Annotated in this window: 59 protein-coding genes and 1 pseudogene (1 of these 60 running past the window's edge); 24 read left to right on the forward strand and 36 right to left on the reverse strand. The window is 66.5% G+C overall.

Going from position 1 to position 54,404, the window contains the following annotated elements; genetic code table 11:
• From GVL61_RS02420 to GVL61_RS02485, 14 genes and pseudogenes are all read right to left on the reverse strand, one after another.
• Positions 1–536: pseudogene (locus GVL61_RS02420) on the reverse strand (TIGR02217 family protein); the annotation flags it as partial.
• 14 nt (positions 537–550) lie between these two features.
• The gene (locus GVL61_RS02425; RefSeq protein ID WP_159976662.1) at positions 551–1,120 is read right to left on the reverse strand and encodes a tail tape measure protein; all 570 of its coding nucleotides are present in this window, start codon (positions 1,118–1,120) and stop codon (positions 551–553) included.
• Positions 1,110–1,310 carry a phage tail assembly chaperone gene (locus GVL61_RS02430; RefSeq protein ID WP_159976664.1) on the reverse strand — a complete coding sequence of 67 codons (201 nt, stop codon included), beginning with the start codon at positions 1,308–1,310 and terminating at the stop codon, positions 1,110–1,112. The genes GVL61_RS02425 and GVL61_RS02430 overlap by 11 nt, the downstream gene beginning before the upstream one ends.
• On the reverse strand, positions 1,307–1,618 hold the full coding sequence (locus GVL61_RS02435; protein ID WP_159976666.1) for a gene transfer agent family protein: 312 nt from the start codon (positions 1,616–1,618) through the stop codon (positions 1,307–1,309). The genes GVL61_RS02430 and GVL61_RS02435 overlap by 4 nt, the downstream gene beginning before the upstream one ends.
• Positions 1,615–2,022: a phage major tail protein, TP901-1 family gene (locus GVL61_RS02440; RefSeq protein ID WP_159976668.1), complete on the reverse strand. Its 408-nt coding sequence runs from the start codon at positions 2,020–2,022 to the stop codon at positions 1,615–1,617. Before GVL61_RS02440 ends, GVL61_RS02435 begins: the two co-directional genes overlap by 4 nt.
• Before the next feature lie 65 nt (positions 2,023–2,087).
• Complete coding sequence (locus GVL61_RS02445) at positions 2,088–2,477, reverse strand: DUF3168 domain-containing protein (protein ID WP_159976670.1); 390 nt, start codon at positions 2,475–2,477, stop codon at positions 2,088–2,090.
• Positions 2,478–2,480: 3 nt separating this feature from the next.
• On the reverse strand, positions 2,481–2,645 hold the full coding sequence (locus tag GVL61_RS02450) for a hypothetical protein (RefSeq protein WP_159976672.1): 165 nt from the start codon (positions 2,643–2,645) through the stop codon (positions 2,481–2,483).
• Positions 2,642–3,190 (reverse strand): head-tail connector protein, encoded by a 549-nt coding sequence (locus GVL61_RS02455; protein ID WP_159976674.1) that lies wholly within the window; start codon positions 3,188–3,190, stop codon positions 2,642–2,644. The genes GVL61_RS02450 and GVL61_RS02455 overlap by 4 nt, the downstream gene beginning before the upstream one ends.
• Positions 3,191–3,319: 129 nt before the next feature.
• Positions 3,320–4,471 (reverse strand): phage major capsid protein, encoded by a 1,152-nt coding sequence (locus tag GVL61_RS02460; RefSeq protein WP_159976676.1) that lies wholly within the window; start codon positions 4,469–4,471, stop codon positions 3,320–3,322.
• A gap of 48 nt (positions 4,472–4,519) precedes the next feature.
• On the reverse strand, positions 4,520–4,942 hold the full coding sequence (locus GVL61_RS02465) for an HK97 family phage prohead protease (RefSeq protein ID WP_159976678.1): 423 nt from the start codon (positions 4,940–4,942) through the stop codon (positions 4,520–4,522).
• Positions 4,939–5,247 carry a DUF6127 family protein gene (locus GVL61_RS02470; protein WP_159976680.1) on the reverse strand — a complete coding sequence of 103 codons (309 nt, stop codon included), beginning with the start codon at positions 5,245–5,247 and terminating at the stop codon, positions 4,939–4,941. The genes GVL61_RS02465 and GVL61_RS02470 overlap by 4 nt, the downstream gene beginning before the upstream one ends.
• A complete protein-coding gene (locus tag GVL61_RS02475; RefSeq protein ID WP_159976682.1) occupies positions 5,244–6,407 on the reverse strand; it encodes a phage portal protein in 1,164 nt (387 codons plus the stop codon). Before GVL61_RS02475 ends, GVL61_RS02470 begins: the two co-directional genes overlap by 4 nt.
• A gap of 352 nt (positions 6,408–6,759) precedes the next feature.
• Positions 6,760–8,082 carry a DNA-packaging protein gene (locus GVL61_RS02480; RefSeq protein WP_159976684.1) on the reverse strand — a complete coding sequence of 441 codons (1,323 nt, stop codon included), beginning with the start codon at positions 8,080–8,082 and terminating at the stop codon, positions 6,760–6,762.
• Positions 8,072–8,581 (reverse strand): hypothetical protein, encoded by a 510-nt coding sequence (locus GVL61_RS02485; RefSeq protein ID WP_159976686.1) that lies wholly within the window; start codon positions 8,579–8,581, stop codon positions 8,072–8,074. Before GVL61_RS02485 ends, GVL61_RS02480 begins: the two co-directional genes overlap by 11 nt.
• 216 nt (positions 8,582–8,797) lie before the next feature.
• Between GVL61_RS02485 and GVL61_RS02490 the strand changes: the two genes are divergently transcribed.
• The 6 genes from GVL61_RS02490 to GVL61_RS02515 all read left to right on the forward strand — a co-directional run bounded on the left by GVL61_RS02490 (position 8,798) and on the right by GVL61_RS02515 (position 13,003).
• The gene (locus GVL61_RS02490) at positions 8,798–9,436 is read left to right on the forward strand and encodes a YqaA family protein (protein WP_159976688.1); all 639 of its coding nucleotides are present in this window, start codon (positions 8,798–8,800) and stop codon (positions 9,434–9,436) included.
• A 72-nt stretch (positions 9,437–9,508) separates the two neighbouring features.
• The gene (locus GVL61_RS02495; protein WP_159976690.1) at positions 9,509–10,468 is read left to right on the forward strand and encodes a TauD/TfdA family dioxygenase; all 960 of its coding nucleotides are present in this window, start codon (positions 9,509–9,511) and stop codon (positions 10,466–10,468) included.
• A gap of 3 nt (positions 10,469–10,471) precedes the next feature.
• On the forward strand, positions 10,472–11,338 hold the full coding sequence (locus GVL61_RS02500; protein WP_159976692.1) for an alpha/beta fold hydrolase: 867 nt from the start codon (positions 10,472–10,474) through the stop codon (positions 11,336–11,338).
• Positions 11,339–11,340: 2 nt separating this feature from the next.
• The gene (locus GVL61_RS02505) at positions 11,341–11,877 is read left to right on the forward strand and encodes a nuclear transport factor 2 family protein (RefSeq protein WP_159976694.1); all 537 of its coding nucleotides are present in this window, start codon (positions 11,341–11,343) and stop codon (positions 11,875–11,877) included.
• Positions 11,878–11,999: 122 nt separating this feature from the next.
• Entirely contained in the window at positions 12,000–12,320 is a 321-nt protein-coding gene (locus tag GVL61_RS02510) for an usg protein (protein WP_159976696.1), read from the forward strand.
• A 134-nt stretch (positions 12,321–12,454) separates the two neighbouring features.
• Positions 12,455–13,003: an NADPH-dependent FMN reductase gene (locus tag GVL61_RS02515; RefSeq protein WP_159976698.1), complete on the forward strand. Its 549-nt coding sequence runs from the start codon at positions 12,455–12,457 to the stop codon at positions 13,001–13,003.
• Positions 13,004–13,072: 69 nt separating this feature from the next.
• On the opposite strand, the gene GVL61_RS02520 is transcribed toward GVL61_RS02515, so the two are convergent.
• The 4 genes from GVL61_RS02520 to GVL61_RS02535 all read right to left on the reverse strand — a co-directional run bounded on the left by GVL61_RS02520 (position 13,073) and on the right by GVL61_RS02535 (position 16,633).
• Positions 13,073–14,533, reverse strand: a complete 1,461-nt coding sequence (locus GVL61_RS02520; RefSeq protein WP_159976700.1) for a hypothetical protein — start codon at positions 14,531–14,533, stop codon at positions 13,073–13,075.
• Between the two features lie 147 nt (positions 14,534–14,680).
• Entirely contained in the window at positions 14,681–15,934 is a 1,254-nt protein-coding gene (locus tag GVL61_RS02525) for an aminotransferase class I/II-fold pyridoxal phosphate-dependent enzyme (protein WP_159976702.1), read from the reverse strand.
• A gap of 7 nt (positions 15,935–15,941) precedes the next feature.
• On the reverse strand, positions 15,942–16,181 hold the full coding sequence (locus GVL61_RS02530; protein ID WP_043977151.1) for an acyl carrier protein: 240 nt from the start codon (positions 16,179–16,181) through the stop codon (positions 15,942–15,944).
• An 89-nt stretch (positions 16,182–16,270) separates the two neighbouring features.
• Positions 16,271–16,633 carry a response regulator gene (locus tag GVL61_RS02535; RefSeq protein WP_159976704.1) on the reverse strand — a complete coding sequence of 121 codons (363 nt, stop codon included), beginning with the start codon at positions 16,631–16,633 and terminating at the stop codon, positions 16,271–16,273.
• A 48-nt stretch (positions 16,634–16,681) separates the two neighbouring features.
• On the opposite strand from GVL61_RS02535, the gene GVL61_RS02540 reads away from it, so the two are divergent.
• Genes GVL61_RS02540 through GVL61_RS02560 form a run of 5 tightly spaced genes read left to right on the forward strand, consistent with a single transcriptional unit; the run spans position 16,682 to position 20,029 of the window.
• Positions 16,682–17,002 (forward strand): DUF3572 domain-containing protein, encoded by a 321-nt coding sequence (locus GVL61_RS02540; RefSeq protein ID WP_159976706.1) that lies wholly within the window; start codon positions 16,682–16,684, stop codon positions 17,000–17,002.
• Positions 16,999–17,646, forward strand: coding sequence for an HAD family hydrolase (locus GVL61_RS02545; RefSeq protein ID WP_159976708.1), 648 nt, complete (start codon positions 16,999–17,001; stop codon positions 17,644–17,646). The genes GVL61_RS02540 and GVL61_RS02545 overlap by 4 nt, the downstream gene beginning before the upstream one ends.
• Entirely contained in the window at positions 17,639–18,103 is a 465-nt protein-coding gene (locus tag GVL61_RS02550; RefSeq protein WP_159976710.1) for a RidA family protein, read from the forward strand. Before GVL61_RS02545 ends, GVL61_RS02550 begins: the two co-directional genes overlap by 8 nt.
• On the forward strand, positions 18,084–18,890 hold the full coding sequence (locus GVL61_RS02555) for a glycerophosphodiester phosphodiesterase family protein (RefSeq protein WP_159976712.1): 807 nt from the start codon (positions 18,084–18,086) through the stop codon (positions 18,888–18,890). The genes GVL61_RS02550 and GVL61_RS02555 overlap by 20 nt, the downstream gene beginning before the upstream one ends.
• Complete coding sequence (locus tag GVL61_RS02560; protein ID WP_159976714.1) at positions 18,887–20,029, forward strand: GNAT family N-acetyltransferase; 1,143 nt, start codon at positions 18,887–18,889, stop codon at positions 20,027–20,029. The genes GVL61_RS02555 and GVL61_RS02560 overlap by 4 nt, the downstream gene beginning before the upstream one ends.
• A gap of 4 nt (positions 20,030–20,033) precedes the next feature.
• Here the strand turns inward: GVL61_RS02560 and GVL61_RS02565 are convergent, their stop codons facing one another.
• Positions 20,034–20,372 carry a hypothetical protein gene (locus GVL61_RS02565; protein ID WP_159976716.1) on the reverse strand — a complete coding sequence of 113 codons (339 nt, stop codon included), beginning with the start codon at positions 20,370–20,372 and terminating at the stop codon, positions 20,034–20,036.
• Between the two features lie 297 nt (positions 20,373–20,669).
• On the opposite strand from GVL61_RS02565, the gene dksA reads away from it, so the two are divergent.
• From dksA to GVL61_RS02590, 5 genes are all read left to right on the forward strand, one after another.
• On the forward strand, positions 20,670–21,128 hold the full coding sequence (dksA, locus tag GVL61_RS02570; RefSeq protein ID WP_159976718.1) for an RNA polymerase-binding protein DksA: 459 nt from the start codon (positions 20,670–20,672) through the stop codon (positions 21,126–21,128).
• A 164-nt stretch (positions 21,129–21,292) separates the two neighbouring features.
• The gene (locus tag GVL61_RS02575; RefSeq protein ID WP_159976720.1) at positions 21,293–21,658 is read left to right on the forward strand and encodes a PilZ domain-containing protein; all 366 of its coding nucleotides are present in this window, start codon (positions 21,293–21,295) and stop codon (positions 21,656–21,658) included.
• 66 nt (positions 21,659–21,724) lie between these two features.
• Positions 21,725–23,221, forward strand: a complete 1,497-nt coding sequence (locus tag GVL61_RS02580; protein ID WP_159976722.1) for an ABC transporter substrate-binding protein — start codon at positions 21,725–21,727, stop codon at positions 23,219–23,221.
• An 85-nt stretch (positions 23,222–23,306) separates the two neighbouring features.
• Positions 23,307–23,696 carry a DUF4112 domain-containing protein gene (locus GVL61_RS02585; protein ID WP_159976724.1) on the forward strand — a complete coding sequence of 130 codons (390 nt, stop codon included), beginning with the start codon at positions 23,307–23,309 and terminating at the stop codon, positions 23,694–23,696.
• Between the two features lie 38 nt (positions 23,697–23,734).
• Complete coding sequence (locus GVL61_RS02590) at positions 23,735–23,944, forward strand: hypothetical protein (RefSeq protein WP_159976726.1); 210 nt, start codon at positions 23,735–23,737, stop codon at positions 23,942–23,944.
• A 3-nt stretch (positions 23,945–23,947) separates the two neighbouring features.
• Here the strand turns inward: GVL61_RS02590 and arfB are convergent, their stop codons facing one another.
• The 4 genes from arfB to pabB form a co-directional block, all read right to left on the reverse strand.
• Complete coding sequence (gene arfB / locus GVL61_RS02595) at positions 23,948–24,355, reverse strand: alternative ribosome rescue aminoacyl-tRNA hydrolase ArfB (protein WP_159976728.1); 408 nt, start codon at positions 24,353–24,355, stop codon at positions 23,948–23,950.
• A complete protein-coding gene (locus tag GVL61_RS02600) occupies positions 24,348–25,055 on the reverse strand; it encodes an RluA family pseudouridine synthase (protein ID WP_159976730.1) in 708 nt (235 codons plus the stop codon). The genes arfB and GVL61_RS02600 overlap by 8 nt, the downstream gene beginning before the upstream one ends.
• A 109-nt stretch (positions 25,056–25,164) precedes the next feature.
• The gene (locus GVL61_RS02605) at positions 25,165–26,331 is read right to left on the reverse strand and encodes a pyridoxal phosphate-dependent aminotransferase (RefSeq protein WP_159976732.1); all 1,167 of its coding nucleotides are present in this window, start codon (positions 26,329–26,331) and stop codon (positions 25,165–25,167) included.
• Positions 26,331–28,160, reverse strand: a complete 1,830-nt coding sequence (pabB, locus tag GVL61_RS02610) for an aminodeoxychorismate synthase component I (RefSeq protein WP_159976734.1) — start codon at positions 28,158–28,160, stop codon at positions 26,331–26,333. Before pabB ends, GVL61_RS02605 begins: the two co-directional genes overlap by 1 nt.
• Positions 28,161–28,321: 161 nt before the next feature.
• Between pabB and GVL61_RS02615 the strand changes: the two genes are divergently transcribed.
• Both GVL61_RS02615 and GVL61_RS02620 read left to right on the forward strand, forming a co-directional pair.
• Positions 28,322–29,920 (forward strand): helicase HerA-like domain-containing protein, encoded by a 1,599-nt coding sequence (locus GVL61_RS02615; RefSeq protein ID WP_159976736.1) that lies wholly within the window; start codon positions 28,322–28,324, stop codon positions 29,918–29,920.
• A 185-nt stretch (positions 29,921–30,105) separates the two neighbouring features.
• Positions 30,106–32,733 carry a M1 family metallopeptidase gene (locus GVL61_RS02620; RefSeq protein ID WP_159976737.1) on the forward strand — a complete coding sequence of 876 codons (2,628 nt, stop codon included), beginning with the start codon at positions 30,106–30,108 and terminating at the stop codon, positions 32,731–32,733.
• Between the two features lie 22 nt (positions 32,734–32,755).
• Here the strand turns inward: GVL61_RS02620 and GVL61_RS02625 are convergent, their stop codons facing one another.
• The 5 genes from GVL61_RS02625 to GVL61_RS02645 all read right to left on the reverse strand — a co-directional run bounded on the left by GVL61_RS02625 (position 32,756) and on the right by GVL61_RS02645 (position 38,091).
• Entirely contained in the window at positions 32,756–34,192 is a 1,437-nt protein-coding gene (locus GVL61_RS02625) for an ATP-binding protein (RefSeq protein ID WP_235037505.1), read from the reverse strand.
• Positions 34,192–34,947 carry a response regulator gene (locus GVL61_RS02630; RefSeq protein WP_159976739.1) on the reverse strand — a complete coding sequence of 252 codons (756 nt, stop codon included), beginning with the start codon at positions 34,945–34,947 and terminating at the stop codon, positions 34,192–34,194. The genes GVL61_RS02625 and GVL61_RS02630 overlap by 1 nt, the downstream gene beginning before the upstream one ends.
• A gap of 29 nt (positions 34,948–34,976) precedes the next feature.
• Positions 34,977–35,675: an EF-hand domain-containing protein gene (locus GVL61_RS25235; RefSeq protein WP_200844705.1), complete on the reverse strand. Its 699-nt coding sequence runs from the start codon at positions 35,673–35,675 to the stop codon at positions 34,977–34,979.
• Between the two features lie 198 nt (positions 35,676–35,873).
• Positions 35,874–36,275 carry a cupin domain-containing protein gene (locus GVL61_RS02640; protein WP_159976741.1) on the reverse strand — a complete coding sequence of 134 codons (402 nt, stop codon included), beginning with the start codon at positions 36,273–36,275 and terminating at the stop codon, positions 35,874–35,876.
• A gap of 1 nt (position 36,276) precedes the next feature.
• The gene (locus GVL61_RS02645; RefSeq protein ID WP_159977291.1) at positions 36,277–38,091 is read right to left on the reverse strand and encodes an aminopeptidase P family protein; all 1,815 of its coding nucleotides are present in this window, start codon (positions 38,089–38,091) and stop codon (positions 36,277–36,279) included.
• 48 nt (positions 38,092–38,139) lie between these two features.
• On the opposite strand from GVL61_RS02645, the gene GVL61_RS02650 reads away from it, so the two are divergent.
• Both GVL61_RS02650 and GVL61_RS02655 read left to right on the forward strand, forming a co-directional pair.
• The gene (locus tag GVL61_RS02650) at positions 38,140–40,230 is read left to right on the forward strand and encodes a S9 family peptidase (RefSeq protein ID WP_159976743.1); all 2,091 of its coding nucleotides are present in this window, start codon (positions 38,140–38,142) and stop codon (positions 40,228–40,230) included.
• Positions 40,227–40,622, forward strand: coding sequence for a thioesterase family protein (locus GVL61_RS02655; protein WP_159976745.1), 396 nt, complete (start codon positions 40,227–40,229; stop codon positions 40,620–40,622). Before GVL61_RS02650 ends, GVL61_RS02655 begins: the two co-directional genes overlap by 4 nt.
• A gap of 21 nt (positions 40,623–40,643) precedes the next feature.
• Here the strand turns inward: GVL61_RS02655 and GVL61_RS02660 are convergent, their stop codons facing one another.
• Entirely contained in the window at positions 40,644–42,404 is a 1,761-nt protein-coding gene (locus GVL61_RS02660; protein WP_159976747.1) for a cation:proton antiporter, read from the reverse strand.
• Positions 42,405–42,634: 230 nt separating this feature from the next.
• Here GVL61_RS02660 and recQ point away from each other — a divergent pair, with 230 nt between their 5' ends.
• Positions 42,635–44,515: a DNA helicase RecQ gene (gene recQ / locus GVL61_RS02665; protein WP_200844707.1), complete on the forward strand. Its 1,881-nt coding sequence runs from the start codon at positions 42,635–42,637 to the stop codon at positions 44,513–44,515.
• Positions 44,516–44,634: 119 nt separating this feature from the next.
• Here recQ and GVL61_RS02670 read toward each other — a convergent pair whose 3' ends face one another.
• Entirely contained in the window at positions 44,635–44,922 is a 288-nt protein-coding gene (locus tag GVL61_RS02670; protein ID WP_159976749.1) for a hypothetical protein, read from the reverse strand.
• A gap of 217 nt (positions 44,923–45,139) precedes the next feature.
• Positions 45,140–46,576: a L,D-transpeptidase family protein gene (locus GVL61_RS02675; protein ID WP_159976751.1), complete on the reverse strand. Its 1,437-nt coding sequence runs from the start codon at positions 46,574–46,576 to the stop codon at positions 45,140–45,142.
• A 163-nt stretch (positions 46,577–46,739) separates the two neighbouring features.
• Between GVL61_RS02675 and GVL61_RS02680 the strand changes: the two genes are divergently transcribed.
• Together GVL61_RS02680 and acnA are read left to right on the forward strand one after the other, a co-directional pair.
• Positions 46,740–47,627 carry a DMT family transporter gene (locus tag GVL61_RS02680; protein ID WP_159976753.1) on the forward strand — a complete coding sequence of 296 codons (888 nt, stop codon included), beginning with the start codon at positions 46,740–46,742 and terminating at the stop codon, positions 47,625–47,627.
• A gap of 136 nt (positions 47,628–47,763) precedes the next feature.
• On the forward strand, positions 47,764–50,436 hold the full coding sequence (gene acnA, locus GVL61_RS02685; protein ID WP_159976755.1) for an aconitate hydratase AcnA: 2,673 nt from the start codon (positions 47,764–47,766) through the stop codon (positions 50,434–50,436).
• Between the two features lie 202 nt (positions 50,437–50,638).
• Here acnA and GVL61_RS24895 read toward each other — a convergent pair whose 3' ends face one another.
• A complete protein-coding gene (locus GVL61_RS24895; RefSeq protein WP_235037506.1) occupies positions 50,639–50,728 on the reverse strand; it encodes a PEP-CTERM sorting domain-containing protein in 90 nt (29 codons plus the stop codon).
• Between the two features lie 4 nt (positions 50,729–50,732).
• Here GVL61_RS24895 and GVL61_RS24900 point away from each other — a divergent pair, with 4 nt between their 5' ends.
• Complete coding sequence (locus GVL61_RS24900; protein ID WP_235037507.1) at positions 50,733–51,443, forward strand: hypothetical protein; 711 nt, start codon at positions 50,733–50,735, stop codon at positions 51,441–51,443.
• A gap of 542 nt (positions 51,444–51,985) precedes the next feature.
• Here the strand turns inward: GVL61_RS24900 and ruvB are convergent.
• The 4 genes from ruvB to GVL61_RS02710 all read right to left on the reverse strand — a co-directional run.
• Positions 51,986–53,014, reverse strand: coding sequence for a Holliday junction branch migration DNA helicase RuvB (gene ruvB, locus GVL61_RS02695; RefSeq protein ID WP_159976757.1), 1,029 nt, complete (start codon positions 53,012–53,014; stop codon positions 51,986–51,988).
• Positions 53,015–53,017: 3 nt separating this feature from the next.
• Entirely contained in the window at positions 53,018–53,623 is a 606-nt protein-coding gene (gene ruvA, locus GVL61_RS02700; protein ID WP_159976759.1) for a Holliday junction branch migration protein RuvA, read from the reverse strand.
• 261 nt (positions 53,624–53,884) lie between these two features.
• Entirely contained in the window at positions 53,885–54,322 is a 438-nt protein-coding gene (locus tag GVL61_RS02705; RefSeq protein ID WP_235037508.1) for a hypothetical protein, read from the reverse strand.
• On the reverse strand, positions 54,319–54,404 hold the final stretch of the coding sequence (locus GVL61_RS02710) for a DNA translocase FtsK (RefSeq protein WP_159976761.1). The gene runs 2,314 nt beyond the window's last position; 86 of the gene's 2,400 nt are visible here — the last part of the coding sequence; its start codon lies beyond the right edge, outside the window — the gene reads right to left on this strand; the stop codon is at positions 54,319–54,321. The genes GVL61_RS02705 and GVL61_RS02710 overlap by 4 nt, the downstream gene beginning before the upstream one ends.

The following is a 54,404-nucleotide window of genomic DNA, read 5'->3' on the forward strand; positions in this document are numbered from 1 at the left end:
GGGCTGGCGCCGTCGTAGCCGGGCGGGGCGAAGGAGATGAACATCCGCTCGATTGCGCCGGGCCATACGCGGTCGGCGTCGGCGGGCAGCGAGAAACCGCCGTCGAGCGCGGAGAAGTTCAGCGAGATCACCGCGTCCTCGCCGGTCCCTTGCGCATAGTTCCAGAGCCGCACGTACCAGGTGTGCGGGGCGCCGGAGGCGTCCTTGCCCTCGATCGTCAGCGTCGGGCCGTTGACGGCGTCCAGCGGCACGATCCCGGACGAGCGCCAGCGCAGCCGCAGTGATGTGTGGGCATAATCGCGGTCGGCGCGGTAGGCGAGCAGCGGGTGGTCCAGCGTGTCCGCGCTGTCCCAGATCAGGCCGCCGAGGTCGGCCCGGCGCAGGAACGCCGCGTCGACGCGCAGCGCATCGGGCGCGGTCGAAACCACGGTGGCCATCATCGGGCGCGGGAAGTTGACGGTCCAGAAGCGCGGATCGAAGCGCATGATCCAGTCACTGGCCTGCCCTTCGCGTGTTCCGGCGAGCCAGAATGCCATGGCGTTTCTCCTGATCAGTACGTGAGGGCGCGGCGTACGGCGCTGGCCACCTGCCGCGAGGAGCGCTGAAGCGACTGCGGCGTGCCGGCGCCGCGCGGGGCATTGAGGTTGATCGCCACGCGCACGTCGCGGCCTGCGCCGCCGCTGCCCGTCTCGATCCGCCCGGCAGAGGTGGGCACGAAGACTTCCGGCCCGCGCTCGCCCACCCTATAGCCGCGCCCCGGCGAGACGTTGCCGCCCGTCGCCCGGCCCGGCAGGCCCAGCGCGCCTGAGAGCAGGCCGGACAGGTCGAGCAGTCCGCCGCCTCCGCCGGAACCACCGCCGAGGACGGCCGAGGCGAGGGTCTGCGCGGCCTGTCCGGCAATGGCGTCCAGCGCGGAGGAGGCGGTGCGCTTGAGGTCGTCGAAGCCGAGGCTGCCCTTGCGGATCGCGCCGGAAAGCCCGCGTTCGAGCGCGTCTCCCGCCCGCGTGAAGCCCGACACAAGGTCCCCGTCGACGGCGCCGCGCATTTGCGCGATGTCGCGGGTGAAGCCGGCGGTACTGGCGCGCACTTCCACTAGCAGGCTGTCGATTTCATCGTCCATGATCGTGCTCCATCAGGCGTTGCAGGGTCTGCCGGTCGAACCCTGCGGCTGCCGCGTCAGGGCAAAGCAAGCCGAGCGCGGAGGCGAGTTCAGCAGGGGTCGCGGCCCAGAATTCGTGCGGCCGCCAGCCCAGCGTGCGGGCGGAAAGGCCGCACAGCGCCAGCGCGGCGGCGGCGAAGGTCTGGTTCACGGCGCGCCTTTCAGGATCTGGGCGAGCAGCGTGCGCAAGGGCGCGGCGCAGGCGGCAAGGCCCTGCGTCACCACCGCCTCGCCCACCGCCTCGCGGGTCAGCGCGTCGCGGTCGGCCAGGCAGTGCCAGAACAGCGCTGCCATTTCGGCGAGGCGCAGTTCACCCGCTCCCGCGCGTTCGACCAGCGCGAACAGGGGACCAAGTTCCTCCTCTGCGGCGACAAGCGCGGTGAAGGTGGGGCGCAGGCAGCGCGGCGTTCCGGCGATGGGCAGGCTGGCCTCGCCGCGCAGGGGGTTGGGCGCTGTCATGCCGGGGAGACCTGGCCCGAGCTTTCCAGCTGGAGCGTGTAGTTGCGCTCGCCGTTGAAATCGCCGGCATAGTCCAACCGCTGGACCAGGAACCTGCCGCGCAGGCGCTCGCCGTCCTCGAAGCTGAGTTCGTAGTCGTCCAGCGTGCCGGACATGGCGTTGGCGCGCACCTGCGCCTCGGCGGCGCTGCCCAGGAAGATGCCCGCCGCGCTGACCGATACCGAGCGGACGCCCGCGCCCGACAGCAGTTCACGCCATCCGCCGCTGTCCTTGGAGGTGACGACCACCGCATCGCCTGTCACCGACATCTGCGTGGTGCGCAGGCCGGCGACGGTCTGGTAACTGGCGGGCGCGCCGCCGTTGGAGATCTTGAGGAGGAAGGCGCTGCCTTTCTGGGCGGTCATGGCGTGGTTCCTTTGTGGGTGGGGCGAAGGGGCGTCGACGGGCTCATCCTGAGCTTGTCGAAGGATCAGGCCGCCAGCAGGCGGAAGCGGTATTCGAGCAGGATCGCGCGGCGGCTTTCGCCGCGCTGCTCGGCGCGGGCGCGCAGGAACTGGACCGTCGCGACGTGGAACGCCGGCTGCGTGCGGGGCAGGGTTTCGATACGCGCCTCGATCGCAGCGACGACATCGGCAGCGGCATCCGGCGCGTCGCCCCGGCAGTGCAGTTCCAGCGCTACACGCACCTCGCGGCCTGGCGCGGTCTTGCAGCTCCAGTCGGTGCTGGCGCTGGCGGCGATGGCCAGCCACGGCAGGCTGCTGCGCGAGGGGGCTTCCTCGGTCACCGCGTTCAGGCTGGAGACCAGCACCGGATCGGCACGGAGCCAGCCGATCAGGGCGGCGCGCAAGGGCATTTCCATCACTTATCCTTTCGCGAAAAGCGGCCAGACCAGCCCCGCGCGCCGCCAGCGGCGTTCGTCCCCGCGCGCGGCGAGAAGGCGGACGGCGGCATGGGCGGCGGCAAGTTTGGCAGCGCGGGCGGCGAGGCGTTTGGCGAGGGCCTCGAACGGGGCGTCGGCCTCGATCATGCCAGCCGCATCCGCCGCCAGGGACGCCACAGCGCGGCCACCGAAGCGGGGGGCAGCGGTGCGGCGCCAGCGGTGTCACGCTCGCGGTGTTGGTGCGCGGCGAGGCGGACCACGCCGTGGCGCAGCGATTCGGGCAATGCGTCCCAGTCGGCGGCAAGACCGGCGGTGAAGCGCACGGCCACGCGCTTTGCCTCGCCCGGCAGCGGCAGGCGCACGCGGCCGGCGCCATCGGCATCGAGGTCTGCCTCCCAGCTTGCGGGATCGAGGACGAGGCGGGTGGCTTGCCCGGTCAGGCCCTCGATCGCGGCAATGGCCTGGACCGGGCGTGTCGCCAGACTGTGCCAGCCGGCGCGGGCGCTGAGCAGTTCCTCGCATTCGGCTTCCAACGGCAAGGCGCCGATGAACGCCTCGCAGGTCTCGAGTGCGGCGGCAAGGAGTGCGGTGAGCAGCGAATCATCGCTGTCCGTGGTGATGCCGAGCCACTGCTTGAGCTCGGCAAGCGCCGATGACGGCAGCGCGGCCGGCGTAAGGATGACCCGGTTCATGGGTATCTCCGATCAGGAATGGACGGGAAGGAATGAGGTGCCCGCGCCGCCGGGAGGGGAAACGGCGGCGCGGGCTGACGCGGGGGAGGGCGCAGGGGATCGGCCCCCGCCCGCGCTATCCTGCTGTCATCAGGCCGAGATGCGCAGCAACTTGATCGCGTCGGAATCCAGTACCTGCCCGCCGATCCGCTTCGTCGCGTAGAAGTGGACGAAGGGCTTGTTGGTGAACGGATCACGCAGGATCGAGGTCGCCGAACGCTCGGCGATCAGGTAGCCGGCGCGGAAGTTGCCGAAGGCGATCGGGAAGACGCCGGCGCCGACGTCGGGCATGTCCTCGGCCTCGACCACCGGGTAGCCGAGCAGGCGGTTGGGCTGGCCTTCCATCAGCCCCGGCTGCCACAGGAACGAGCCGTCCGCCGCCTTCAGCTTGCGCACCGCCGCCAGCGTCTTGGAGTTCATCACCCAGCTTGCGCCCTGACGGTGGCCCGCCTTGAGCGAGTGGACGAGGTCGATCAGCTTCAGCTCGGGCGAGGTGTCGAAGCCGGTGGCATTGCCCGAGACGAGGTGCTGCAGCGTGCCGAAGGTGCGCGTCGCATCCCCGGCGGTGCTGGTGGCGGCGTTGAGGAAACCGCGCGGCTGGTTGATCCCGGAGCCGCCCACGAAAGCGGCACCTTCCGCACGGGCGAATTCCATCGCGATCTCGTCCGCCAGCCATGTCTGGATGTCGAAGGCGGCATCGTCGAGCATGGCCTGGCTGGCCGCCGGGTTGGCGTAGAGTTCGCCCGAGGGCGGAGCGATCTCGGCGAAGGCGGGGGTGGCGGTTTCGGGGCGCAGCGCGGTTTCGCTGACCCAGCCAGAGGCCGAGCCGCCGGTGGTGACCAGCTTGCGATACCCGGCGCTGCCGGTCTGGACGACCTGCGCGATGGCGCGGATCGGGCTGATGTTCCTGAGGCGGGCCGAGATCAGCGCGTCGATCTCACGCGGGACGGCATAGCCGCCGTCCGCCATGACCGCGCCCGAAAGCGACTTCAGTTCCGTCTCGCGGCCCGAGCGCAGGTAGCCCTGGACGAAGCTCTTCACTTCGAGGCTGGGCCCGGAACCAAGGCTCGCGCCCGAGGCTTCAATCAGCGGGCGGGAGGCAGCGCGCGAGACGCGGTCGAGCCGGGTCTTCACATCGTCGACATCGCCGCGCAGGGCCTCGACGGCGGCTTCGGTGGCGTCCTGGCGGGTGACCAGGTCGAAAGAGGCGTCCAGCGCCTCGACGGGGGGAGTGGCTTCCATGGGGTATTCACCTTTTCGTTGGCGTGGGGAAACGGGAGGAAAGCGGCATCACGCGATCAGGTGGACGCGCGCTTCATGCTGCATCGGGTGAGTCACGAGGCTCACCTCGAACATGTCGATGTCGAGCAGTTCGCGGCCCTGTTCGGTGCGGCGGCTGGCGCGGGCGCGGTAACCGAAGGAGAGGCCGGTGACGGTCCCCCGGCTCAGCGCCAGCCCGGCCGCGCCGAAGGGGTTGTCGACCATGCCGACGATACGCAGGCCGCGCGCGTCCTCGGCCACGGTCTCGATCCAGCCGATGCGCAGGTCCGCGCGGTGCTGCCACAGGAGCGGCAGCAGATCGCGGCGCTCGGCAAGGGTGCGGGCGAAGGCGCCGGGGCGGATCATGTCGCGTGCCGCGTCGGGCTTGCCGAACAGGGCGGCGTATCCGGCGAACCTCAGCGCCTGCTCGTCCTGAGCTCGCCCGAGGATCATCGCAGCAGCTCCGTGGCGCCAAGGCGGACCGTCAGGCCAAGCAGCAGCAGCGCCAGTGCGCCGCGCACGATCCAGTTCACCACTGCGGTCCGCGCGCTCGACTTGGCATCGCGCCAGGCCCGGAGCAGTTCGCGCAGTTCGCCCATGTCCTGCAGCGCGGTCTCGTCGTCCAGACCGATGCGGGCGAGCATCCGCTGCGCGCCCAGTTCGCTGGCCTCCTCGACCACCGCGCGCAAGGTGACGAGATCGCCGCCCTGCGCGGTCGCCTGGGCGAGCAGACCCGCCAGCATGTCATTGGAGTTCATGATTTGTTCTCCGAATTGGTTGCACGCGGAGGCAGGCCCAGCAGGGCGCGTTTTTCCGTATCGTCGAGAAAATCGGCGGCGCTGACCTGCGACCACAGCCGCTCTCGGTCCTCCGCCAGCGCGGGGACACGGTCGAGGTCGATCGCCAGCGCCGCATCGGGGAACCACGGCGCCAGACCCTCGCCAATCGCGGCGAGCAGCTTGGCGGCCAGCGGCAGCAGCGTCAGCCGCCACAGCGCGCGGTTGGCCTCGCGGTAATTGTTGTAGGTCGCATCGCCGGGTAGTCCCAGCAGCATCGGCGGCACCCCGAAAGCAAGCGCGATGTCGCGCGCGGCGGCGGCCTTCAGCGTGGCGAAGTCCATGTCGGCGGGCGTCATCGCCATCGCCTGCCACGTCAGCCCGCCCTCCAGAAGCATCGGGCGACCCGCGTTGGCCATGCCCGAATAGGCGGTGGTCAGCTCGGCTTTCAGGCGGTCGAACTGGTCGCCGGTCAGCCCGGCGCCGTCACCGCCTTCGTAGACCAGAGCGCCCGAAGGCCGCGCCGCGTTCTCCAGCAGCTGACGGTTCCAGATCGATGCGGCATTGTGCGTGGCGACCGCCTCGTCGGCAGCGCAAAGGCAGCCCGCGCCGTAGTGATCGTCGCCCGGATGGAAGTGGCGGATGTGGATCACGTTGGGCGATGCGTCCTCGTCCAGCAGCGGGATCGAAATGCGCTTGCCCGCGACTTCATAGGCGAAAGCGGCGGGCCAGCCGTCGTCCCCGGCGATGACGCTGATCCGCTCGGGGCGCAGGGCATAGAGTTCGACCGGCCGCCCGCGCGCGTCTTTCAGCACCTGCACATAGGCATTGCCATGAAGCAGCAGATGCGATGCCAGCGTCTCCAGCAGCGACTGCCCGGCGCTGGTGTCGGTGACGAGCGCGCTGATCGCCGGGTCCGCAGGCTTCAGCGGCGCGCCGCCAATACCCTCGGCGACAAGGCGAACCGCGCGCTGGGCGACCGGGTTCTCCAGATAGGCGCGGCGGACGGCGTGGTTGTACTCGAACGGAGCACGCCCGTTTCCGCCTTCGGTGAAGAACCAGGGGGAGGCGTTGCCGCGCGCGAGTGGCACGCGGATGCTTTCGCCTTTGAAGGCGGCGATGAGGGTTTCGAGGAAGGACATGGGGTTCCTTTCGAGGAAGAGATGGAAGGGAGGGAAGAGCTGGGGCCATCGCCCCAGACCCCGGTAATGTCGGCGCCGTGTGTGCAGCTTCGTTTGGCGCTCATTGAGACGGTGAAATGGGATCACGCGGAGGCGCGTAGTCACGGAGATGCAGTGCTTGCGGCACAGCCATTTATCTATTCAGAGGGAGCGCATTGCGCACCGTTCGAGAAGTGACATAGCCTGCGGCGCCGCATGGTATCTCCGCGCCTCCGCGTGACAAAAATCGCAAGGTTGAACCAGACCGCCACGACGCTGCTCGCGCGGCGCCGACATTTCCGGGGTCTGGGGCAATGGCCCCAGGTCTTCCCCTTCAGGCAACTCTCACGCGCGGCTCCGAAGCCTTTCCGAGCATCAGTTCGGTCAAGGCCCAGACCAGGGCATCGGCCCGGTCCGGCGACCGCCCCGGCCCCTGATACGCCCCGCCGGCGACCAGCCCGCACAGCTCGTCCTCCAGCGCCGGAAAAGTCCCGGCGTGCCGCACCCGCCCTGCTTCGTAGAGCGCGGCGACCGGCTCTGCGCGGGCGACTTTGCCCCGGATGGCGTGGACCAGTTTCAGCGGCAGCGACAGCTGCGCCGCTCGCAGAACCGAGCCGACCATCGCGCCGCCCTGATTGGCTTCGGCAACGACGCGGTCGGCGTTCCAGACCTGCGCGGCGTTCGCTACTGCACGCGCCCAGCGTTCGGGGCTGGCTTTCTCTACCGAAGCGTCGGCGAGAATGTGGGCGGTGCCGTCGGCGGCCAGGCCGGCCACCACGATCCCGCAGGCGTCTCCCGAGGCGGAGGCCGGGGGGTCCACGGCCACGACCACGCGGGTCAACTCAGGCGCTGCGTCCCCGCGGCAGGATTCGAGCAGGGCGCGGGTCCAGAGGGCGCCTTCGATGTCGGCGATCAGTTCTCCGTCGAGTTCCTGACGGCCGAGCAGCGATCTGCCGAAGCTGCGGCGGATGTCGTTCACGAAGCGCGCGGGCAGGTTGTCGCGGTTGTCTTCGGTGCTGCCTCGGGTGATGACGATATCTTCCGCCGGTTCGGCCATGAGGCGCTGGACAAGGGGCACGGCGCGCGGGGTGGTAGTGGCCAGTGCGCGTGGGCTTTCGCCCAGGCGCAGGCCGAGCAGGAGGTTGTCCCATGCGCGGGTCGCGCGGGCGGATGCGTTGTCCCACTTGGCGACTTCGTCGCACCAGGCATGGCTGTGCTGGGGGCCGCGCAGGGTTTCGGGTTCGAGCGCCGAGTAGATCGTAGCCTGCGCGCCGTTGGGCCATGAGACGCGCCGCAGCGAGGGTTCGAAGCGCGGCCTCTGGGGTTCCGGTCCGACGGAGAGCAGGCCGCTTTCGCCTTCGACCATCACCGCACGCACTTCGGGCAGGGTGGCGCCGACGAGGGCGATACGGGCATCGGGATCGGCCTTGGCGACGGCGCGCACCCATTCGGCGCCGGCACGGGTCTTGCCGAAGCCGCGACCGGCCATGATCAGCCAGATGCGCCAGTCTCCGGGCGGAGGGAGCTGCTGCGGGCGGGCCCAGAGCTGCCAGTGGGTGAGCAGTTCGTCGCGTTCCTTGTCGTTGAAGGACTTCATCTTGCGGCGCCGTTCGGCGGGGGGAAGCGATTCCAGGATCGCCAGATGTTCACTTATCATCGGTCACCGGCGCTCCTTCGGCTGGGGACGGCAGCTGCGGCTGGGGCGCGGCGAGGCGGCGTTCGCGCATCTTTTCGATCTTTGCGTTGATGGCGTCGAGGATGGCGTCGGAATTGCGGTTGTCGATGACGGCGCGCTGGCGGGCCGCCGTTTCGCGATGGGCGACGAGCAGCCGCAGCGCGGTCGCGTTGTCGAACACGCGGGTGCCGCGTTTGGAGCCGGGGGCGGGTTTCACTTCGCCTTCGCGCAGGCGGTGGAGCAGGTTCAGTTCCAGCAGGTCATAGCCTTCGCACAGGGCCTCCTGCCATTCGCGGTAGAACACCGGGTCGGCGCGGCGCAGTTCGTAGACGCGCGCGGTGTTGGTCCCGGCCTTGCGGGCCGAGGCCGTCACGTTCGAGGTGGCGGCGAGTTCGGCGAGGAACGGGCCGCGCCAGACGCGCGGAGGTGCGGCTTTCTCGGCGGCAGGCGCGCGCCGACGATCGGGACTCTTGTCCGCCATCTTGCTGTCCGTTTCGATTACTGGGGTGGGAGCGATACCAGGGCCGCCGGAGCGACTCGGTGTTTCGCGATGTTCTTGATATGTACCTAAACAGCGTGACGGTGTCAACGATAAATAACCAAATGGGTTTCCTGACGGGTGAATGCCGCCCCTTGCCGCGATGCAGCGAGGCCACTAAACGGGCCGCGTTGGGGCTTTATGCCTTGGGGGAAATTTATGCTGCGCCGCCTCTACGACTGGACCATGGCCAAGGCTGCGCACCGCCATGCGGAGTGGTGGCTGGCTGCTTTCGCGTTCATGGAGGCGAGCTTCTTCCCGGTGCCGCCGCACCCGCTGCTGGGCCTGATGTGCCTGGCCGAACCGAAGAAGGCAGTTCGCTTTGCCGCCTTCGCCACGCTGGGGTCGGTCGCGGGTGGTCTGCTGGGCTATGCGATCGGGCACTTCGCCTATGCGGCTTTCGGCGAGGCTATGCTGCACGCATTGGGGCTGGCCGAAAGCTTCCCCAAGGCCGCGTGCTATCTGCGGGACTACGGTGCCGAGATCATCGTCGTGAAGGGCGCGACGCCGATTCCCTTCAAGCTGCTGACGATCACCGCCGGGTTCATCGGCATGAACCTGTGGGTCTTCATCGGCGCCTCGATCATCTCACGCTCGATCAGCTTCATGATCGTGGGCGTGCTGTTCCGCCTGTTCGGCGCGCCGATCAAGGCGATGATCGACAAGCACCTGGGCAAAGTGACGGTGGCGTTCGTGCTGCTGATCGTCGCCGGTTTCCTCGCCGTTACGATGCTGGGCGGCGGCGGCAACACGACCAGCGAGAAGTGTGCATCGGCTGTGGCGGCAAAAACCGCCTGAGCGGCTTTACCCCGCAGGCCTGAGCGCCTTAGCCTCTCTCCCGAAAACAAGGATTTCGGGAGAGTTTGGGCCATGTCGTCATTCACCACCGCGCCGCTTGAGGACGGTCTTCCCTTCGGCGTGCGCATCGGCGGGCTGACGCTCGGCGCATTGCAGGACAAGTCCGTCCGCGACGAGATCGACGCCCTGTTCGTGACGCACGGCATGATCGTGTTCGAGGATGTCGAGCAGACCGATGCGATGCAGCTGGCGATCAGCAGCTGCTTCGGGCCGCTCAAGGAGCATCCGGTGAAAGGCGTGGGCCGCGTGGATGCGGGCCGGATGCCGGGCGTCATCGAAATCCGCAGCCAGCGCGGCCGGGGCGTCGTCGAGGTCGATGGCAAGCGGCTTTCGCACTGGCTGCCCTGGCATTTCGACCATTGCTACAACGACGAACTCAACCGCGCCGGGGTGCTGCGCTCGGTCGAGCGGGTGGAGGAGGGCGGGATCACCGGCTTTCTCGACGGCATCGCGCTCTATGCCGCGTTTCCGGAAGACCTGCGCCGGCGGCTCGAGGGGACCGAGGTCGTCTACACGCTCAGCACCCAGTACGACGAACTCAAGTTCGGCCGCCCTGGGCAGTACCGGATGATCGAGCCCAAGCCGATGCCCGCCGGCTTTGCCGAACAGGTCGCCGCGATGCCGCGTGCGATCCACCCCTCTGTCTGGACCCGGCCGACCGGAGAGAAAGTGCTCCACGTCTCGTCCTACATGGCGCAGGGATTTGTCGGCGACGAGACCGCCGAGGGCGACGCGCTGCTCGAAGAGGTGTGCCAGGAGATCAACCGCCTCGGCAAAAGCTGCAGCTACCATCACAAGTGGCGCGAGAACGACATGGCGATCTGGGACAACTTGCGGATGCTGCACTGCGTATCCGGCAACGATCCCGAGGACGAGCGGCTGATGTACCGCACAACGATCGCCGGCGATTATGGCTTCGGCCGCTGGGAAAGCGCACCCGGTGCGGCGGTCAGCGTCGACGCGATGGCCTGAAACATGGCGAAGATCGAGGTGAACGGGCTGACGCTCGACTATGAACTGCTGGGCGAGGAAGGTGCGCCGCCCCTGGTGCTGACACCGGGTGGGCGCTATCCGCGCGATACGGCCGGCGTGCCCGAACTGGGCGAGAAACTGGCGCAGGGCGGTTACCGCGTGCTGCTGTGGGACCGGCCGGGCTGCGGTGCCTCGGACATCGCTTTCACCGCGCCCAGCGAATCGGCGATGAACTGCGATGCGTTGGTCGGCCTCGTCTCCGCTCTGGGGCTCAAGGATGTGACTCTGGTGGGCGGCTCGGCGGGATCGCGGATCGCGCTGCTGGCGGCGGCGCAGATGCCGCAGAACGTGCGCAAGGTGGCGATCTGGTGGATCAGCGGCGGGCCGGTCGGGCTGGCGGGCCTTGCGTGGTTCTACTGCGGAGACCAGATCGCGGCGGCGAGCAAGGGCGGCATGGAGGCGGTGGCGGCGCTCCCGAGCTGGGCCGACCAGATCGCGCGCAATCCGAAAGTCCGCGAGACCCTGCTGGCGCAGGACGCGGACGCCTATATTGCGGTCATGCAGCGCTGGGCCAAGGCCTTTGCCTATTCGGACGCGTCGCCGGTGCCGGGTCTGGCCGAAGCCGATTTCGCCCGGTTGACGATGCCCGTCATGACCTTCCGTTCCGGGCATAGCGATATGGCCCACACGCGCGAAACTTCGGAATGGGTGCATCGCCTGCTGCCCAATTCCACGCTGTTCGAGCCGCCTTGGGGCGATCAGGAATGGAACTATGTGTCCACTTTCCCCGTCGACACCGCCGCCCGGCGCGGGCGGTTCGAGCGGTGGCCGCTGATGGCGCCCATGCTGCTCGACTGGCTCAAGGACTGAAGATGGCCATCGATGCGAAGATGGCCGAACTGGTGGAGCGGCACGAAATTCATCAGGTCCTGCTGCGCTATGCGCGGGGGCTGGACCGGCTCGACAACGAAATGCTCCGTGCCTGCTACTGGGAAGATGCGATCGAGGACCACGGCCATTTCGTCGGCACGCCCGGCGACTTCGTGACCTGGGCGGACGGCACCACGCTGATGTTCGAGGCGACCCAGCACGCGATCCTCAACCACGTCTGCGATCTGGCCGGCGACGAGGCCTTCTGCGAGACTTATTATCACTTTTCGGGCGTCACGGCCGAGGGCCCCAACTTCATGTCGACCGGGCGCTATATCGACCATTTCCGCAAGCGCGGTGATGAATGGCGCATCGCCAATCGGGTGACGATCGTCGAGGGGACTTACGACGTACCCAAGGCGATGCTCTCGCCCTCGCCGATGACGGCGTATACGGCGGGGGAGCCCTGCCAGGCCAGCCGTGACCGGACTGACGTGAGCTACCACCGTCCGCCGGTGCCGCGCCGGCCGAAAGGCTAGGAACCCCGCCTGCACAAGCACTTGACTGGTATTATCGATATGGCATCCTCATGGCGCTGCACCGCAACAATGGGGCAGGTTGCCCCATTCGCCCTTCGAGCCGCGGTGCCGGAAGGAGGACTATGGCTGGTCGACCGGAAGCATCACCGATCCAGGGCTCTGTGCACAATGTGCAAAGTTCGCCCGATTTCCTCAGGCAGCTCGCAGGCTACGGCCTGACCACGATCGAGGTGCATTACTTCCTGCCCGACCATCCCCGACTGCTGCAGCTTTTCGCGTTCCAGCAATACGACGTCGCCCCGCGCTTTCCGGTGCTGCGCGGTTTCCTCGAATTCTGGGGCCGCGAGATCGAGGGACCGCTGCATTCGGTGCGGATCGCCCACAATCACCTGATCGGGCCGCAGGAATGGCGCGCGGTGGACGGGATCATCTCGATCCACTGAGTGTTTGGCTTGGGGACGGGCGGTGTCCGTCTCCATTGTCATGAACGCGTCAAACCGCTTGGTAGTATACTTCCGTTCGCCGGCAATCGCGTCATGTTGCCGGCACCGCGCCGCCTTTTTCCAAAGGAATTGCCATGTCCAAGATCGCCGTCGTCGTCGGCAGCCTTCGCGCCGAATCGTTCAACCGCCAGGTCGCCGAGGCGCTGACCCGCCTGCCGGCGGCGCAAACGCACGAGTTCACTTTCGCCGATATCGGCTCGCTGCCGCTCTACGATCAGGACGATGACGGGGGACAGGCGGACAGCGTCAAGGCGCTCAAGGCGCTGGTGTCCGGCTCGGACGGCGTGTTGTTCGTGACGGCGGAGTACAACCGCTCGATCCCGGGCGTGCTCAAGAACGCCATCGACCATGCCTCGCGGCCTTATGGGCAGAACGCCTGGGCCGGGAAGCCGGCCGGCGTCATCGGTGTGTCGGTGGGCGCGATCGGCACGGCACTGTCGCAGCAGCACCTTCGTAACGTGCTGGCCTACCTCGACATGCCGACGCTGGGCGCGCCCGAGGCATTCCTGCAGTGGAAGGACGGCCTGCTGAACCCCGATGGCACCGTGGGCGAGGCTTCGGCGACGTTCCTCGGCGGCTGGATGGAAGCATTCCTGAAGCTGGTCGAGACGCACGGAGGTTAAGCGGAGCCGAGCCCGGCCCCGTACATAGGGGCCGGGCTCGGCGCTGCACCGCATCCTGACGATGCGCGGTCAGCTGACCCGGAACAGTTCGCCGTCGCTGTCCAGGATGTAGAGTGCGCCGTTGGCGTCGACCGCCATGCCCACCGGATGGTCGATCGTGCCTGCGTCGGGCTTGAAGTCCTCGTTGCGTATTTCGAGCGCAGCGGCTGCCGGAGTGCCGCCATTGTCGAATTTCGACAGGGGAATGGACCAGATGTGGCCATCCTTGTCGGCAAAGACGTAGTGGTTAGCGATGCCCGAGATATAGCCGGTATACGCCAGCCCGCCGATGATGCCGCGGCTCTGCCGCTTTTCCGAGCCGAGGGGGACGACCAGCGAGGGTTTGACCAGTCCGGCAAGCCCCGCGCCGCCCGCGTTCTTCTCGAGCGTTCCCTCGAAGAAGGGCCAGCCGAAGTTGAGGTCTTTCAGCGCAGCGGTGAGCGACAGCTCATCGAAGGTGCTGCCGCCGCGATCCGAAACGGCCAACCGGGCGCCGGGGAACGTGGTGACACCAACAGGTTCGCGAAGGCCCACGCCGACCAGATCCTTCTGGAAGAGGTCAATCGGAACGCTGGCGCCGGAATAGGGGTCGGGATCGAGTATATAGCGGTATATCTTTCCGTACTTGTTGTAGAAACCGAGGGCCTGTGCGCGGGTGCCGTCGGGATCGCCTATCGCGATATAGGCGGCGCCGTCTGGTCCGGTGCCGATGGCGAGGTTTGCTCCGTCCGACGTGTCGACGAGGTTCCCGGAGATCGGAGTCGTCAAGCAACCGATACAATAGACCGAGGCCTGGTTGCTGACCTGGGTAAGGACGTAGAGCGCCTGTTGCGAGCCATTGCCCCGGGCACGGGCGAGGCCGAGCATCGTCAGTCCGGGAAAGGGGCGTCCGACACTGTCCATGAGGACGTGAAGCTGCGAGGACGAACCAGTCTTGCCATCGATCCTGAGGATCGTATTCGCCTTTAGTGCAATTGCGATGTCGGCGCCGTTGCCGAGGCCGACGATCCCGACCGGATCGACCAGGCCGGTGGCAATCCGTGTGACCGAGATGCCCTCGCGGTCGTTGGTGACGGTAACCGACACGCCGAGCGTAGTGCTCAGCTTGCCGTCGCTTGCCTGAAGGGTAACCTGGTAGACGTTGTCACCGTCGACATCGGTCGGCAGGTCGTAGTTCGGGGGAGAGACGAAGTTCAATGCACCCGCGGATGAGATCGTGAAAGCCGATGCATCGGCGCCGCCGGAGATCGAATAGATGATGGTATCGCGCTGCGCGTCGGAGGCGGTCGCCTGATAGGCTATGGTCGTCGCGTTCTCCGCGATCGAGACCTGATTTGCCGAGGTGAAGGACGGCGCGGTATTGGCAGTTGTACCGCCGTTTCCGCCTCCGCTTTCCCCACCACCGCAGCCGGCGATAGCAAGTGCAAACATCGAAATCGCGGCTCGCGATATGCCGCGACGCACCGCGTAGCGGGTCGTGTGGATCTTCATTGTGTAATTGCCCCCGAATTCAACTTGGTTTCAATCCTATAGAATTGAATAATAAGCACAAGTTTCAGTCGAACGACCTGCGGATTACAAAAATGAAAGGCGCGCCGGTGACGGCGCGCCTTTTTAGATGCCGTGCATTCCGGGAAATCAGCCCAGAATGCCTGCCGTCTTACCGGCACGGGTGAACATGCCGATGATCTGCTGGACCTGCTCTGCCGAATGTTCGGCGCAGAGCGAGCAGCGCAGCAGGGTCATGTTCGCGGGCGTTGCCGGCGGGCGGGCGAGGTTCACGTAGAGGCCTTCGTGCAGCAGGGCCTCCCACATCGCGGCGCCGCGTTCCAGATCGGGCATGATCACCGCGATGATCGCGCTCTGCGGGCTGTCGGTGCCGAGCTGGAAGCCGGCGTCCGTCAGGCCCTTGTGCAGGGTGCGCGAGCTTTCCCACAGATGCGCGCGCTTGTCGGCGGCGTTCATCAGCTTGCGGATCGAGGTGGCCGCGGTGGCGACCACGCTGGGCGGCAGGCTGGCGGTGAACACGTAGGGGCGGCAGACCAAGCGCATGATCTCGAACTTGGGGTGGTTCGAGACGCAGAAGCCGCCCACGGTGCCGACCGACTTGGAGAACGTGCCGATCACGAAATCGACGTCGTCCAGGCAGCCCTGATCCTCGGCCACGCCGCGCCCGTTGGGGCCGATGAAGCCCATCGAATGCGCTTCGTCCACCAGCACCATGGCGCCGTACTTCTTGGCGATGGCGATCATCTCCTTGAGCGGGGCGATATCGCCCAGCATCGAGTAGACGCCTTCGAGGATGACCAGCTTGCCCGCGCCTTCGGGGATACGCTTGAGGCGCTTTTCCATCGCCTCGATGTCGTTGTGCTTGAAGGGCACCACTTCGGCATCGCCCATCTTGCAGCCGTCCCAGATGGAAGCGTGGCTGTCGATGTCGAGGATGATGTAGTCACCCTTGCCGGCGATGGTGGAGATGATCCCCAGGTTCGCCTGGTAGCCGGTCGAGAACACCATCGCGTGGTCCATGGCGTAGAAGTCGCAGAGCGCTTCTTCGACCGCGCGGTGGCCGGCATAGGTTCCGTTGAGAACCCGGCTGCCGGTGGTGCCTGCGCCGAAATCGTCGAGGGCCTGCTTGCCCGCCGCGATCACGTCAGGGTCGAAGGTCATGCCCATGTAGTTGTAGGTGCCGAGCAGGATCGTCTCGCGCCCGTTGCACAGGGCGACGGTGGGCGAGATCACCTTTTCCATCACGAGGCCGAACGGATCGGTCACGCCGGTGGAAAGCAGGTTCTCGCGCATCTGGATCAGCGGGTCGAACTTGCTGAAAAGGTCCCTTTCACCGCCGATGACGGTTTCGGGCTGGTCGGGCTGGTTCACGGCATCGGTCATCTGGCGCTCAGCCCTTGATCTTGACGACGGCGTCGACAAGCTGGCCGTAGGTTTCGATCTCGGCCTGGGCGTTCATCGAGATGATGATGTCGAATTCGTCCTCGATGGCGGCGACGAAGTCCATCACCGTCAGGCTGTCGAATTCGAGGTCGTCGGTGAAGCGGGTGGCGTCGGCGATGGCGACGCCCTTCTTGTTGAAGGGCTCGATCAGCGCGGCGATGCGGGCCGAGGTCTCTGCGCGGTCCATGAGGGTATCTCCGAAAGGGTCTTGGCGGCGCTTTGGCCGCGAATTGCGGCGCAAAAGCGGCGCGGGTGTATCATGTCAAGCTGTCTGTATCAGAGAAGTGCCCGAACTGCCTGCATGAACGGCCCGATCGAAACCGGCTTGGCGAGGTATCCCTCGGCCCCGGCTTCGCGGATGCGTTCCTCGTCGCCCTTGCCGGCATAGGCGGTGACGGCAAGGATCGGGATGGCGCGCAGGACCGGGTCCTTCTTCGCCGCCTCGATCAGGTCCAGCCCGGAAACGTTGGGGAGCTGGATGTCCATGATGATCAGATTGGGCACGAACTGGCGTGCGCGTTCGAGCGCGTCCAGCCCGTCGCCGACCGGCTCCACTGCATAGCCCTGGCTCCTGAGCACGTCGCAAAAGAGCTTCCGGTTGAGATCGTTGTCCTCGACAACGAGGATTCGCTTTGCCATTCGACGCCCTGATGACCATCTGGAGGTAACATATCTCTGTCATTGGCCATGCCAGAGTTGGCGCATACCTATTCCACGAGAGCGAGACTGACAATTCTTCGAGAACCGCCATCCCCCGCAAGTGACCCTCAGGCTCTGGCCCTCAACGCGCTGGGCTGGGTGCTGGGCGATGATTCGCGCGCCGAGCGGTTTCTGTCGCTCACCGGTCTGACGCCCGAGGAACTGCGCGCGTCGCTGGGCGAGCCAGCTACTCTGGCGGCGGTGCTGGAGTTTCTGTGTCAGCACGAGCCGGACCTCCTCGGCGCCGCCGATGCGCTGGGCGTGTCGCCGCAGACACTGGTGGCCGCACGCGAAAGGCTCGGCGCATGAGCCGGCCGCTTCTCATCACCGACTGCGATGAAGTGCTGCTGCACATGATCAAGCACTTCCGTGACTGGCTGGCCGAGGACGAGGGCGTCGAATTCGACCTCACCGGCGGCGAGTTCTACAAGTCGATGCGCCGGATCGGCGGCGATGCGCCGCTGGAACATGCGGAGATGTGGGACCTGCTGGGGCGTTTCTTCGATACCCAGATGCACCGTCAGACCGTGATCGAAGGCGCGGTGGACGCCATCGCCGCGATTCGCGAACGGGCCGACGTGGTGGTCCTGACCAACCTTCAGGATTTTCGCCGCGAGGCGCGCGCGGCACAGCTTGCCGGGCACGGGATGGACCTTCGGGTGTTCACCAATCAGGGTCCCAAAGGCCCGGCACTTCAGGCGATTCTCGACGAGTACAAGCCGAGCCGCGCCGTTTTCATCGACGATCTCTCGCAGCACCACGGCTCGGTCTTCGAGATCGCGCCCGCCGTGCGCCGCCTGCACCTTTGCGGCGAACCCCAGATTGCCCCCAATATCAAGTGCGCTCTCCAGCTCGGCCACGCCCATGCGCGGATCGACGACTGGGCCAGCGCGCTCCCCTGGCTGCTCGACAGCCTGACCAGCGAAGAAAAGGATTTGCAATCCCATGAGTGACATCGACACCCGCCTGACCGAACTCGGCCTGACCCTGCCCGCAGCGGCGGCCCCGGTCGCGGCTTACGTGCCGGTCGTCGTCGCGGGCGGGCTCGCCCACGTCTCGGGCCAGCTGCCCTTCGTCGAGGGCAAGCTGGTCACCGGCCGTCTGGGCGAGGGCGTCTCGATCGAGGCCGGCACCGAAGCGGCTCAGGCCTGCGCGGTGATGATTCTGGCACAGCTAAAAGCCGCGCTCGGTTCGCTCGACCGCGTGGAGCGGATCGTGAAGCTGGGCGTGTTCATCAATTCGGCCGGCGATTTCACCGATCAGCCCAAGGTCGCCAATGGCGCCTCGGAACTGATGGTCGCGGTCTTCGGCGAGGCGGGCAAGCATGCGCGTAGCGCCGTGGGCGTCCCCGTCCTGCCTTTGGGCGCCGCTGTCGAAGTGGACGCCATCGTTGCCGTTCGCCCTGCTTGACCGCTGGGCCTCCCCTGTACCCGATCCGCGCAAGGTCGCGTGGATCGGGGAGCAGGACTATGCCCATCGCGGGCTGCACGGCGCCAGTGCCGGGGGCTACGTGCCCGAAAACTCGCGCGCGGCCTTCACAAGGGCCATCGCGCAGGGACACGGCATCGAACTGGACGTGCAGCGTTCCAGCGACGGGCAGCCGGTGGTGTTCCACGACGATGCGCTTGATCGGCTGACGGCCGAGGCGGGCCCGGTCGCCCGGCGCAGCGCCGCGCAGCTGGGCGCCATCGCGCTTGGCGGAACCGCCGAAACCATTCCTACACTGCGGCAGGTTCTCGCCCAGATCGCCGGCAAGGTGCCGGTGCTGATCGAGGTGAAGTCAGACCGCCACAACCGCGTCGCCGCGCTTTGCCTGGCGGTGCGCCGGGTGCTGGAAGGGTACACCGGCCAACATGCGGTGATGAGCTTCGACCCGCGCGTATCGCGTTGGTACTGGCGCAATTCGCCGCACACCGTGCGCGGCCTCATCGTCTCGGAGGGCGAGGACCGTGCGCTTCCCGGCAAGCTGCGCCGCCGCCTGTCGCTGTGGCATGCGCGGCCCGATTTCCTCGCCTACGATGTGCGCGACCTGCCGAGCCGCTTTGCGGCCGGTCAGCGCCGCCGGGGTCTTCCCGTGGCGACCTGGACCGTGCGCGAGGCCGAACACGACGAGCGCGCCGAAGCCTATGCCGACGCCGCGATCTTCGAGACTGGCGACGTGCCCAAAGCCCAGGCAGGGAGCGAGGCGCAGGCGTGAGTGATGGTGGCTTCACGGCAAGGATACTTAGCGCGGTCGGCGAACTGCCGGCGGCCGAGTGGGACGCGCTGACGGACGGGACCAACCCCTTCGTCTGCCACGCCTTCCTCACCGCCATGGAGCGCTCGCGCAGTGTCGGAGCCCGCAGCGGCTGGACTCCGCTGCCGATCGTGATCGACGGCCCGGACGGCACCCTCGCAGCGGCGCTACCGGCCTATCTCAAGGACCATTCCCAGGGCGAATACGTTTTCGACCACGCATGGGCCGATGCCTGGCACCGGGCGGGCGGGTCGTACTATCCCAAGCTTCAGATCGCCGTGCCCTTCACTCCGGCAACCGGCCCGCGGCTGCTGACCCGGCATCCCGAATTAAATCTTGCGCTGCTGCGCGCGGCGGAAACGCTGTGCCGCGAAAACGGCCTGTCCTCCGCCCACGCGACTTTCATCGAGCCGGAGCAGGTGTCGGTGTTCGAGGACGCGGGCTGGCTGATGCGCGAGGATATCCAGTTTCACTGGGAAAACCGGGGCTATGCCGGCTTCGACGATTTCCTGGAGGCGCTCTCGTCGCGCAAGCGCAAGGATCTGCGCAAGGAACGGGCGAAGGCGCAGGAGGGCGTGGAGATCCACAGCTTCACCGGCAGCGGGATCGAGGAGGCGCACTGGGATGCGTTCTGGGATTTCTACCAGGACACCGGCGCGCGCAAATGGGGCCGTCCCTACCTGACCCGCGAGGCATTCAGCCTGCTGGGCGAAGTGATGGCGGACCGCATCCTGCTGGTCATGGCCTTCATCGACGGCGAGGCGGTGGCAGGTGCGCTCAACTTCATCGGCGGCGAGGCGCTCTATGGGCGGTATTGGGGCGCGCGGATCGACAAGCCGTTCCTGCACTTCGAGCTGTGCTATTATCAGGCCATCGACGCCGCGATCGCCCTAGGCCTGAGCCGCGTCGAGGCGGGGGCGCAGGGCGGGCACAAGCTGGCGCGGGGCTATGAACCGGTGCGCACGGTTTCCGCGCACTACATCGTCCATGATGGCCTTCGCGCCGCGATCGCCGACTACCTCGAGCAGGAACGGGCCGGCATCGCGCTCGACCAGTTGTCGCTCGGGGACCGTTCGCCCTTCAGGAAAGGCGACGGCTGACGGTTCAGGCGGCCTTGCGGGTCGAGGCGGACAGCCACTGGCGCGCGCGGCGCTGGGCTTCGGCGATTTCGCGGGCGGTCATGTCGTCGGATACTTCGGCGCGGCAGATCGGTGCTTCCTCATGCCCGCCGACCGCGGCGAGGTTGAACCACTTGTGCGCTTCGATCAGGTCGCAATCAACGCCGTGGCTTGCGGTCGAATAGGCGACGCCGAGATCGAAATATGCCGAACTGTCACCCTGCGCAGCAGCGGCAAGCGCCTGTGCGATCATCATGTCGCCGGCCGTTAAGTCCGTGGCGGACAGCGGAGCGGCAGTGGTTTGATTAATCCAGACAGTTTCCATCGTAGGCCCCTGATTCGTTCGATCGATGCATTTCCCTGCAATCGATGGCTCGAAACTGGATGATTCGTCCGAAGATATAGTTAACGCGCGCTGCGAGACTCTCCTTTACGCGTGGCTCATCTGTCCCACCCCGGAACTTCGTTAAGAATTTTGTGGAGGATCGCTTATATCCGCTTGTGCAGGGATTTTTGCGGAACTATAGGCCCCGGAACCGCGGATCGTTGTTGGGTTACCGGGAAAAACCCGGGACTGCAGGGCGTTAGCGATCCGATGGAGACACCTGCGGAGTTTCTCTGGATGGCAACGGCCCTAGTTGACGAAATCGATGTGCTGGCAAAAGCAAAGCGCGCCATAGGCGGCGCCTATATTGCCTCTGCCGACGAAACATACATGAATGATGCGCAGCAGGATTATTTCCGCAAGCTGCTGATGGCCTGGAAGCGTTCCATTCTTGAAGCGTCTGCAGGCACTTTGCAGCAGTTGCAGGATGGTCCGATCCGCGATGCCGATCTCAACGACCGTGCGTCGAGCGAGACCGACTGGGGCATCGAACTGCGTACTCGCGACCGTCAGCGCAAGCTGATCGCCAAGATCGATTCGGCCCTGCGCCGCATCGAAGAGGGCGAATACGGTTATTGCGAGGTCACTGGCGAACCGATCGGCCTTGGCCGACTGGAAGCACGCCCCATCGCGACGATGACGGTAGAGGCACAGGAAGCGCACGAGCGCCGCGAAAAAGTCTCGCGCGACGACTGACGTTTCGGTTTCTGACCCGGCCGCAGGGTTAGCCTCGGCCGGGTTATTAAGCCTTTGTTTGCCATTGTCGGCTAGAAATAGAGGCTGAGGCGCGCTATTTTGCGTGCGCCAGTCGCTATCGACATGGTCGCAGGCAAAGCGCAATCGAAAGCCGGACGGAGCGCATGAACGAAGGTGAAAATCGGCAGATCGCGCGCGACAGCCTGTTCCTCATGGCTGACTTGCGCGTCGATGGACTTGACGGAGAGTTCCGTATCAAGGTCCGCAACCTGTCCGCCGGCGGCATGATGGGCGAAGGAACGGTGCGCGTCGTGCGCGGGACCGTCGTCGTGGTGAGCATCCGTAACATCGGCTGGATCGAAGGCTCGGTCGCCTGGGTACAGGACAGCCGGTTCGGCGTGGCCTTTGCCAACGACATCGATCCCCGCCTCGCCCGCGCCCCTGTCGTCAAGACCGAGGACCCAACTCCCGGGTTCATGCGCAATCACGAAGCGCGGATGAACAGCAGCGCAGTTCTGCGCAAGATCTGATCCCGCCACGGGAAATTTCCCGATCCGCCATTTGCGGGGCGGGCGAAATGGATTACTCGGTGCGACATGCTGACCAAGCGCCCTGCCTCCCGGGTTATGGCCGTTCTGGCCGCGCTTTCGCTCGTCTCCTGCAGTTCCTATGACAATTCGGCCTTCGGTGTCGCCGTCGTGGGCAGCGCCGAAGACCCGTTCGAGCATGGCGTTCACCTGGCCACAGCCGGCCAACTGGTGCGGGCGGCGACGGAGGAGGGCCTCGTCGCCTTCGACGAGGCGGGACGGGTCATTCCGGCTCTGGCTGACCGCTGGATCGTCACCGACGACGGGCAGAGCTATATCTTCCGCCTGCGCGAGGGCAACTGGGAGAATGGCGACCCGCTGACCGCCGAATCGGCGCGGAAGTCGATCCGCGACGCGCTCAAGGCGCTGAACGAAACACCGCTGGCGCTCGACCTCGGCGGCATCGAAGATATCCGCGCCATGGCCGGGCGCGTGATCGAAATCCGTCTGAATCGGCCGATGCCATACCTGCTGCAACTGCTTGCGCAGCCCGAACTGGGTTTGGATCATGGCGGCAAGGGCGGCGGTACGATGACCATCGCGCGGAGCGGCAAGCTGGCCGCGCTTACGCCGATAGACCCCTCGCGCCTCGGCCTGCCGGCGATCGAGGACTGGGCGGAACGGACCCGAAAGATTCAGCTTCGCGCCTTGCCGGGCCCGGCTGCCGTTGCGGCATTCAACGACGGTGAGGTCGATCTCGTGCTTGGCGGGCGCATTCAGGATTTCATGCTGACCCGTTCGGTGGGCATCCTGCGCGGTACTATCCAGCTCGACCCCGTAATCGGCCTGTTCGGTCTTCAGGTGATGACCGACAAGGGTTTCCTGGCCGAGCCGGCCAACCGCGAGGCCCTGGCCATGGCGATCGACCGGCCCGCTCTGATCGCGCCTTTCGGCGTGGGCGGCTGGTCGCCGACGACGCGGATCGTCACGCCCAGCCTCGACGGCGATCTCGGCACCATCGGCGAGCGCTGGAGCGAGCAGTCGCTGGATGATCGCCGTGCAGTGGCGGCGGCCCGCGTCCGGGCCTGGCGTCCTCCTGCGGGTTCGAAGGTTCCGGCAGATGCCGGACCCGTGCGCCTGCACGTCTGGTTGCCGGAGGGCGGGGGATCGCAGTTGCTGTTCAATCGCCTCCTGGCCGATTTCGCGGCCATCGGAGTCCAGCTGGAGCGCGCGCCCGAAGCGGACGGCGCCGACCTTGCGCTGGTCGACGACGTGGCGCGTTATCCCCGCGCGGCATGGTATCTGAACCGGCTCTCGTGCCGGGACGGGCGGGGCCTATGCTCGCAGGATGCAGATTCCCGCGTGGCCGAGGCCGCGAACGCCGTAACCCCGGTAGAACGCGCCGCGCTGCTGACCGAGGCGGAGGCCGAACTTACCGCCAGCAACGTCTTCATTCCTTTCGGCACGCCGATCCGCTGGTCCCTGGTGCGCGGCAGTGTCGACGGCTTCGCGGCGAACGCATGGGGATGGCATCCCTTGATGCCCCTGTCCTGGCTCCCCAAATAGGGTTCGCGGCTCTGGTGGCCGCGGCTCCACGAGAGGCAATGCGTTGGTCACAGGACCTCAATCAACCCCCCGATCTGCCAGGCGCATGGAATTCGACCTTCCGCTCGGCAACGACCCCGTGGCCATCCGCCGGCGCGTCGAGGCCTTGGAACATGTGCTGGAGCGTGCCTTCACCGTGCCAGGCATCAGGCGGCAGGTCGGCCTCGATGCCATTGTCGGGCTGGTGCCGATCGCCGGTGACCTGATCGCGGGGGCACTGGGCCTCTACCTCGTGTGGGAGGCGCGCAATCTGGGCATGTCGAAGTGGCAGTTGGCGCGTATGACGGCCAACGTCGGGTTCGATACCATGCTGGGCGCGATCCCGGTGGCGGGCGATCTGTTCGACTTCCTGTTTCGCTCGAACAGCCGTAACCTCAAGATCATCCGCAAGCATCTCGACAAGCATCACCCGCATACCCGGGTGATCGACGCCTGACGCTTTCGCAGCGGCGGCTGCCGGGCTATGGGTTGGCAATGAAAAAGGCCTGCCTGATCTCCCTCAGCCTGGTTCCGGCTCTGCTGGCGCTGGGCGGCTGTTCCAAGCCCGATACCGCGCCGGGCCCGGGGGGCGTCACCATGGGCGAGGCGCGCGCGCTCGACGAAGCCGCCGCTATGCTGGATGAGCGCAGGCCGCCTGCCGCGGCGCTGCAGCCTTCGCTTCCGAAAGGCGTGCAGGAGCGCTGAGGCTCAGTCGAAGCTGACCTTGCCGCGCCCGGCCTTGACCGAGCCGCGCAGCTTCTTGCCCTTGATCCGCTGTTCCTTGCCGATCCGGTTGAGGCGGCTTTTGGCGCGCTTCTCGGGAAATTTGTGGGCTTCGACGAGAAGCTCCACCATGCGTTCGCGGGCATCGGCGCGGTTGGCTTCCTGCGTGCGGAAGCGGCGCGCGGTGAACACCAGTTCACCGCGCAGCGTCATGCGGCTGCCCGCCAGTTCCTTCAGCCGCGCGAACACCTCGGGGCTGAGGCGCAGGGCATAGCAGTCCAGCCGCAGCTGGCAGGCGGTCGCCACCTTGTTGACGTTCTGCCCGCCAGGCCCGGTCGAGGCGATGAAGCTCTCGGTCGCGAGCGCCTGCGCGCGGTCTAGAACCTCATTCATCCGGCTCGTTGTCCGGCGTTTCAGGCGCGGTTTCTTCCGGCGTGAAGCCCAGTGCGACGAAGTCTGCGGGCATGGGGGCAACCGCCACGATCGGCGCCTTTTCTCCGCCGCGCGGCACGGTGAGGCCGGCGGCGTGGAGCATCGTGCGGCGCGCACCATGCGGGGTGTCGGCGCCGTCGCCGTAGATCGGATCGCCCAGCAGCGCGAAGCCGAGGCCGGAGGCGGCGTGGACGCGGATCTGGTGGGTGCGGCCGGTTTCGGGGCGGAATTCGACCAGCGTCAGGCCATCCTGCACTTCCAGCTTGCGCCAGTGCGTGACCGAGGGCTTGCCCTTGCGCGCCGGGATCATCCGCCAGCCTTCGGTGACCGAGCTGATCTTGGACAGCGCGAGTTCGATCGTCCCGGCCTCATCCGCGATTTCGCCCGCGACGATGCCGAGATAGCGCTTTTCCACCGTGCGTTCCTCGAAGGCGGCGGAGTAGCGCTTGAGTGCCTTGGGGTTGCGGGCCAGCAGCAGGCAGCCCGACGTGTCGCGGTCCAGGCGGTGGACGGGGAAGGGCTGGCGCTGGAAGCCCAGCTTCAATTCGTCGAGCCGGTCTTCGAGGCAGGGACCGCCCGCGCGCGGCTGATCGAGCGGCAGGCCGCCGGGCTTGTCGATGACGAGCGCCTCGCCGTCCTCGAAAAGGATTTCCAGTTCCATTGTACGTCTTTTCCAAATGCGTCGCCCCGAAGCATTTGCCGGGGCCGTTGGCGCTTCTTTAGGCGCAACCTCGCTTTAAGTCGAACCCTGCGGCCCGTCAGGGGGAGGATCAGGCCACGGCTTCGGCGATGCGCTTGCAGGCTTCGACCAGTTTGGCTTCGTCCGCTGCGAAGCTGATGCGGAAGCCGTCGCGGTGGCCGAAGGCGGAGGCGGGCACGATGGCGACGCCGTGGTCGAGCAGGTGTAGCGCCAGCCTGGCGTCGTCGCCGAACCGCTCCATCAGCGGGGCGGCGTCGACCATGCAGTAGAACGCACCGTCGGGCGTCGGGGTCGAAAGGCCGGGGATCGCGTTGATCGCGCCGACCACCAGATCGCGCCGGGCGCGGAAGCGTTCGCACCACTCGGCGAGGAATTCCTGCGGCCCCTCGAACGCGGCGACCGCAGCGGCCTGACTAATCGAGCAGGGGTTGCCCGAGGAATGCGACTGCAGCCGCTCCATCGCCTTGATGAGCCATTCCGGCCCGGCGGCAACGCCGATGCGGAAGCCGGTCATCGCGTGGCTCTTGGAAACGCCGGAGATCGTCAGGATGCGGTCGGCAAGGTCCGGGCACAGGTTCGCCAGAGTGGCGTGGCGCGCGCCGGTGTAGTTGATCGGCGCATAGATATCGTCCGACAGGATCAGGATGCGCGGGTGATGGCGCAGCACTTCACCGATGCCCAGCAGCATCTCGGCCGGGTAGCAGGCGCCGGTCGGGTTGCCGGGGCTGTTGAGCAGCAGCCACTGCGTGCGCGGGCCGATCTGGGCTTCGAGGTCGGCGGCGGTGAAGCGGAAGTTGTCCTTGGCGTGGGTGTGCAGCGGCACGACCTTGCCGCCGGCGAAGCGGATGATTTCCGGATAGCTGACCCACCACGGGGCAGGAACGATGGCCTCGTCGCCCTCACTCATGGTGGCGAGCATGGCGTGGAAGATCGCCTGCTTGCCGCCCGCGCTGACGGTCACCTGCGAGGTGGGAACCTCGATCCCGAGGTCGCGCGCGAAATGCAGGGCTGCCGCCTGCTTGAGGCGCGAGGTGCCGCCGACGGGGGTATATTTGGTATCGCCGCCGTCGAGCGCGGCCTTGGCGGCGTCCAGCACGTGGGGCGGGGTGGCGAAGTCCGGCTCGCCCACCGAGAGCGAGATGATGTCGCGGCCGGCCTCGCGCAATTGGGTGGCGCGGTCGGTCATCGCCGTCGTCTGCGACGGGGCAATGCGGGAGAGAGCGGCGGAGATATGCATCAGGTGAGCAGCCGGGCCGGCATCAATCCGCGCAGGGCGTTGCCGATCAGGAAGCCGTTCGCCAGATCGTCCAGCGTCAGCTGCGCCTCGCTTGCCTTGCCGGAATCCAGCAGCGAGCGGCGCAATACGCCCGGCAGCAGGCCGAGGCGCGCGGGCGGGGTGAGCAGGATGCCGCCGCGCTCCACGAAGATGTTGGTGAAGCAGCCTTCGGTGACCAGTCCGTCGTCGCGCAGCAGGATCGCCTCGTCGGCGCCGGCGTTTCTGGCGAGGGCGAGGCCCTTGTCGTAAAAACCGCGGTCGCTGGTCTTGTGGGCCAGTCGCCAGTCACCGCTGTCCACCGGTAGGCGCAGTACGGCGGCGCTGGCGGGTTCGGACAAAGCCGGCGGCACTTGCGCCAGTTCCAGCGAGAACGCGCCGGTACGGCCCACCACCAGACGCAGCTTGGAAGGCTTGTCGGCGTCGAAGCACAGGGCCTGGATCGCGTTGCGCACGCCGTGGCGGTCGAACCCGAAGCCCAGCGTGACCGCGCTCGCGCTGATCCTTTCAAGGTGAAGTTCGAGGAGGGCAATGCCAGTCTCGGGCGTGAAGCACATCGTCTCGATGAGGTCGAAGCTGGCGGGCGAGATCACTCCTCCAGACGCTCGAACTTCCGACTCTCGCACGAAACCCCCTTTGACCAGGCACTCCCGCCACTCGGGAAGGGCCTCAGAATCCGCGACGATCGCCGATCCTACCCCGAGGACCGCTTTACCGCCGCCTGCGCCTGCATTCCGGTCGGAAGAGAGGCGCAAGGTGCGGATTGCCACATTGAACGCCGCATCGCCAGAGGGTTCGACGTAGCCGATGGAGCCGCAGTAGACCCCGCGCGGCCAGCCTTCCACGGCGGCGATCAGTTCCATCGCCCGGATCTTGGGCGCGCCGGTGATCGAACCGCAGGGAAAAAGCGCGCGCAAGACGTCCACCGCGCCGGTTTCCGGGGCAAGCCGCGCCTCGACGGTGGAGACCATCTGGTGGACGGTGGGATAAGTTTCGACGCTGAAGGGGGCGAGGGCCTGTACGCTCCCGGCCTGTGCCACGCGGGACAGGTCGTTGCGCATCAGGTCAAGGATCATCAGGTTTTCCGCGCGGTCCTTGGGGCTGGCGGCAAGATCGGCGCGTAGGGCTGCGTCTTCCTGCGGAGTGCGGCCGCGCGGGCGGGTGCCTTTCATCGGTTTGACCCGGATAGTGCCGGCGCGCGCCGAAAAGAACAGCTCGGGCGAGAAGCTGAGATGCCAATGGGTGCCGTCGTGGATCACCCCGCCATAGCCCGCTGCCGCGTTGGCGCGGATCGCGGCGTAGAGGGCCAGCGGATCGCCGCGCCATGGCCCGGCCAGCGGGAATGTGAGGTTGGCCTGATAGATGTCCCCGGCCTCGATCGCGGCGTGGAGGGTGTCGAAGGCCTGTCGGTAGGCGGCGAATTCGATCTGGGGTTCGAGCGGGCCGATTGCCGGAATATTGGAACCGGCGTTGTCGGCCAGCCACTGCGGCACCTCTGCGGCGGGGATCGTCTCGTACCCGTCGAACACCCCGAACCAGAGCAGCGGCCCGCCCGCGCCGGTGCGTTGCGGGAGCAGGTCCGCAAGGCGTGGTTCGAGCGCCAGTCCGGCTTCGTAGGCGATGTAGCCGGCCACATGGCGGCCTGCGCGCGATAGCGTTTCGATGCGTGTCAGTGCGACGGTGACCTCGTCCCCCCGCATCGCGACGACGGTTTCTAGAGGCGCGCGGTAGAGCCGGGCGTCGGCGGCGCCCTCGCTGCGGGCGTCATCGAGGAGGATGAAGGGTTCTGGCATGGGCTGGCCCGGCCTTTAGCGGCACTGTGGGCCCGTGGCAAAAGCCCTGTCACCAAGCCTCCCCGGACTTGATCCGGGACCGCTGCGGGGGATGACGACGTGTTGCAATCGAATGGACGCGCTCTAAACCAGTATGGAAATGCAGGCGTGGAGACGGCCGGATGAGCGAAATCTTTCTCGGACTTGGCGGGAACGGCGAACGGCAAGTGCTGCGCCTCAGCCGCGCCAATCGCCACGGGCTGATCGCGGGCGCGACCGGCACCGGTAAGACCGTCACCCTGCAGACCATCGCCGAACAGTTCTCCGCCGCCGGGGTGCCGGTGTTCATGGCCGACGTGAAGGGCGATCTTTCGGGCATCTGCATGGCCGGCAGCCCGCAGTTCAAGAATGCCGCGATCCTCGAAGCGCGTGCCAGTGAGATCGGCATCACCGATTACGGATATTCCGATAATCCGGCGGTGTTCTGGGATATCTACGGCGAGCAGGGCCATCCGGTGCGCACCACCATCTCGGAAATGGGGCCGCTGCTGCTGGCGCGGCTGATGGATCTCAACGATACGCAGGAAGGTGTGCTCAACATCGTCTTCCGCTTCGCCGACGAGCAGGGGTTGCTGCTGCTCGATCTGGAGGATCTCCAGGCGATGCTGGCCTATACCGCCGAACACGCCTCCGAACTGTCGGCCAAGTACGGCAATATCACCAAGGCCAGTGTCGGCACGATCCAGCGCCAGCTGCTGTCGCTAGACAGTCAGGGCGCCGCGCAGTTTTTCGGTGAACCGGCGCTGGAGATCGCCGACTTCATCCGCTGCGACGACAAGGGGCGCGGATACATCAACGTTCTTGCCGCCGACAAGCTGATGCGCAGCCCGAAGCTCTACGCGACCTTCCTGTTATGGCTGCTGTCCGAGCTGTTCGAGGTGCTTCCCGAAGTGGGCGATCCCGACAAGCCCAAGCTGGTGTTCTTCTTCGACGAGGCACACCTGCTGTTCGACGATGCCCCCAAGGCGTTGACGGACAAAGTGGAGCAGGTGGTGCGTCTGGTCCGCTCCAAGGGCGTGGGTGTGTACTTCGTGACGCAAAACCCGATCGATATCCCCGAGAACATCGCGGGCCAGTTGGGCAATCGCGTGCAGCATGCGTTGCGGGCATTCACCCCGCGCGACAAGAAGGCGATTAAGGCTGCGGCGGATACGTTCCGCATCAATCCCGACCTCGACGTCGAGACTGCCATCACCGAACTCAAGGTGGGCGAAGCGCTGGTCTCCACGCTTGCCGATGACGGTTCGCCGGGCGTGGTGCAGCGCACGCTGGTGGCGCCGCCGCGATCGCGGCTGGGACCGATCGACGCCAAGGAGCGCGCCATCGTCCAGTCGATCAGCCCGGTAGAGGGCAAGTACGACACCCGCATCAACCGCGAGAGCGCCGAGGAAGTGCTGGCCGCCAAGGCCGCCGACGCTGCCGCCACCGCGCAGGAGGTGGCGGTGAAGGGCAAGGAGGAAGTCGGCAAGCAGGAGCGCAAGAGCCCGGGCCTGTGGGACGGCATCGGCGGCAAGGTCGCCAAGGCTGCGGCGGGCGCGGCTGCGGCCAGTGCCGGTTCGATCCTCGCGCAGACGATGCAGGGCAAGACGAGCCGCGCCAGCCCCAAGGCTTCCGCTGCCAGCGCTGTCGCCGGCACCGTGGGCGATACGCTGGGCAAGGCGATCGGTTTTCCGGGGCTGGGCCGTTTCGCGCGCAACCTCATCGGGGGGCTGATGCGCTGAGGGCGTGGGCGGGGAACGATTGGTATTGCCAGATAACCCACCCCGCTTGCCCTGAGCCTGTCGAAGCGCCGCAGCACGGCACCGGCATATTTTGCTTCGCCGACCGGCACAGGGTTCAGGACGGGCGGAATTGCGGCAAGGGGCTGCGTTTCCTTTCGAGGCGCAGCGCGGGGCTCCTTCTTGGCGTGATCTTCGCCGTTTCGCCGTTAAGTGCTGCCTGTGCGCAGGAATCGATCGTCGTCACTCCGGCGGCGGAAGCGATCCCGCTCGGCCGCCTGAGCGATGCGGTAGTGCCCACTTCCTACCGTCTGGATCTGACCGTGGACCCGGCACGCCCGCGCTTTTCGGGCCATGTCGAGATCGACGTGACCCTCGCCGCGCCGTCTGCCGAGATCTACCTGCACGGGCGCGGGCTGGCCGTTTCGCGCGTCGCCGCCAGCGTGGGCGGGCATACATTCGTCGGGGAGTGGCGCGAGGTGGACCCCACCGGCGTTGCCCGCATCACGTTCGCGGCGCCTCTGCCGGCCGGAGCGACGACCCTGTCGTTCGATTACGATGCTGCGTTCGGGGCTGGCCCGGCGGGCATGTTCCGCGTTGAGGTTGAAGGGGCTTGGTACAGCTGGACGCAGTTCCAGTCGATCGATGCGCGCGCCGCCTTTCCCTGCTTTGACCAGCCGGGGTTCAAGACGCCTTTCACGCTTACCTTGCGCACGCCGGCCGGGCTGGTCGCAATCGGCAATGCACTTGAGCAAGGCCCGCCCGCGACCGAAAACGGTCTTGCCGTTCACCGGTTCGCACCGACCCTGCCACTGCCGACGTATCTGGTCGCAATGATGGTGGGGCCTTTCGCGACGCTTGCCGGCGATGCGCAGCCGAATGAGGAGCGCACCGCGCCGCTGCCGATCCGCATCGCCTCCACCGCGCAGAACGGCGGGCAGCTGCAATTCGCGCTCGACGGTTCGAAGCAGATCGTCGGCCTGCTCGAAGACTACTTCGGCGAGCCGTTTCCCTTTCCAAAGCTGGATCAGGTGACCACGCCGATCCTGCCCGGCGCGATGGAGAATGCCGGCGCTGCGCTTTACCGTGACGACCTGCTGGTGATGGACGGGCAGGCGCCGGTGGTCCAGCAGCGCAGCTTCGGCATGGTCGCCGCGCATGAACTGGGGCACCAGTGGTTCGGCGATCTCGTCACGCCCGCGTGGTGGGACGACCTGTGGCTCAACGAGAGTTTCGCCAACTGGATCGGTTACCGCATCGGTGACGCATGGCGGCCGGACCTGGGCATCATGGGCGACGCGCTGGGCGCGGGCTACAATGCCATGGATACCGACGCGCTGCTGGCCGGGCGGCCGGTCCGCCAGCAGATCGCCCGCAGCAGCCAGATCGATTCGGCCTTCGATGCGATCACGTACGGTAAGGGCGGGCACGTCGTGGGCATGATCGCGGCGTGGCTGGGGGACGACAAGTTCCGCGAGGGTGTGCGCCGCCACATTGCCGCCCACCGTTTCGGTACGGCCACCAGCGACGATTTCTTCGCCTCGCTGGCGGGGGTGGCGGGCGATCCGCGGCTGGTGCCGGCGATGCGCAGCTTCGTCGAGCAGCAGGGCGTGCCCTTGCTGGCCATGAAGCAGAGCGGCGACAAGCTGGCGGTGACGCAGCTGCGCTATACCACCGCCGGGGTTGCCCCGCCCGATTCGCATTGGGTGATCCCGCTGTGCCTGCGGCGCGGGACGGCGCGAACGTGCGTCATCATGGACCGGGTCACCCAAAGCTTCACCATACCGGGCGAGGGCCCCGTGTTCCCCAATGCCGGGGGGACAGGCTATTACCGCTTCGAACTGACGGCCAAGCACTGGCAGCAGCTGATCGAGGGGGCAGACCAGCTTCCCGGCGGCGAGGCGCTGGCGCTGGTCGATTCGCTATGGGCCTCGATCCGGGGCGGGCGCGGCACCATCAGCGAGATGGGGCGGCTGGCCCACAAACTGATCCGTTCGCCCGATCCCCACGCCGCCGATGCGCCGGACAAGGCGCTGAGCCGGATGGTGCGCGAAAACATTGTCGGCGCGCAGGGACGGCGCGGTTTCCGTCTGCTGCGCGAGACCCTTTATGTGCCGCTGCTTGCGCAGTACGGTTTCGATCCGCGTGCGGGCATTTATGCGCACGAGACCTCCGCGCGGATGCAGCGCCGCGTGCAGATCGTGAATGCGCTGGTAGGGACCGGCGCGGGCAAGGATCTGCGCCGCAAGCTGGGCGAGGCGGCCACCGCATATCTGGCAGGCGACAGGGGCGCGCTCGATCCGGCCTGGCTCGATCATGCGCTGGACATCTACCTGTTCGACGGAGACGCCGCCGCCGCGCGCACTTTGCTGGAAAAGGGGCTGTCCTCGCAGGACCCGGTGTTCCGTCCCGCTGCGCTGGGCGCCGTCGCACGCATCGGTACGCCGGAGACGGCGGCGTGGCTGCTGGCGCTCACCGACCCGCGTCTGCGCGAGGGTGAGAAGCGCGATGTCCTCGACGGGATCATGACGCGCAGCGCCGCGCGCGAATATGGCTATGACTGGGCGCTCGTGCATGTCGACGAGCTGCTGGCCGGAGGTGAAGGGCAGTTCTTCGCCGTGCGCCTGCCGCAGGTGCTGGGGCGCTTCTGCTCGGTGGCATGGGCAGCGCGCATAGGCCGGGACTTTCGCGCAAAGCTGGCCGGAACGCCCGGAGCGCTGGAGCTGGAGCGGGCGATCGAGCGGGTGCGCAACTGCGGACTGCTCGACGACATGATGGGCGCACAGATCGACGCGGAATTCGCGGCGCTGCGCTGAAGGCTATCGCAAGAGGCCGGACCTAACCGACCGGGATTTCCAGCCGGGCGGTCAGGCCCTCGACCGTTCCCGCTGCCGACAGCCGGTTCGCAAGGATCAGGGCGCCGCCATGCTGGTCGGCGATCGCGCGCGCCAGCGCAAGGCCAAGGCCCGCGCCGCCCGTGGTCGAATTGCGCGAGGGATCGCCGCGCACGAAGGGGTTCATCATGTCCTCGATGGTGTCGTCCGGGATTCCGGGGCCGTCGTCCTCGATGAGGATCACGGCATTGCCGCCCTCGCGCACCAGCGTCACGCGCGCGCGTTTGCCATAACGCAGGGCATTGCCGATCAGGTTGCGCAAGGCTCGCCGCATCCAGGTGGAGCGCAGTTCCAGGACGATGCGCTGGGTATTCCCCATTTCCACCGGCTCGCCCATGTCCTCGTATTCCTCGACCACCGAGGCGACGAGGGCGGAGAGTTCGGTGCGCTCGCGCGGGTCGCTCGGACGGCCGACGCGGGCCAGTGAGAGGATGTCGTCGAGGGTGCGCACGATATCCTCGATGGTGCGCGCCATGCGCCCGCGCTCATTGTCGTCCTCGACCGATTCGATGCGCACGCGCAGCGCAGCCAGCGGGGTCTTGAGGTCGTGGCCGATGGCGCCGAGCATCACATCCTTCTCGTCGAGCATGGCGACGATGCGCGCCTCCATCGCGTTGTGCGCAATGATCAGGTGGCGCATGTCCTCAGGGCCACTGGGTTCCAGCTGGCCGACCGAGCCGGGAGCCACTGCGAACTGCTCGACCCGGCGGGTCAGCGCCGCCAGCGGCCGGGTGATCCGGCGCAGGATCAGCGCCACCGCACCGACCAGCACGAGATAGATGATGAGCGTCTGGACGATCAGCGGCTGGACCAGCACATTCGCGTCGCGCGGGGAGCGGACCCGAACGATCGTCCAGCCGCCGTCGGCCGACTGTTTTACGCCGACGACGAGCAGGTGGTCGTCCATACGGTCGGCGATCTGCCGTTCGTCCTTCCCGCGGTGCGCGGCCCACTTCATGGTGTTGTCGTGGCCAACGGGATCGCCGCGGACCGTGCGGTGGACCACCACGATGCCGGACGAAGGGAATTCCTGTTCGGTCAGAATGCGCTGGAGCCGTGCTTCTGCCTGGCGGTCGCGCGCCTCGCCGGGGGCGGCGGGCGATGCGTTGCTGGTCTCCAGCGGAAATCCGCGCAGGGGTGGGGCCGCGAAGGGTGGGCGCTCGTGATGGCCGATGTGGCCGATGGCGGCCCGGCCGCGTGTCTCGGCGATCAGGCGGAAGGCGGCGGCATTGACCATGCCCACCTCGTAGCTTTCGCGCTGGGCGCGGTAGACGAGCATGGCGCCTATGCCCTGCACCAGCAGCAGCGCGGCGGCGACGGCCAGCAACATCTGGCCCATCAGGCTCTTGGGCCGCAGGATGGAAAGACGGGGAAACTGCATCAGTCGTCCAGGAGAACGCGGCGCACGTCGGTGGCCAGCATGTACCCGCCGCCCCATACGGTTTGGATCAGTTGCGGGTTGCGGCTGTCGACTTCCACCTTGCGGCGCAGGCGGCTGACCTGGTTATCTACCGCGCGGTCGAACAGGTGCGCCTCGCGGCCCTGCACCATGTCGAGCAGGCGGTCGCGGTTGAGCACCTGACGGGGGTGTTCGAGGAAAGCCAGCAGCAGGCGGAATTCGACAGAGGAGATCGCAACGATGGCGCCTTCCTGGTCGATCAGGCGGCGCTTGAGCGGATCGAGGCGCCAGCCTTCGAATTCGAAGGCCTCGTTCTCCGCCGCCGCCGGAGCGCTGCGAGAGGAGCGGCGCAGGACGCTGCGGATGCGGGCGACCAGTTCGCGCGGCTCAAAGGGCTTTACCACGTAATCGTCGGCGCCGATTTCCAGGCCGACGATGCGGTCGGTCGCCTCCCCGCGCGCGGTGAGGAAGATCACCGGCAGGTCCTGCGTCTCGACGAGGTGGCGGCACAGCGAGAGACCGTCCTCGCCGGGCATCATGATGTCGAGAAGGACGAGGTCGAACGAGCCTTCGTTCTGGGTATCGCGCAGGCGCGAACGGGCCTCGGCCGCGCTGGAACACTGGACGACGGCGAACCCCTGCCGCGACAGATAGTCGCCCAGGGGTTCGCGCAGGGCTGCTTCGTCGTCGACGAGAAGCAGCTTGGCCGGTGCGGGGGAGGGCGCGGTATCGTTCATCTCAAATCCTTGATTACCGCGCCGTCCTGTCAGTTTCCGGCCTTCTTGTCAGCCCGCTTTGCTTCCCACTGCGCCTTCATGGCTTCGCGGGCGGCCTGCTTTTCTTCCTTGGTCACCTTGCCGTCGTGGTTGGTGTCCGCGGCATCGAAGCGCTTCATGGCGGCGGCCATGAATTCGTCCTTGCTGATGGCGCCGTCGTGGTTGGTGTCGGCATCGCGGGCCATGGCCATCATGCCGCCGCCCATCCGGCCGCCGCCAAAGCCGTGTCCGCCGCGCTTGCCGTGGTGGCCGCGGCCTTCGCCGCGCGGGCCATCCTTGCCGGGGCCATCCTTGCCCATTTCACCCGGAGGCGGCGGGGGGCCGTCCATGCCGGGGCCGCGGCCGCGACCTTCGGGGCCCCTGTCGGCCATGAATTCGGCCTTCGAGATCGAGCCGTCCTTGTTGGTGTCGAGCTTGGCGAACTTGCCTTCGCGCTTCTGCTGGCGGGCCAGTTCGCGGTCGGCCTGGTCGATCTTGCCGTCCTTGTTGACGTCCAGCTTCGCGAACATCGCGGCGGCAGCGGCCTGGGCCTCGGCGCGGGTGACAACGCCGTCGCCGTTGGCGTCGATCTTCGGACGTTCGTGGCCGGGGCGATCCGGGGCGGCAGGCGCCTGGGCGCAGGCAACGCCGCCGATGGAAAGAGCCGCGACCGAAAGCCCCAGCGTCAGTTTCTTGATGGTGGTAATCATGAGCGTGTGTCCCGAACAGAAAAATGGATAAGAGCCGCGAGACGGGGAAGGGAGGGGGAAGAACTGCCCCGCGGCTCTCTGAGAACTGTTCTAGACGCGTCTTGTCGCGCAGTTATGCCGGACGAGGCGATTATTGTCGCCAATTGTCACATTCGTCGCGACCTGTTCAGGTGCGGGCAAAGCTGATGAACGCTGCGTTCAGCGCGGGCGCCCTTCGGTGCCTTCCCCCGCGGTGATGAACAGCACGCTGGCGGCCGTTACGACATTGGCGGTGTGCCATACACCCGCCGGGTTGATGAGGTACTGGCCAGCCGTGATGGTCTCGGAATGGAGGCTACCGTCGGGTCCTTCCTGGATCAGCGTCAGTTCGCCGGAGAGGCATACGACCAGTTCGTCGCCCACCGGATGCATTTCCCAGACATCCCAGTCCGAGGTGAAGTCGTACATCGAGACGAGACGGCCTTCGCTGCCGTCCGCCGCGTTACGCTGCGCATAGGCCGCATACCACTCCATGCCGGTGAAGGGCGGCTGGGCGCTGGCCTTCGCGCCCAGCCCGAGGTGAACCGGATTGGTGCGAAGGTCATGCGCCCTGGTGGTCATGTCACAGCGCCACGCACTGCGCTTCGAGCCAGGCTTTGGAGGCGCCTTCCAGCTGCGGGCCAACGATCTCCAGCACGCGGGCGTGATAGGTGTTCCACCATAGGATCTCCGTTTCCGTGAGCAGTCCGGTGTCGACCAGATGGCGCTCGATAGGAACATGGGTCAGCGTTTCGAAGCCGAAGAAATCTCCTTCCGCGCCGGCAATCGTGCGCGGTTCGACAAGGACGAGGTTCTCGATGCGGATGCCGTATTCGCCGGTCTTGTAATAGCCCGGTTCGTTGGAGAGGAACATGCCCGCCAGCAGCGGCTGGTCGCCGCCGGGCTGTCCGCCCGCCGACTTGGCGATGCGCTGCGGGCCTTCGTGGACGGAGAGGAAGCTGCCGACGCCGTGGCCGGTGCCGTGGGCATAGTCCAGCCCGGCCTGCCACAGTGGCATGCGCGCCAGCACGTCGAGCTGGCTGCCCGCCGTGCCCTTGGGAAACACCGCCGAGGCAAGGGCGATGTGGCCCTTGAGCACGCGGGTGAAGCGGTCCTTCACTTCCGGGCCCGGGGCGTCCGGGCCGACCCAGACGGTGCGGGTGATGTCGGTGGTGCCATCGGGATACTGGCCGCCCGAATCGACGAGGTAGACCGAATTGGGCTCCAGCGTGCGGTTGGTTTCCTCCGAGACGCGGTAGTGGACTATGGCGCCGTTCGGCCCAGCGCCCGAAATCGTGTCGAACGAGAGGTCGCGCAGGTCGCCCGCTTCCTGGCGGCAGGCCTGGAGCCTGTCGGCGGCGGAAATTTCGGTGACTTCACCCTTGGGCGCTTCCACCGCGAGCCAGTGCAGGAAGCGCGATACGGCGGCGCCGTCGCGGGCCTGTGCGGCGCGGTGGCCGGCCTGCTCGACCGGGTTCTTGATCGCCTTGGGCAGCACGGTGGGGTCGCGGTCCTCGACCACGGTGGCGCCCGCTTCGCGAAGCTGCTCGAAGATCGCGCTGACCGCACGCTCGGGGTCGACGGAGACGCGCTTGCCGGCAAGTTCGCGCAAGGCACCGACGAAACCGTCGCGCGGCTTGATGCTGACTGCATTGCCGAGGTGACGGCGCAGTTCCTCGGTCACCTTCTCGGGCGCGATGAACAGGTCGGCGGTGCCATTGGCACGCGCGATCACGTAGGACAGGGCGACCGGCGTGCGCTCCACGTCGGTGCCGCGGATGTTGAGCAGCCAGGCGATCGAATCGAGCGCGGTGATGACGGCGGCGTCGAGGTTATGGGCTGCCAGCCATTCGGAAACGGCAGCGCGCTTGGCCTCGCTGACCTCGCCGGTGAACTGGTCGGGATGGACGAGGGCAGGGGCCGGCGAAGGGGCCGGGCGGTCCTGCCACACGGTGTCGACCGGGTTGCCGTCCACCGCGACAAGGCTGCCGCCCCTAGCCGCCAGCGCCTTCTCGGCGGCCTGCGCCCACTTCGACCCGTGCAGCCAGGCGTCATAGCCGATCTTCGCGCCCGCCGGGGCGTGGATGCCGAGCCAGCCCGCGATGGTCGTCTGCGGTACGCTTTCGTAGGCGTAAAGCCGTCCGTCGACCTGATCGCGCACCTGCAGGGTGTAGCGCCCGTCCACGAACATGGCCGCCGCCGGGGTCAAAGTGGGATCGGTAAGCACCACTGCCGTACCCGCCGATCCGCCGAAGCCGGTCAGCCATTCGAGGCGCTGGGCATAGGCGCCGACATATTCGCTCATGTGCTCGTCGGAAATCGGGATCACGAAGCCGTCTAGGCCGCGCGCCTTCAGCTCCTTGCGGAGGGCATCGAGGCGGGCTTCATGGGTATTCATCAGCATGGGTAAGGTATCCGGCTTGCGGGTGTCATGTACCGAACATAGATGGTGACCATGGCAGATTCCACCCCGACCCTGATCGGTCCCCCGCTGGCGGCAAAAAAGCCGCATTCGATCACCCACCACGGCGTGACCGTGACCGACGATTACGCATGGCTGCGTGACGCCGGTTATCCCGAAGTGACCGACAAGGAAGTGCTCGCCCACCTCGAGGCGGAGAACGACTGGTTCAAGTCGCGCATGGGCGCGCATCAGGGCCGCATCGATTCGTTGTTCACGGAAATGCGCGGGCGCATCAAGGAGGCCGATACCTCGGTCCCGCAGAAGGACGGTGACTGGCTCTACTGGATCGAGTTCGAGGAAGGCGCTGAATACAAGAAGTGGTGGCGCAAGCCCGTCGCGGGCGGCCCGGACGAGCTGATGCTCGACGAAGTGGCGCTGGCCGAAGGCAAGGAATATTTCAACCTCGGCGCGATTTCGACCAGCGCCAACGGCAAGCTGCTGGCCTATGCCTACGATGACAACGGTTCGGAGCGCTTCACCGCCCGCATCAAGGACCTCGCCACCGGCGAACTGCTGGCCGACGAAATCCCCGGCACCCTGTCCTCGCTGGTGTGGGTCGCGGATGACAAGGCGCTCGTCTACTCGCTCGCCAACGAGCAGTGGCGGACCGATAACGCCCGCCTGCACTGGCTGGGCCAGCCACTGGAAAGCGATGTCGAGCTTTACCACGAGGACGACGAGGGTTTCCGCGTCGGTTCCTCGCTGACCGCCAACGAAAAGTGGCTGCTGATCGGCTCCAGCGATCATGAAACCAGCGAGTGCCGCATGGTCCTCGCCGCCGATCCGCTGGGTCCGCAGATCCTGGTGAAAGCGCGCGTGAAGGGCGTCGAATACGACGTCGACGAGCGCGAAGACGTGCTCTACATCCACACCAACGACACCCACGAGAACTTCCGCCTCGCCACGGCGCCGCTGGCCGATCCCGGCACGTGGACCACCCTGATCGAGGGTTCGGACGCATTCTACCTGCTGGGCGCAGACCTGTTCCGCGATTTCTACGTGATCGAGGGCCGCCTTGTCGGTCTCGACCAGATTCAGGTGCGTTACTACGACGATCCGGCCCGCGTGGAGGCAATCTCGTTCCCCGAGGCGAGCTATGCGGCTGGGCTGTCTAACAACCCCGAATGGCACATGACGACCCTGCGGCTCAGCTACGAGTCGATGGTCGCGCCTGCATCGGTGCTGGATTACGACGTGGCCGCGCGCACGCTGGAGACGCTCAAGGTCCAGGAAATCCCCTCGGGCTACGACGCTTCGCTCTATGCCACCGAGCGTCTGGAGATCACCGCGCGCGATGGCACGGCGATCCCGGTCTCGATCGTCTACCGCCGTGACCGGGCCGAGGCGGGCGGCGGCGCGGGACCGCTGCATCTCTACGGCTACGGCGCTTACGGCATCAGCATCGACCCCGGCTTCTCGACGACGCGCCTTAGCCTTGTCGACCGCGGGTTCGCCTATGCCATCGCTCACATCCGCGGCGGCGACGACATGGGCCGCGCCTGGTACAAGGCCGGCAAGCTGGAGCGGCGCACCAATACCTTCAACGACTTCGTCGATGTGGCGAAGGGTCTGGTGGAGCGCGGATTCACTTCGGCCGGAAAGATCAGCATCTCGGGCGGCTCTGCCGGCGGGGAACTGATGGGCGCGGTCATCAACTCCGACCCTGACCTGTTCGGCGCGGTGGTGGCGCATGTGCCTTTCGTGGACGTGCTCAACACGATGCTCGACGACACGCTGCCGCTGACGCCGGGCGAGTGGCCGGAATGGGGCAACCCGATCGAGGACAAGGCCGCTTTCGAGCTGATCGCCAGCTACAGCCCTTACGATCAGGTCAGTGCGCAAGGCTATCCGCCGCTGATGGTGACTGCCGGTCTCAACGACCCGCGCGTGACCTATTGGGAGCCGGCCAAGTGGGTCGCCCGCCTGCGCGAACTCAAGACCGACGGCAACGAACTGATCCTCAAGACCAACATGGGCGCGGGCCACGGCGGCAAGTCGGGCCGGTTCGAAAGCCTGAAGGAAACGGCGGAGGAATTCGCCTTCATCCTGTGGCAGATGGGCGTCGAGGGTTGAGTAAGCACTTCACCCTGACCTTCACGGCGCAGGCCCATGACATCGACATCATGGGCCACGTCAACAATGCGGTCTGGGTGCAGTGGATGGAAGCGATGGCGGGCGCGCACTGGGCCGCGCTCGCCCCGGCGGAGCATCAGGCGAAATACGCCTGGCTCGTGACCCGTCACGAGATCGACTATCGCGGCAACATCCGCGAGGGCGAGAGCGTGACGGGCGAAACGTTCATCCCCGAAGGGCCGAGCGGGGCCCGCTTCGATCGGCGGGTGGATTTCCGCAATTCCGCCGGAAAGGTGATCGTCTCGGCCAGGACGACCTGGGCGATGATCGATATCGCCTCGGGCCGGCTGATGCGGGTGCCGCCGGAAGTGGCGGCGCCGTTCGTAAGCTGATTCCTCCCCGGTGGGGGGGAATTACGTCCCCCGCGGTTCCCGTGTACGCTGGGTGATGATGCGGTCGCGGGCGGCGCGCAGATCGCCCGATTCCTTCTGGAGGGAGAGCCGCTCCTTGTCGCTTGCGCGGTAGGTGTTCTCCGCCTTCGCGATGTCCTCCAGCGAGACGCCCAGACCTTCCAGCGCGTTGCGCGCCAGGAACACCGCCGATTCCCGTACCTCGCGCGCCATCGACTTGAGCGGCGCGTCCCTCAGTCGCACCAGCGCGCGGCGATCGAATACGCGGGCGTGGATTTCGGCGCGGGGGAATGCCTGGTGGACGGCGTGGAGGAATGCCTCGCTCAATTGATCGCCGTCGATGCAGAACACGATCAGTTCGACCTCAGCGGCGCCGGCCTGGCGCAGCAGGTCGATGCGGGTGCCGTCGCCGAAGTAGACCTTGGCGCCGAAGCCGCTTGCCACGTCGATCATCTCGATGTCGGTGTCGATCAAGGTGACCTCGATGTCGGCGGCGATCAGCATCTGCGCCACCGTCTGGCCGAAGCGGCCATAGCCTACGACCAGCGCATTGGCGCCGTCGTCCTGCGGTTCGTCGCGCTTTTCGGTGCTGGGCGGGCGTTCGCGGATGCGGCGGGTGGCCATCATCAGGAACGGGGTGGTGACCATCGAAAGCGTGACGATCGCGCTGAACAGGCTGGTGGCGCCGCCGTCCACCAGCATGGCGTTACTGGCCTGCGCGAACAGCACGAAGGCGAATTCGCCGCCCTGGCTCAGCAGCAGGCCAAGCGCCAGCGCGCTGCGCCACTCCATGCGGAAGGCAAGGCCGAGCAGGAAGATGATGGTAGACTTCACCGCGATCAGCGCCAGTGCCATCGCGATCACGAACAACGGCCGCTCGGCGATGGCGGAGAGGTCGAGCATCATGCCCACAGACATGAAGAACAGGCCCAGCAGGATCGAGCGGAACGGCTCGACATCGGCCTCCAGCTCATGCCGGTAAGGCGAATCGGCCAGCATGACCCCGGCGATGAAGGCGCCCAGCGCGGTCGAGAGCCCAAGCGCCTGCATCAGCGCGGCCGAGGCGATCACCGTGAACAGCGCGGCAAAGACGAACATTTCGCGCTCGCCCAGGTTGCCGATCAGGCGGAACAGCGGGCGGATGGCGAAGCGCCCCGCCAGGATCAGCCCGGCGATGGCCGCGCCGGTCTCCAGCGCCAGCACCCAGCCCGGAGGCCCTGCGGGCAGGGCGGGATTGCGGTTCATCGCAGCGATAATCGTGATCAGCGGGATGATCGAGAGGTCCTGGAACAGCAGGATCGCAAAGGAACGCTCGCCAAACGGCGTATGCAGGCGTCCGGCGCTCTGCAGCATCGGCAGGACCTGCGCGGTGGAGGACAGCCCCAGCGGCAGTCCCAGCGCCAGCGAGGCCTGCAGGCTGAACCCGGTGAAGAAGTAGATCACCCCCGTCACCGCGATGCCGCACAGCGCCACCTGCAGAAGCCCCAGCCCGAAAATCTCGTGCCGCATCCTCCACAGGCGCGGCGGCGCGAGTTCGAGGCCGACGATGAACAGCAGCAGGGTGATGCCCAGCTCGGCGATGCCCAATTTGCTCTCCGGATCGCCGATCAGGTTGAGGACAAACGGCCCCAGAACTGCGCCCGAGAGCAGGAATCCCAGCGTCGCACCCAATCCGAGCCGCCGGAACAGCAGCACGAAAATGAGCGCGGTGCCCAGCAGCAGGAACCCGTCCCGCAGCAGGAAGTCCTGAGCATGTTCTTCCATCAAAACCCTTCGAGACTGCATTCGGAGCGCCTGAGCGCGCGGCCATCCTAGAGACGTAGGGGCCTTATTCCAACCATAGGTTGGTTGGGTGGGTCGGTAAGGTCTGGTGCAGGAGCAATTGCCCCAGACCCCTTTAATCCCCCTGCCATCTACCGTTTTGCCACCGAAATCGAGGAAAGGCGCGGCCCGGCGGGTTCCAGCGAGGCCGCAGCTCTGCCATAGTCGCCCGCGTGAACGAAGACGACTGGCCTTTCGAGACGACTTTCTACGGTGAACCTGACGCCGACATGATGGACCCCTATGCGCCGGATGTCGACTGGACGCCGGCCGCTCCGCCCGCGCCGGACGCAGTGGCCAGGGCGCTGCACGATGTCTTCGGCTTCAACGGCTTTCGCGGCGTGCAGGACCAGGTCGTGGACCGCGTGCTGCATGGTCGATCGACGTTGGCGATCATGCCGACGGGTGCGGGCAAGTCGCTGACCTACCAGCTTCCGGCGGTCATGCTGGAGGGGACCTGCGTGGTCGTCTCGCCGCTGATCGCGCTGATGCACGACCAGCTTCGCTCCGCGCGCGCCAACGGCATCCGCGCGGCGACGCTGACCAGCGCCGACACCGATCGCGGCCAGACCATGGATGCCTTCCGTGCGGGGGAACTGGACCTGCTTTACATCGCGCCGGAACGCGCCAGCCAGTCGCACTTCCGCGAATTGCTGATGAGCGCGCGAATCGGCCTGTTCGCCATCGACGAAGCGCACTGCGTTTCCGAGTGGGGGCACGATTTCCGCCCGGATTACCGCCTGCTGCGCCCGCTGCTCGACGCTTTCCCGCAAGTGCCGCGCCTGGCGTTGACGGCCACGGCGGACCACCACACGCGCGCCGATATCCTTGCCCAACTCGGCATTCCCGAAGACGGCATGATCATCGCCGGGTTCGACCGGCCCAACATCCGCTACACGATCCAGCCGCGCGACAATGCGATGCGCCAGATCAAGGCGGTGGTGGAGGACAATCCCGGCCCCGGCATCATTTACGCCCCCACCCGCGCGCGCGTGGAACAGCTTGCCGAAAGTCTGGCCACTGCGACCGGGCGGCGGGTGCTGCCCTATCACGCCGGCCTCCCGCCCGAGGTTCGCGCGCGCAACCAGGCCGCTTTCGTGGCGTCTGAAGACATGGTGATGGTGGCCACGGTCGCCTTCGGCATGGGTATCGACAAGCCCGACGTGCGCTTCGTCGCCCATGCCGGCATCCCCAAGTCGATCGAGGGCTATTACCAGGAAACCGGCCGTGCGGGCCGCGATGGCGACCCATCGGTGGCGGTGATGTTCTGGGGCGCGGACGATTTCGCACGCGCCCGCCAGCGCCTGTCGGAGATCGAGCCTCACCGCTTGCAGAGTGAGCGTCAGCGCCTCGATTCGCTGGCGGGCCTCGTGGAAACCGCCGCCTGCCGCCGGGCGGTGCTGCTGCGCCACTTCGGCGAGCAGCCTGCCGAAACTTGCGGAAACTGCGACAACTGCATCAACCCGGTGGGCGTGGTCGACGTGACTGATGTCGCCCGCAAACTGCTTTCGGCGGTCTACCGCACCGGGCAGTCTTACGGCCTGGGCCATCTGGAAAAGGTGCTGACCGGCGTTGCCGACGACCGCGTTCTGCAGCGCGGGCATGACCAGCTTTCGGTCTTCGGCATTCTGACCGAGGACGAAAAGCCGATGCTGAAAGCGCTGGCCCGCGCCTTGCAGGCACGCGGCAGCCTGATACCGACCGAGCATGGCGGCCTGGCACTGGGCGGCGATGCCCGCGCGATCCTCAAGGGTGATGCTTCGGTGGCGATCGTCGTGCCGCCCAAGGCTGAGCGCAAGCGCCGTTCCAAGGGGGCCGACGTGGCCTCGAACCCGGTCGACGATCCGCTGTTCGAAGCGCTGCGCGAACTGCGCCGCGAACTGGCGAAGGAGGCCGGGGTGCCGCCTTACGTCGTGTTCCACGATTCGACCCTGCGCGAGATGGCGGCGGCGCGGCCCTCTTCATTGGCGGATCTGGGCAGCATCGGCGGCGTCGGCACGCGCAAGCTCGATGCGTACGGCGATGCGTTTCTGGCGGTCATCCGCCAGCACTGAGGTTTGGCCGTTCGGCCTTTAAAGCCTTCAGCTCGCGGCCCGGTCCCGTTCAGTCTGAACGGGGTAAGGGTTAGCGTGCATGGCCTTCGCGGCGCGCCGCAATCGCGCCGCTTTGGTTTTCAGCCCTCGGATGCGCCATCGAAGGTCACCGGCACTGCCAGCAGGAACGGCAGTTCGGGCGAGGCAATGCGCGATTCCGCGCCGTTGTCATGGATCAGCACCACGCGCCCGACACCCGGTGTCGCCACCACGGCCGTGACCGTATCGACCCAGTCATGCAGCAGCGCGCGAATGCGGGCCAAGGCCTCGGCCTCTCGCGTGGTGGTGCCGGACGCTTCGAGTTCGGCTTCGAGGTCGGCAATGCGCGCGGTTGCCTCGTCGATGCGGTCGGCGTTGGTGTCGGTCATCGCGGGTCTCCTTTTCGCCTCGGCGGCGCTTTGGATGCCGATTTGGGCCGCGCGGCGGGTTCCGGCAAGTCCGCGCCGCGCTCAATCGCCGCCGCGTTGCCCTGGCGATCTTCGCCGCATGAAACGAAACACCCCAGGGCGGTATGAACTGCCCCGGGGTGTTTCGTTTTGATCGCGGTGGCAAATCAGATGGTCATCGGCAGGCCGGGAGTGACGCCTAGAGCGGGTTGTCCAGCTGTATGATCGCCTCGTCGCTGGTGCGCTGCGTGGTCTTGAGCTGGCGCGGGGCCTTGAAGCTGGCGAGCACCGGCGTATCGCGCTCGTAGATGTCGGCGAAGGGCTTCAGCTCGCCATCGATCGAGCGGGCGAAGGTGAAGTACGTGATGTAGACCGGGAAGGTCCGCGTCATCGACACCTTCTTGTACTCGCCCGCGCGGGAGAGGTCGGCGGCGTCGGTGGCGGACATCTGTGCGCCCAGGATCGCCATGGTCATGCCCAGTTCAACCGCCCGCTCGGTGCGGATGCAGCCGTGGCTGAAGGCGCGCACGTCCGAATTGAAGTACTGCTTCGAAGGCGTGTCGTGCAGGTAGATCGCATGGGGGTTGGGCATGTCGATCTTCATCAGGCCCAGCGCGTTGCTCGGCCCCGGCTGCTGGACGACGGTAATCATGCCGTTCTCGGCCTTGAAGCCCTTGTAGTGGTTGGCGGCGGCCCACTTGGGATTGGCGAGCACCTTGGCGCCCAGACCCTCACCCTTGACGATCGACTGCGGCACCGTCCAGGTCGGGTTGAACACCACTGCGCTGACCGTTTCGGCCAACTGCGGGGTGGCCGTGCGGCCGGGCTTGCCGACGACTGTCTTGTAGCTGCGCAGGATCTTGTTCTTTACGACCAGACGCAGCTGGAATTCGGGCACGTTGGTCAGCAGGTAAACGCTGCCCAGATCGCGCGCGAGCCAGCGCCAGCGGTCCATGTTGGCTTGGATTAGTGCGCGGCGGGGCTTGTTCGCCATCGGCGTGGCGTTCAGCTCGGTCTTGAGCGCGGCATAGTCCGGGTTGGTCGGGGCCAGTTTGTCGACGACGCCGGCGATGTCATGGTCGGCCAGGGCCTGCGCCATGACCTGCCCGGTGGGCATGGTGTCCTGATCGGGGTCGACCGCGAACCACTGCACGCGCGCAACCATCGGCGTGCGGCCATCGCGCAGGTCCTCGATCAGCCAGCCGAACACGCGGCTTGCCAGAGCGTCGAGGGCATCGCCTTCGCCCGCAGCAATCGCGGTCTTGAGCGCGGCGGGTTGGTAATCGGCGGGCATAAGCCCTTCCTTGCCGATATATTCGATGGTCTTGAGCAGGCCCTGCGCATCGGCCAGCGTCCACGGCATCACCGGTTCGGCCACAACGGTTTCCTGCACCATCGGCACCGAAACCATCGGGGTTCCGACCGGGCTTTGCATCGCGGTCGGGGACGGGGGGACCGGAACCGGCGCGGGAACGCGCTTGGGTGCCTGGGTCGGCGCCGAGGTCGGAATGCTCTTGGGCAGCAAGTCCTCGGGCATTTCGGTCTTGATCTTCTGCGCCTGCGCCGTCTGCACACCCAAAGCCAGGATCGTGAGCGTCGAGACGACGCCGGGACCAAACCGCTTGAAACTCACCATATTTCCTTGAAACCTGCCCGATTGAATATCTTCAGGATGACGCACGAGTTCACCAGAAGGTTGCCACGATGTGGCCTTTTACGCCGTTCTCTTCAAGGATGCGACCTGTCGCAGGCATGAATTGCTTGCGCACAACCTTGCACAAGGCGACAGGCGGGGCGTCATGCACACCTCCTCCCGTCCCGCATCAGCGCTACTTCCAGTGCTGGCCGTCATCGCCGGAATAGCCGCCTTCAGCGTGATGGACGCGGCGATGAAGGCCGCCTCGCTGGCCGTCGGCGTGCTCACTGCGCTGCTGCTGCGCAATGTCTTCGCCGCCTTGATGACGCTGCCGCTGTGGCTGGCGGCGGGCCGCCCGGTGCCCAGCCGCAAGGTCGCCGGGCTGCATTTCCAGCGTTCCGCGGTGACGGCGGTGATGGCGGCGCTGTTCTTCCACGGACTGGTGCGCATCCCGATGGCAGAGGGCATGGCGATCTCGTTCTTCGCACCGATCATCGCGCTCTATTTCGCCGCAATGCTGCTGGGCGAGACGATCCGCCGAGGCGCCATTTTCGCCGCGTTACTGGGGCTTGGCGGCATGGTGGTGATCGGCGCCGACCGCTTCGGTGCAGGCGAATACGGACCGCAAGCGATCGAGGGCACGATCGCCATCGTCTTCTCCGCCGTGTTCTATGCGCTCAACCTCGTGCTGCAGCGCAAGCAGGCACTGCTGGCGGGCCCGGTCGAGATCGCACAGTTCCAGAACTTCAACCTCGCGTTGATCTTCCTGGTCTTCGCGCCGTTCTACTGGACCATGCCCGACGCCTCGGCCCTTTACTGGACCCTCGCCGGAGGAGCGCTTGCCACTACCGCGCTGCTGTTTCTCTCCTGGGGTTATGCTCGCGCCGAGGCGCAGGTGCTGGTGCCGGTGGAGTATACCGGGTTCCTCTGGGCCGCGCTGATGGGGTGGCTGATCTTCGGCGAAACGCTGGGCCCCGGCGTGATCGCGGGAACAATTCTGATCGTTCTGGGTTGCTGGATTGGCACGCGCCGCGCACAAAACGACACCTAAGTCTACCCCCGAATCTCTTGACCTTCTGCCCCTTAGCGCGCATCCGCGAGCGGACGAAACCGCTTGTCGCACTGCAGCACGGTTCAGGAGCGCCGGAGGCAGCGGGCAGGCCCATATAAAGGGAAAAACGCCCACCATGACCCAGGTCGGACAGGACTCGCTCGGGACCCGCAGCACCATGACCGTCGGCGGCAAGGCCGTCGCATATTACTCGCTCAAGAAAGCATCCGAGAAGATCGGCGACATCAGCCGCCTGCCGTTCTCGATGAAAGTGCTGCTTGAGAATCTCCTCCGCTTCGAAGACGGCGGCTTCACCGTTTCGACCGACGACATCAAGGCCATCGTCGACTGGCAGCAGAACCCCGTCACCGGCGAGGAAATCCAGTACCGCCCCGCGCGCGTGCTGCTTCAGGACTTCACCGGCGTGCCTTGCGTGGTCGATCTGGCCGCCATGCGCGACGCCATCGCCAAGCTCGGCGGCGACACCTCCAAGATCAATCCGCTGGTCCCCGTGAACCTGGTCATCGACCACTCGGTCATGGTCGACGAATTCGGCCACCCCAAGGCCGCCGAACAGAACGTCGAGATCGAGTACCAGCGCAACATGGAGCGCTACGACTTCCTCAAGTGGGGCTCCAAGTCGCTCGACAACTTCTATGCCGTTCCCCCGGGCACCGGCATCTGCCACCAGGTCAACCTCGAGAACATCGCCAGGACCGTCTGGTCCTCGACCGACCACAACGGCGAACTGGTCGCCTATCCCGACACCTGCGTCGGCACGGACAGCCACACCACCATGGTCAACGGCCTGGGCGTGCTGGGCTGGGGCGTGGGCGGTATCGAGGCCGAAGCCGCGATGCTGGGCCAGCCCGTCTCGATGCTCATCCCCGAAGTCGTCGGCTTCAAGCTGGTGGGTGCACTTCAGGAAGGTGTCACCGCCACCGACCTCGTGCTCACCTGCACCGCGATGCTGCGCAAGCACGGCGTCGTCGGCCGTTTCGTGGAATACTTCGGTCCCGGCCTCGCCTCGCTGAGCCTCGCCGACCGCGCGACGCTCGCCAACATGGCACCGGAATACGGCGCGACCTGCGGCTTCTTCGGCATCGACGACAAGACGCTGGACTACCTGCGCCTTACCGGCCGCGAAGAAGAGCAGATTGCCCTCGTCGAAGCCTATGCCAAGGAGCAGGGCTTCTGGATCGACCCGGCCGCCGCCGACCCGATCTTCACCAGCACCCTCGAGCTGGACATGGCGACCGTCGTGCCCTCGCTCGCCGGGCCGAAGCGTCCGCAGGACTGGGTTTCGCTCCCCGAAGTCGACGACGTGTTCAACGCCGACATGGCGACCACGTACAAGAAGACCCCGCAGCGCGTGCCCGTCGAAGGCAAGGACTTTGACATCGGTGACGGCGACGTCATGATCGCGGCGATCACCAGCTGCACCAACACCTCGAACCCGAGCGTGCTGGTGGCCGCCGGCCTCGTCGCCAAGAAGGCCGATGAGCTGGGCCTGAAGCCCAAGCCCTGGGTCAAGACCAGCCTCGCCCCCGGATCGCAGGTCGTCACCGATTACCTGGAGAAGGCCGGTCTGCAGGCGCACCTCGACAACATCGGCTTCAACCTCGTCGGTTACGGCTGCACCACCTGCATCGGCAACTCCGGTCCGCTGGCCGAGCCGATCAGCAAGGCGATCAACGAGAACGGTCTGGTCGCCAGCGCCGTGATCTCGGGCAACCGCAACTTCGAGGGCCGCGTCTCGCCGGACGTGCGCGCCAACTTCCTGGCTTCGCCCCCGCTCGTTGTCGCCTACGCCCTGAAGGGCACCGTGGTGGAAGACTTCACCACGACCCCGATCGGCAAGAGCAAGGACGGCGCCGATGTCTATCTCAAGGATATCTGGCCGACCAATCTCGAAGTGAACGAGACGATGAACGCCTGCGTCGACCGCGCGATGTTCCAGGCCCGCTACGCCGACGTCTACAAGGGCGACGAGCACTGGCAGGCGATCAACGTCGTCGGTTCGGATACCTACTCGTGGAGCGCCGGTTCGACTTATGTCGCCAACCCGCCGTACTTCGAGGGCATGGAAATGACCCCGGCGCCGGTTTCGGACATCATCGAGGCCAAGCCGCTGCTGGTGCTGGGCGATTCGATCACCACCGACCACATCTCGCCGGCCGGTTCGATCAAGGCCGATAGCCCTGCGGGTAAGTGGCTGATGGAGCACCAGGTCGCCAAGGCGGACTTCAACTCCTACGGTTCGCGCCGCGGCCACCACGACGTGATGATGCGCGGCACTTTCGCCAATATCCGCATCCGCAACGAGATGGTCCCCGGCGTCGAGGGCGGCATGAGCCGTTTCGACGGCGAAGTGCTCCCGGTCTTCGACGTGGCCCAGAAGTACAAGGCGCAGGGCACTCCGATGGTGGTCGTGGCCGGCAAGGAATACGGCACCGGCTCCTCGCGTGACTGGGCGGCCAAGGGTACCAACCTGCTGGGCGTGCGCGCGGTCATCGTCGAGAGCTTCGAGCGTATCCACCGCTCGAACCTGGTCGGCATGGGCGTGCTGCCGCTGCAGTTCAAGAATGGCGACACCCGCACCTCGCTGGGTCTCGACGGTGATTGCAGCTTCACCATCACCGGTGTCGCCGGCCTCAAGCCGCAGCAGGACGTCGAAGTCCACGTGACCAAGGCCGACGGCTCGAAGTTCACCTTCACCGCGCTGTGCCGCATCGATACCGCCAATGAAGTCGAGTACTTCATGAACGGCGGCATCCTGCAATACGTGCTGCGCAAACTGGCCGCCTGATCCTTTTCAGGTGCCGGCAGGCGTTACGAAAACCCCGTCCGGGCAACCGGGCGGGGTTTTTCTTTTGGGCGGCGCATTCTTAAGATCGTCGCGGTCCGTTTGAAGGCGGCCACGAAAAAGGGCGGCGCTTGCCGGCGCCGCCCTTTTCCACAAAGGGCCGCCGCTTAAGCGACGGCCTTCCATGTGTTAGTTATCCTGGCGCTCAGGCTGCCTTGGGACGGGCGAACCGGCGGCGGGCGACAATCGCGGCAGCCGCCGCGCCGAACAGGACCAGCATCGGCGGTGCGGGCACGTCGGTGCCGCCCGAGCTGGTCGACGACGAACCACCCGAGGACGACGAACTCGTCGACGACGAACTGGACGTGCTCGACGAGGAGCTGGTCGCCCCGCCGGTCGTGGACGAAGACGAGCCCGACGAAGACGAGGAACCGCTGCTCGACGATCCGGTCGAAGTCGCGCCGCCGGTGGTATTGTCGTTTCCGCCCGAGGAGCTGGAGGACGAACTCGACGAAGACGAGGAGCTGGACGACGAGGAAGATGAGGACGACGAAGAAGTGCTGCTGGTGATGTTACCCGAGGTACTGCTGGTAACGTTGCCGGAAGTGCTGCTCGTCACGTTGCCCGAGGTGCTGCTGGTGACATTGCCCGAGGTCGTGCTGGTCACGTTGCCCGAGGTGGACGAGGTCGTCGAGGTGATGCCGCCGGTCGTGGAGGTTGAGCCGCCGGTGGTGGAGGTGACCCCGCCGGTCGTCGTCGAAGTCGAACCGCCGGTGGTCGAGGTAACGCCCCCGGTCGTGGTCGACGTGGATGTCGAGGTGACGCCGCCCGTGGTGGTCACACCGCCGGTCGTCGTGACGCCGCTGGTGGTCGAGCTGATGACGACATTGCCGCCGCCGCCGCCGCTGCTTCCGCCGCCGCCAAAGAATCCGCCGAAGAATCCGCCGCCGAAGCCGCCCATCGGGCCGCCGCCGATCACCACCGGGGTGCCGCCACCGCCGCCCGAATAGGACGCGGGCGGAGCCGGCGGAATATACGGTGCGGGCAGGGGAACCATCGCGGCCTGCTGCTGATCGCAGCAGGTGCGCTTGACGATCTTGCGAACGCGCTTGGTGGTGCGCGGATCATCCTTGCGGACGATGCGCTTCACCGGCTTGGCCGGAACCGCCGTCTTGGCCATCTTGACCTTGCGGTACTCGGTCTTCGCCGACTGCGTTTCCGCCACGTGGACAGCGCCGCCACCAATGATAGCGCAGCCTGCCGCACAGGCAGACAGTTTCGCAAGGGCCATCCGAACGGACATACTGGTTGCTCTCTTTGTTTTGCCTGGATTGCGGCGGTGTCTTGAACCGACACTTGCGATCCATCTGCCAGAAACAACGCAGAGTCCGGTTAACGGGACAACGACGTTAACCGCTATTCCAGCGTCCCAAGCCGGGAAAAGTGGTTAATTTATTCTTCTAACCGTGGTGTTGTACCGAAACGGGACTGTCCGGGTGACCAGATGTAAATTTCCCCGACGGTTTTGCCCAACGAATCAAGCCGGTGGCTCTCAACCCTCCGAATCGAAAAGCCCGTTCTGAGGGGCGTTCGGAGCGCTCATTCCCAGGTGCGTCCAGCCCCGGTCGTTAAGGCAGCGGCCGCGCGCGGTGCGTGCTACAAGACCAAGCTGAATGAGATATGGCTCGATCACTTCCTCGATCGTATCGCGCGGTTCGGACAGGCCTGCCGCCAGCGTTTCCACGCCCACCGGCCCGCCCTTGTAGATATCCGCGATCATCCGCAGGTAGCGGCGGTCCTGCGAATCGAGGCCGATCGAATCGACCTCCAGCCGCGTCAGGGAATCGTCCGCGATCTCCCGGGTGATGACGTCGGAGCCGGCGACATGGGCGAAGTCCCGCACGCGCCGCATAAGCCGTCCGGCCACGCGCGGAGTACCGCGCGCACGCCGCGCGATCTCGGTCGCGCCGCCCTTGTCCATGCCGATGCCCAGCAGTCCGGCGCCGCGCGTGACGACCTTCTCCAGTTCCTCGACCGAATAAAACTGCAGCCGCACCGGAATGCCGAAACGATCGCGCAGCGGGGTCTGCAGGAGGCCCTGCCGTGTGGTTGCGCCCACCAGCGTGAAAGGCGGCAGGTCGATCCGCACCGAACGGGCCGATGGCCCTTCGCCGATGATGAGGTCCAGCGCGCGGTCCTCCATCGCCGGGTAGAGCACTTCCTCGACCACGGGATTGAGGCGGTGAATCTCGTCGATGAACAGAACGTCACCCTGTTCGAGATTGGTCAGCAGCGCCGCCAGGTCGCCTGCCTTGGCGATGACCGGCCCGCTGGTGGCGCGAAAACCCACGCCCAGTTCGCGCGCGACGATCTGCGCCAGCGTCGTCTTGCCCAGTCCCGGAGGTCCGAAGAACAGCACATGGTCCATCGCCTCGCGCCGCGACTTGGCGCTTTCGATGAATACCCGCAGGTTGTCCTTCGCCCCGGCCTGTCCGACGAATTCTTCTAGGGTCTTGGGCCGCAGCGCGGCATCGGCGTCCTCGGGCTGGCGGATCGGCGTGAGAATGGGATTGTCGGTCATGTCTTAACCCGCCGCCCGCTTCAGCGCCACGCGCACAAGGTCGTTCAGGCCCGCATCCTCGCCCAGTTCCTCCACCGCCTTGCCGACCGCCATGGCGGCCACGGCAGGCTTGAAGCCGAGGTTCTGCAAGGCTGAAACGGCATCCGCGCTGGAGGAACCCGGCGGCACGGCGGCAATCGCTCCGGCAAGCCCCGGCGCGGTGGGCAAGGCGCCGGCCTTGTCCTTCAATTCGTTGACGATGCGGCTGGCCAGCTTCGGCCCCACCCCATTGGCCCGCGCGACCATCGCCGAATCACCGCCGGCACAGGCGCGCTGGATTTCCTCGGTCGTCAGCGCCGACAGGATCGCCAGAGCCACCTTCGAGCCCACACCCTGAACCGCCGTCAGCAGGCGGAACCAGTTACGCTCCGCCGCGCTGGCAAAGCCGATCAGGCGCTGGTCGGTTTCGGAAACCTGCATCTCGGTGTGGATCACCACCCGGTCGCCCCGGATCCCGAGATGATCGAGCGTACGAGCCGAGCACTGGACGAGATAGCCGACGCCGTTCACGTCGATGATCGCCCAGTCGGGGCCGGTGTCGTCGAGAAGACCTGTTAGCTTGGCGATCATGGTTTGTTCCTATGGCAGGAAGCGATTCGCTGCGCCAGTCCCTATCGGAAGGGTTGGAAGGGGAAGAGCTGGGGCCATCGCCCCGGACCCCGGGGATGTCGAGGTCACGCCTGCGGCTTCGTAGATGGGCCTTGCTCCCGCAGGCTATCATGACTCCCGGCTCACCGTGGGCGCACCAGCGAAGCTGCGCGCGCCACCTCGACGGTGAAGGGGTCCGGGGCGATGGCCCCAGGTCTTCACTTTACTGCCCTAACCGAAACCTCAACGCGGCAGAACGCCCATACAGACGTACTTCAAAACCTTGCCGTCCTCGGAATTCCAGTCGAAGCGGCTCACTGCACCTGCCACCGTCGAGGCGCCAAGCGGTGCCCCGGTCGGGCCGATGACCCGCCACTGCAAAGTCACCACGCGCCCGCCGGAGCAATCCACGCTGCGGACCGAAAAGGCGGTGCTGCCGCGCGCAAGCTGCGCGGTCGGATTGAGAATGACCACGGCCTCCCGGAAGGTACGGCCGAGCCCGCCGGCCACGACGCTCGCTGTATCGATGCGGATGCTGCGCCCGAGGAGGCGTTCCAGATCTACGGCGAAGACCTTCACCCACTTGCCGGTCAGTACCTTCAGCGTTGTATCGGCAGCGGTCGGGGTGGCGGCAAGAGCCGCCAGCGTCAGTGCCGCCCATTTCAGACCGCGCAGCTTCACAGCGGGTTGCCGTTCTCGTCGCGGTAGATGTCGCGGCGGCCGACGTGGTTGGCGGGGCCGACAAAGCCGTCGTTTTCCATGC

It is taken from the genome of Novosphingobium sp. 18050 (assembly GCF_902706195.1).
Taxonomy (GTDB): domain Bacteria; phylum Pseudomonadota; class Alphaproteobacteria; order Sphingomonadales; family Sphingomonadaceae; genus Novosphingobium.

Excerpts from the sequence above, each read along its gene's own strand:
- GVL61_RS02425 (WP_159976662.1), bottom strand. The coding sequence starts at position 1,120 with ATGGACGATGAAATCGACAGCCTGCTAGTGGAAGTGCGCGCCAGTACC.
- GVL61_RS02435 (WP_159976666.1), bottom strand. The coding sequence starts at position 1,618 with ATGACAGCGCCCAACCCCCTGCGCGGCGAGGCCAGCCTGCCCATCGCC.
- GVL61_RS02440 (WP_159976668.1), bottom strand. The coding sequence starts at position 2,022 with ATGACCGCCCAGAAAGGCAGCGCCTTCCTCCTCAAGATCTCCAACGGC.
- GVL61_RS02445 (WP_159976670.1), bottom strand. The coding sequence starts at position 2,477 with ATGGAAATGCCCTTGCGCGCCGCCCTGATCGGCTGGCTCCGTGCCGAT.
- GVL61_RS02450 (WP_159976672.1), bottom strand. The coding sequence starts at position 2,645 with ATGATCGAGGCCGACGCCCCGTTCGAGGCCCTCGCCAAACGCCTCGCC.
- GVL61_RS02455 (WP_159976674.1), bottom strand. The coding sequence starts at position 3,190 with ATGAACCGGGTCATCCTTACGCCGGCCGCGCTGCCGTCATCGGCGCTT.
- GVL61_RS02460 (WP_159976676.1), bottom strand. The coding sequence starts at position 4,471 with ATGGAAGCCACTCCCCCCGTCGAGGCGCTGGACGCCTCTTTCGACCTG.
- GVL61_RS02465 (WP_159976678.1), bottom strand. The coding sequence starts at position 4,942 with ATGATCCTCGGGCGAGCTCAGGACGAGCAGGCGCTGAGGTTCGCCGGA.
- GVL61_RS02470 (WP_159976680.1), bottom strand. The coding sequence starts at position 5,247 with ATGAACTCCAATGACATGCTGGCGGGTCTGCTCGCCCAGGCGACCGCG.
- GVL61_RS02475 (WP_159976682.1), bottom strand. The coding sequence starts at position 6,407 with ATGTCCTTCCTCGAAACCCTCATCGCCGCCTTCAAAGGCGAAAGCATC.
- GVL61_RS02480 (WP_159976684.1), bottom strand. The coding sequence starts at position 8,082 with ATGATAAGTGAACATCTGGCGATCCTGGAATCGCTTCCCCCCGCCGAA.
- GVL61_RS02485 (WP_159976686.1), bottom strand. The coding sequence starts at position 8,581 with ATGGCGGACAAGAGTCCCGATCGTCGGCGCGCGCCTGCCGCCGAGAAA.
- GVL61_RS02490 (WP_159976688.1), top strand. The coding sequence starts at position 8,798 with ATGCTGCGCCGCCTCTACGACTGGACCATGGCCAAGGCTGCGCACCGC.
- GVL61_RS02495 (WP_159976690.1), top strand. The coding sequence starts at position 9,509 with ATGTCGTCATTCACCACCGCGCCGCTTGAGGACGGTCTTCCCTTCGGC.
- GVL61_RS02500 (WP_159976692.1), top strand. The coding sequence starts at position 10,472 with ATGGCGAAGATCGAGGTGAACGGGCTGACGCTCGACTATGAACTGCTG.
- GVL61_RS02505 (WP_159976694.1), top strand. The coding sequence starts at position 11,341 with ATGGCCATCGATGCGAAGATGGCCGAACTGGTGGAGCGGCACGAAATT.
- GVL61_RS02510 (WP_159976696.1), top strand. The coding sequence starts at position 12,000 with ATGGCTGGTCGACCGGAAGCATCACCGATCCAGGGCTCTGTGCACAAT.
- GVL61_RS02515 (WP_159976698.1), top strand. The coding sequence starts at position 12,455 with ATGTCCAAGATCGCCGTCGTCGTCGGCAGCCTTCGCGCCGAATCGTTC.
- GVL61_RS02520 (WP_159976700.1), bottom strand. The coding sequence starts at position 14,533 with ATGAAGATCCACACGACCCGCTACGCGGTGCGTCGCGGCATATCGCGA.
- GVL61_RS02525 (WP_159976702.1), bottom strand. The coding sequence starts at position 15,934 with ATGACCGATGCCGTGAACCAGCCCGACCAGCCCGAAACCGTCATCGGC.
- GVL61_RS02530 (WP_043977151.1), bottom strand. The coding sequence starts at position 16,181 with ATGGACCGCGCAGAGACCTCGGCCCGCATCGCCGCGCTGATCGAGCCC.
- GVL61_RS02535 (WP_159976704.1), bottom strand. The coding sequence starts at position 16,633 with ATGGCAAAGCGAATCCTCGTTGTCGAGGACAACGATCTCAACCGGAAG.
- GVL61_RS02540 (WP_159976706.1), top strand. The coding sequence starts at position 16,682 with ATGCCAGAGTTGGCGCATACCTATTCCACGAGAGCGAGACTGACAATT.
- GVL61_RS02545 (WP_159976708.1), top strand. The coding sequence starts at position 16,999 with ATGAGCCGGCCGCTTCTCATCACCGACTGCGATGAAGTGCTGCTGCAC.
- GVL61_RS02550 (WP_159976710.1), top strand. The coding sequence starts at position 17,639 with ATGAGTGACATCGACACCCGCCTGACCGAACTCGGCCTGACCCTGCCC.
- GVL61_RS02565 (WP_159976716.1), bottom strand. The coding sequence starts at position 20,372 with ATGGAAACTGTCTGGATTAATCAAACCACTGCCGCTCCGCTGTCCGCC.
- dksA (WP_159976718.1), top strand. The coding sequence starts at position 20,670 with ATGGCAACGGCCCTAGTTGACGAAATCGATGTGCTGGCAAAAGCAAAG.
- GVL61_RS02575 (WP_159976720.1), top strand. The coding sequence starts at position 21,293 with ATGAACGAAGGTGAAAATCGGCAGATCGCGCGCGACAGCCTGTTCCTC.
- GVL61_RS02580 (WP_159976722.1), top strand. The coding sequence starts at position 21,725 with ATGCTGACCAAGCGCCCTGCCTCCCGGGTTATGGCCGTTCTGGCCGCG.
- GVL61_RS02585 (WP_159976724.1), top strand. The coding sequence starts at position 23,307 with ATGGAATTCGACCTTCCGCTCGGCAACGACCCCGTGGCCATCCGCCGG.
- GVL61_RS02590 (WP_159976726.1), top strand. The coding sequence starts at position 23,735 with ATGAAAAAGGCCTGCCTGATCTCCCTCAGCCTGGTTCCGGCTCTGCTG.
- arfB (WP_159976728.1), bottom strand. The coding sequence starts at position 24,355 with ATGAATGAGGTTCTAGACCGCGCGCAGGCGCTCGCGACCGAGAGCTTC.
- GVL61_RS02600 (WP_159976730.1), bottom strand. The coding sequence starts at position 25,055 with ATGGAACTGGAAATCCTTTTCGAGGACGGCGAGGCGCTCGTCATCGAC.
- GVL61_RS02605 (WP_159976732.1), bottom strand. The coding sequence starts at position 26,331 with ATGCATATCTCCGCCGCTCTCTCCCGCATTGCCCCGTCGCAGACGACG.
- pabB (WP_159976734.1), bottom strand. The coding sequence starts at position 28,160 with ATGCCAGAACCCTTCATCCTCCTCGATGACGCCCGCAGCGAGGGCGCC.
- GVL61_RS02615 (WP_159976736.1), top strand. The coding sequence starts at position 28,322 with ATGAGCGAAATCTTTCTCGGACTTGGCGGGAACGGCGAACGGCAAGTG.
- GVL61_RS02625 (WP_235037505.1), bottom strand. The coding sequence starts at position 34,192 with ATGCAGTTTCCCCGTCTTTCCATCCTGCGGCCCAAGAGCCTGATGGGC.
- GVL61_RS02630 (WP_159976739.1), bottom strand. The coding sequence starts at position 34,947 with ATGAACGATACCGCGCCCTCCCCCGCACCGGCCAAGCTGCTTCTCGTC.
- GVL61_RS25235 (WP_200844705.1), bottom strand. The coding sequence starts at position 35,675 with ATGATTACCACCATCAAGAAACTGACGCTGGGGCTTTCGGTCGCGGCT.
- GVL61_RS02640 (WP_159976741.1), bottom strand. The coding sequence starts at position 36,275 with ATGACCACCAGGGCGCATGACCTTCGCACCAATCCGGTTCACCTCGGG.
- GVL61_RS02645 (WP_159977291.1), bottom strand. The coding sequence starts at position 38,091 with ATGAATACCCATGAAGCCCGCCTCGATGCCCTCCGCAAGGAGCTGAAG.
- GVL61_RS02650 (WP_159976743.1), top strand. The coding sequence starts at position 38,140 with ATGGTGACCATGGCAGATTCCACCCCGACCCTGATCGGTCCCCCGCTG.
- GVL61_RS02660 (WP_159976747.1), bottom strand. The coding sequence starts at position 42,404 with ATGGAAGAACATGCTCAGGACTTCCTGCTGCGGGACGGGTTCCTGCTG.
- GVL61_RS02670 (WP_159976749.1), bottom strand. The coding sequence starts at position 44,922 with ATGACCGACACCAACGCCGACCGCATCGACGAGGCAACCGCGCGCATT.
- GVL61_RS02675 (WP_159976751.1), bottom strand. The coding sequence starts at position 46,576 with ATGGTGAGTTTCAAGCGGTTTGGTCCCGGCGTCGTCTCGACGCTCACG.
- GVL61_RS02680 (WP_159976753.1), top strand. The coding sequence starts at position 46,740 with ATGCACACCTCCTCCCGTCCCGCATCAGCGCTACTTCCAGTGCTGGCC.
- acnA (WP_159976755.1), top strand. The coding sequence starts at position 47,764 with ATGACCCAGGTCGGACAGGACTCGCTCGGGACCCGCAGCACCATGACC.
- ruvB (WP_159976757.1), bottom strand. The coding sequence starts at position 53,014 with ATGACCGACAATCCCATTCTCACGCCGATCCGCCAGCCCGAGGACGCC.
- ruvA (WP_159976759.1), bottom strand. The coding sequence starts at position 53,623 with ATGATCGCCAAGCTAACAGGTCTTCTCGACGACACCGGCCCCGACTGG.